The organism is Acidimicrobiia bacterium (assembly GCA_040880805.1).
Lineage (GTDB): Bacteria > Actinomycetota > Acidimicrobiia > IMCC26256 > DASPTH01 > DASPTH01.
The window spans coordinates 69006-114461 of the sequence record JBBDHW010000033.1 but is presented as its reverse complement, the minus strand read 5'-3'; the positions used below and the strand labels follow the sequence as shown (position 1 = coordinate 114461).

General features: G+C 68.4%; 45 protein-coding genes and 2 pseudogenes (1 of these 47 cut by a window edge). 25 read left to right on the top strand and 22 right to left on the bottom strand.

Going from position 1 to position 45456, the window contains the following annotated elements:
• Positions 1-371, bottom strand: a 371-nt coding sequence (locus WD271_08845; GenBank protein MEX1007934.1) for a nuclear transport factor 2 family protein, incomplete at its 3' end; no start/stop codon positions are given.
• 52 nt (positions 372-423) lie between these two features.
• On the opposite strand from WD271_08845, the gene WD271_08840 reads away from it, so the two are divergent.
• Genes WD271_08840 through WD271_08830 form a run of 3 tightly spaced genes read left to right on the top strand, consistent with a single transcriptional unit; the run spans position 424 to position 2798 of the window.
• Positions 424-1659, top strand: a complete 1236-nt coding sequence (locus WD271_08840; protein MEX1007933.1) for an amidohydrolase family protein — start codon at positions 424-426, stop codon at positions 1657-1659.
• Positions 1660-1680: 21 nt separating this feature from the next.
• Entirely contained in the window at positions 1681-1944 is a 264-nt protein-coding gene (locus WD271_08835; protein ID MEX1007932.1) for a PqqD family protein, read from the top strand.
• A complete protein-coding gene (locus WD271_08830) occupies positions 1941-2798 on the top strand; it encodes a hypothetical protein (GenBank protein ID MEX1007931.1) in 858 nt (285 codons plus the stop codon). Before WD271_08835 ends, WD271_08830 begins: the two co-directional genes overlap by 4 nt.
• Positions 2799-2939: 141 nt before the next feature.
• On the opposite strand, the gene WD271_08825 is transcribed toward WD271_08830, so the two are convergent.
• The gene (locus WD271_08825) at positions 2940-3857 is read right to left on the bottom strand and encodes a hypothetical protein (protein MEX1007930.1); all 918 of its coding nucleotides are present in this window, start codon (positions 3855-3857) and stop codon (positions 2940-2942) included.
• Between the two features lie 27 nt (positions 3858-3884).
• Here WD271_08825 and WD271_08820 point away from each other — a divergent pair, with 27 nt between their 5' ends.
• From WD271_08820 to WD271_08805, 4 genes are read left to right on the top strand one after another with little or no spacing between them, the layout of a single operon-like run.
• Complete coding sequence (locus WD271_08820) at positions 3885-4814, top strand: cupin domain-containing protein (protein ID MEX1007929.1); 930 nt, start codon at positions 3885-3887, stop codon at positions 4812-4814.
• Positions 4804-5049: a hypothetical protein gene (locus tag WD271_08815; GenBank protein ID MEX1007928.1), complete on the top strand. Its 246-nt coding sequence runs from the start codon at positions 4804-4806 to the stop codon at positions 5047-5049. The genes WD271_08820 and WD271_08815 overlap by 11 nt, the downstream gene beginning before the upstream one ends.
• An 18-nt stretch (positions 5050-5067) precedes the next feature.
• The gene (locus tag WD271_08810) at positions 5068-5418 is read left to right on the top strand and encodes a hypothetical protein (protein ID MEX1007927.1); all 351 of its coding nucleotides are present in this window, start codon (positions 5068-5070) and stop codon (positions 5416-5418) included.
• Positions 5373-6944 (top strand): nucleotidyltransferase family protein, encoded by a 1572-nt coding sequence (locus WD271_08805; protein ID MEX1007926.1) that lies wholly within the window; start codon positions 5373-5375, stop codon positions 6942-6944. The genes WD271_08810 and WD271_08805 overlap by 46 nt, the downstream gene beginning before the upstream one ends.
• 2 nt (positions 6945-6946) lie before the next feature.
• On the opposite strand, the gene WD271_08800 is transcribed toward WD271_08805, so the two are convergent.
• Positions 6947-9811 carry a branched-chain amino acid ABC transporter permease/ATP-binding protein gene (locus WD271_08800; GenBank protein ID MEX1007925.1) on the bottom strand — a complete coding sequence of 955 codons (2865 nt, stop codon included), beginning with the start codon at positions 9809-9811 and terminating at the stop codon, positions 6947-6949.
• A 127-nt stretch (positions 9812-9938) separates the two neighbouring features.
• Between WD271_08800 and WD271_08795 the strand changes: the two genes are divergently transcribed.
• Positions 9939-11468 carry an ABC transporter substrate-binding protein gene (locus WD271_08795; GenBank protein ID MEX1007924.1) on the top strand — a complete coding sequence of 510 codons (1530 nt, stop codon included), beginning with the start codon at positions 9939-9941 and terminating at the stop codon, positions 11466-11468.
• On the opposite strand, the gene WD271_08790 is transcribed toward WD271_08795, so the two are convergent.
• Entirely contained in the window at positions 11465-13663 is a 2199-nt protein-coding gene (locus tag WD271_08790; protein MEX1007923.1) for an MFS transporter, read from the bottom strand. The two genes, WD271_08795 and WD271_08790, sit on opposite strands and share 4 nt — an antisense overlap.
• Positions 13664-13767: 104 nt before the next feature.
• Here WD271_08790 and WD271_08785 point away from each other — a divergent pair, with 104 nt between their 5' ends.
• From WD271_08785 to WD271_08750, 8 genes are all read left to right on the top strand, one after another.
• Positions 13768-14595, top strand: coding sequence for a GntR family transcriptional regulator (locus WD271_08785; GenBank protein MEX1007922.1), 828 nt, complete (start codon positions 13768-13770; stop codon positions 14593-14595).
• Positions 14596-14612: 17 nt separating this feature from the next.
• The gene (locus WD271_08780) at positions 14613-15716 is read left to right on the top strand and encodes a ferritin-like domain-containing protein (GenBank protein MEX1007921.1); all 1104 of its coding nucleotides are present in this window, start codon (positions 14613-14615) and stop codon (positions 15714-15716) included.
• A 2-nt stretch (positions 15717-15718) separates the two neighbouring features.
• Positions 15719-16870: an acetyl-CoA acetyltransferase gene (locus WD271_08775; protein ID MEX1007920.1), complete on the top strand. Its 1152-nt coding sequence runs from the start codon at positions 15719-15721 to the stop codon at positions 16868-16870.
• A 35-nt stretch (positions 16871-16905) separates the two neighbouring features.
• Positions 16906-17283: an OB-fold domain-containing protein gene (locus WD271_08770; GenBank protein MEX1007919.1), complete on the top strand. Its 378-nt coding sequence runs from the start codon at positions 16906-16908 to the stop codon at positions 17281-17283.
• Between the two features lie 16 nt (positions 17284-17299).
• Positions 17300-18520 carry a serine hydrolase domain-containing protein gene (locus WD271_08765; GenBank protein ID MEX1007918.1) on the top strand — a complete coding sequence of 407 codons (1221 nt, stop codon included), beginning with the start codon at positions 17300-17302 and terminating at the stop codon, positions 18518-18520.
• A gap of 63 nt (positions 18521-18583) precedes the next feature.
• Positions 18584-19474 carry an ABC transporter ATP-binding protein gene (locus WD271_08760; protein ID MEX1007917.1) on the top strand — a complete coding sequence of 297 codons (891 nt, stop codon included), beginning with the start codon at positions 18584-18586 and terminating at the stop codon, positions 19472-19474.
• A gap of 3 nt (positions 19475-19477) precedes the next feature.
• Positions 19478-21088, top strand: coding sequence for an ABC transporter permease subunit (locus WD271_08755; protein ID MEX1007916.1), 1611 nt, complete (start codon positions 19478-19480; stop codon positions 21086-21088).
• Positions 21089-21093: 5 nt separating this feature from the next.
• Positions 21094-21678 carry a TetR family transcriptional regulator gene (locus WD271_08750; GenBank protein MEX1007915.1) on the top strand — a complete coding sequence of 195 codons (585 nt, stop codon included), beginning with the start codon at positions 21094-21096 and terminating at the stop codon, positions 21676-21678.
• Here the strand turns inward: WD271_08750 and WD271_08745 are convergent.
• Together WD271_08745 and WD271_08740 are read right to left on the bottom strand one after the other, a co-directional pair.
• Entirely contained in the window at positions 21665-22696 is a 1032-nt protein-coding gene (locus WD271_08745; protein MEX1007914.1) for a hypothetical protein, read from the bottom strand. The genes WD271_08750 and WD271_08745 overlap by 14 nt on opposite strands.
• 7 nt (positions 22697-22703) lie before the next feature.
• Positions 22704-23642, bottom strand: a complete 939-nt coding sequence (locus WD271_08740; protein MEX1007913.1) for a cyclase family protein — start codon at positions 23640-23642, stop codon at positions 22704-22706.
• Between the two features lie 59 nt (positions 23643-23701).
• Between WD271_08740 and WD271_08735 the strand changes: the two genes are divergently transcribed.
• Entirely contained in the window at positions 23702-24928 is a 1227-nt protein-coding gene (locus tag WD271_08735; protein ID MEX1007912.1) for a cytochrome P450, read from the top strand.
• Between the two features lie 14 nt (positions 24929-24942).
• Here the strand turns inward: WD271_08735 and WD271_08730 are convergent, their stop codons facing one another.
• Positions 24943-26154: a PQQ-dependent sugar dehydrogenase gene (locus WD271_08730; protein ID MEX1007911.1), complete on the bottom strand. Its 1212-nt coding sequence runs from the start codon at positions 26152-26154 to the stop codon at positions 24943-24945.
• A 58-nt stretch (positions 26155-26212) separates the two neighbouring features.
• Here WD271_08730 and WD271_08725 point away from each other — a divergent pair, with 58 nt between their 5' ends.
• Together WD271_08725 and WD271_08720 are read left to right on the top strand one after the other, a co-directional pair.
• Positions 26213-27058, top strand: a complete 846-nt coding sequence (locus WD271_08725) for an SMP-30/gluconolactonase/LRE family protein (GenBank protein MEX1007910.1) — start codon at positions 26213-26215, stop codon at positions 27056-27058.
• Between the two features lie 25 nt (positions 27059-27083).
• A pseudogene (locus WD271_08720) lies at positions 27084-28124 on the top strand (Ldh family oxidoreductase).
• On the opposite strand, the gene WD271_08715 reads toward WD271_08720, so the two are convergent.
• On the bottom strand, positions 28121-29023 hold the full coding sequence (locus tag WD271_08715) for an alpha/beta hydrolase (GenBank protein MEX1007909.1): 903 nt from the start codon (positions 29021-29023) through the stop codon (positions 28121-28123). The pseudogene WD271_08720 and the gene WD271_08715 overlap by 4 nt on opposite strands.
• 6 nt (positions 29024-29029) lie before the next feature.
• On the bottom strand, positions 29030-29806 hold the full coding sequence (locus WD271_08710; GenBank protein MEX1007908.1) for a ZIP family metal transporter: 777 nt from the start codon (positions 29804-29806) through the stop codon (positions 29030-29032).
• A gap of 156 nt (positions 29807-29962) precedes the next feature.
• Between WD271_08710 and WD271_08705 the strand changes: the two genes are divergently transcribed.
• A complete protein-coding gene (locus WD271_08705) occupies positions 29963-30400 on the top strand; it encodes a VOC family protein (protein MEX1007907.1) in 438 nt (145 codons plus the stop codon).
• 33 nt (positions 30401-30433) lie between these two features.
• Here WD271_08705 and WD271_08700 read toward each other — a convergent pair whose 3' ends face one another.
• The 3 genes from WD271_08700 to WD271_08690 form a co-directional block, all read right to left on the bottom strand.
• A complete protein-coding gene (locus WD271_08700) occupies positions 30434-30976 on the bottom strand; it encodes a GNAT family N-acetyltransferase (protein ID MEX1007906.1) in 543 nt (180 codons plus the stop codon).
• A gap of 64 nt (positions 30977-31040) precedes the next feature.
• Positions 31041-31568, bottom strand: a complete 528-nt coding sequence (locus WD271_08695; protein MEX1007905.1) for a hypothetical protein — start codon at positions 31566-31568, stop codon at positions 31041-31043.
• A 59-nt stretch (positions 31569-31627) separates the two neighbouring features.
• Complete coding sequence (locus tag WD271_08690; GenBank protein MEX1007904.1) at positions 31628-33286, bottom strand: gamma-glutamyltransferase; 1659 nt, start codon at positions 33284-33286, stop codon at positions 31628-31630.
• A 191-nt stretch (positions 33287-33477) separates the two neighbouring features.
• Here WD271_08690 and WD271_08685 point away from each other — a divergent pair, with 191 nt between their 5' ends.
• Positions 33478-34080 carry a class I SAM-dependent methyltransferase gene (locus WD271_08685; protein ID MEX1007903.1) on the top strand — a complete coding sequence of 201 codons (603 nt, stop codon included), beginning with the start codon at positions 33478-33480 and terminating at the stop codon, positions 34078-34080.
• On the opposite strand, the gene WD271_08680 is transcribed toward WD271_08685, so the two are convergent.
• The gene (locus tag WD271_08680) at positions 34049-34789 is read right to left on the bottom strand and encodes an HAD family hydrolase (protein ID MEX1007902.1); all 741 of its coding nucleotides are present in this window, start codon (positions 34787-34789) and stop codon (positions 34049-34051) included. The two genes, WD271_08685 and WD271_08680, sit on opposite strands and share 32 nt — an antisense overlap.
• Before the next feature lie 117 nt (positions 34790-34906).
• Between WD271_08680 and WD271_08675 the strand changes: the two genes are divergently transcribed.
• Entirely contained in the window at positions 34907-35956 is a 1050-nt protein-coding gene (locus WD271_08675; GenBank protein MEX1007901.1) for a class I fructose-bisphosphate aldolase, read from the top strand.
• 18 nt (positions 35957-35974) lie between these two features.
• Positions 35975-36646 (top strand): maleylpyruvate isomerase N-terminal domain-containing protein, encoded by a 672-nt coding sequence (locus tag WD271_08670; GenBank protein ID MEX1007900.1) that lies wholly within the window; start codon positions 35975-35977, stop codon positions 36644-36646.
• A 13-nt stretch (positions 36647-36659) separates the two neighbouring features.
• Here WD271_08670 and WD271_08665 read toward each other — a convergent pair whose 3' ends face one another.
• The 7 genes and pseudogenes from WD271_08665 to WD271_08635 form a co-directional block, all read right to left on the bottom strand.
• On the bottom strand, positions 36660-37496 hold the full coding sequence (locus WD271_08665) for an aminoglycoside phosphotransferase family protein (protein ID MEX1007899.1): 837 nt from the start codon (positions 37494-37496) through the stop codon (positions 36660-36662).
• Positions 37497-37763: 267 nt separating this feature from the next.
• On the bottom strand, positions 37764-38516 hold the full coding sequence (locus tag WD271_08660; GenBank protein ID MEX1007898.1) for a GNAT family N-acetyltransferase: 753 nt from the start codon (positions 38514-38516) through the stop codon (positions 37764-37766).
• 126 nt (positions 38517-38642) lie between these two features.
• Positions 38643-39356 (bottom strand): HAD family hydrolase, encoded by a 714-nt coding sequence (locus WD271_08655; protein ID MEX1007897.1) that lies wholly within the window; start codon positions 39354-39356, stop codon positions 38643-38645.
• A gap of 12 nt (positions 39357-39368) precedes the next feature.
• Positions 39369-39503: pseudogene (locus tag WD271_08650) on the bottom strand (chloramphenicol phosphotransferase).
• Between the two features lie 85 nt (positions 39504-39588).
• Positions 39589-40704 (bottom strand): bifunctional nuclease domain-containing protein, encoded by a 1116-nt coding sequence (locus WD271_08645; protein MEX1007896.1) that lies wholly within the window; start codon positions 40702-40704, stop codon positions 39589-39591.
• Positions 40705-40786: 82 nt separating this feature from the next.
• A complete protein-coding gene (locus tag WD271_08640) occupies positions 40787-41485 on the bottom strand; it encodes an rRNA adenine N(6)-methyltransferase family protein (protein ID MEX1007895.1) in 699 nt (232 codons plus the stop codon).
• Between the two features lie 95 nt (positions 41486-41580).
• A complete protein-coding gene (locus WD271_08635) occupies positions 41581-42402 on the bottom strand; it encodes an SDR family oxidoreductase (protein ID MEX1007894.1) in 822 nt (273 codons plus the stop codon).
• Positions 42403-42449: 47 nt separating this feature from the next.
• On the opposite strand from WD271_08635, the gene WD271_08630 reads away from it, so the two are divergent.
• Complete coding sequence (locus WD271_08630; GenBank protein MEX1007893.1) at positions 42450-43430, top strand: alpha/beta hydrolase; 981 nt, start codon at positions 42450-42452, stop codon at positions 43428-43430.
• Positions 43431-43438: 8 nt separating this feature from the next.
• Here WD271_08630 and WD271_08625 read toward each other — a convergent pair whose 3' ends face one another.
• Together WD271_08625 and WD271_08620 are read right to left on the bottom strand one after the other, a co-directional pair.
• Positions 43439-43579, bottom strand: coding sequence for a hypothetical protein (locus tag WD271_08625; GenBank protein ID MEX1007892.1), 141 nt, complete (start codon positions 43577-43579; stop codon positions 43439-43441).
• Positions 43580-43589: 10 nt separating this feature from the next.
• Entirely contained in the window at positions 43590-44813 is a 1224-nt protein-coding gene (locus WD271_08620; protein MEX1007891.1) for an amidohydrolase family protein, read from the bottom strand.
• 137 nt (positions 44814-44950) lie between these two features.
• On the opposite strand from WD271_08620, the gene WD271_08615 reads away from it, so the two are divergent.
• Positions 44951-45456, top strand: the 5' portion of a protein-coding gene (locus tag WD271_08615; GenBank protein MEX1007890.1) for a CoA transferase. Its footprint extends 712 nt past the window's final position; the window shows 506 of its 1218 coding nt (coding positions 1-506); the start codon lies at positions 44951-44953; the stop codon falls past the right edge of the window.

Genomic DNA, 45456 nt, shown 5'->3' with positions numbered 1-45456 from the left:
CCGACGAGCGCGATCCGGGCGCGGCCGTCTTCGCCGCGCCGCAGGACGACGAACTCGCTCTCGACGGTTGCCGTGCTGCCCTCGAGGTCGATGATCGGGTTCGAGCTCAGGTGCATGCTGCGCGGTTGCATGAGCAGTTGGCCGGGATCCGTCCAACGCGGCTTCCCGTCGGCGAACACGCCGTCGGCCGAGAGGAACGCGCGAATCTCGTCGTGGCCGCGCATGATGTGCCCCATCACCTGGTAGACACCGTCGGCGTCGAACAGTGCGACGATCCGATCGAGCGCGCCGTCGTCGTTGTACCGCATGTAACGCTCGAGCACCTCGCGGATCGCCAGCTTGTCCTCCCACTCCGATGAAAGTCGCGACACGACTGGCGCTCCCCTCTTGACCGTCGGCAGTCCTTTTCTACACTATGTAGGGATGCCAGCCGTCGCTCGACCAGTCGATCATCGGGTCGACTACCGAGTCTTCGACGCCGACAACCACTACTACGAACCTGTCGACCTGTTCGAGCGCTACATCGCGTCAGAGTTCCGCGATCGCACCTTCCGCGTGCACCACGATGCCGACGGCTACCGCGTCGTCACGTTCGACGGCAAGCCGTTCGGGTTCGTCGGCGGCTCGGGACAGCGCGAGCGCATCCGGCCGGGCGCCCTGCGGAAGCGGCTCCGCGGCGAGTTCCCACCCGACGACGACGACGTCGACGACAGCTACGCGGCCGAGCCCGCCGCGCGCATCGCGCTCATGGACCGTCAGGGCATCGAAGCCACCATGATCTTCCCGAGCACGGGCGTCACCATCGAGAACCGGCTCCGCCACGATCCCGAGCTGCTCGCGGCACACATCGACGCGTTCAACCGGTGGCTGCACGACACCTGGTCGTTCGACTACCAGCACCGAATTTTCGCCCCGGCCATCATCTCGCTCGCCGACGCCGACTTCGCGGTGCAGCAGTTGGAGTTCGCCCTGGCGCGCGACGCGCGGCTCGTGCAGCTCATGCCCGGGCCGGCCACCTGGGGGCGTTCACCGGCCGACGCGCGCTACGACCCGTTCTGGGCGCGCGTGAACGAAGCCGGGATCCTCGTCACGTTCCATCTCGGCAACTCCGGCTACCAGGAGCGGTACTCGCCCGACTGGGGGGAATACCCGGATCCCGACGGGCTCGACGGTCCCGCGCCCGGTCGCTCAGCGTTCCAGTGGACGATGTTCTACCGGGACCGGCCCATCATGGACACGCTCTGCAATCTCCTCTACAACAACCTGTTCGGACGGTTCCCGAACGTGAAGGTCGCGAGCGTCGAGAACGGGTCGATCTGGGTGCCGTACCTGCTGCGCGCCATGGACAACATGAAGGGCATGGGCCGCAATGGTCCTTGGCCGGGTGGCTACGTCGAAGGCCGCCCGAGTGAGATCTTCAAGCGGCACGTGTTCGTGAGCCCGCACCACTTCGGCGAGGACATCGGCGAGCTCACCGACGTCCTCGGCCCGGGCCAGGTGCTGTTCGGATCCGACTTCCCTCATGCAGAGGGCATGTCCGACGTCGGTGACTACCAGGACCGGACCGCCGAGCTCGTGGCCCGCGTCGACCGTCCCGACGACACGCTCCACATGATCATGCGCGACAACGGGCTCCGCCTTCTCGGCCTCCCTACCTGAAAGAGAATCTAGGATTCGCTCGTGGGATACCGACGCGCTGACGGCGTGCTGAGCGAGATCCTCGACGGCCGGGCGATGCTCGTCGCGCCCGACGGCACCGAGCTCATCACACTCAACCCCACGGGCACCGCGGTGTGGGACGCGCTTGCCGACGCGACTGAACCGAGCGAGATCGCGGCTCGGCTCCACAAGACGCGCACCGACGTCGCGCTCGACGTGCTCGAATCCGACGTGCTCGCCTTCCTCACCGAGCTCGAGGAAGCGGAGCTGGTCGTCGCCGAATGACATCGATCGACGTCGACACCGCGAACGTCTTCGAGTACTCGTTGCTCGACGAGTCGCTGGTTTCGCTCGAGGCGCTCGCGGATGCCGGCGACCGGCTGCCCGAGAAGCAGGTCGAACACCACGTGGGCGACCTGCCCGTGATCCTGCCCGGCGGGGAGAGCATCAGGCTCAACCAGACACCCGGTGACGCCATTCGCAACGTCGCGACGAACGGGTGTTGGGTCATGCTCCAAGCGCTCGGCGTGCTGCCGGAGTACGAGTCGCTGCTGCGCCGCGTCGGTGGGCGTTTCGAGCTCGCGCTCCGGGCGCGCGGCGAACGGCTCGTCAAGCACGACCTCATCGCGTTCATCGGTGCACCGGGCGCCACCGTGCCCGTCCACTTCGACCGCAATCATCACCTCCTCGTCCAGGTACGCGGATCCAAAACCGTCGGCACCGGCACGTTCTCCGACCCGCGGGTGCACCAACTGCAGATCGAACGGGGCATGCAACCCGCCCGCGTCAACGCCGACCTGATGCCCGACCGCTGCGAGGAGCACGTGCTCCACGCGGGAGAGGCGCTGGTCATCCCTGCTTTCACCTTTCACTGGGTGCAAGGCGGCCACGACGTGTCGATCGCGATGACGTGCGTGGTGGTCACCGAGACCACCGCCCGTACGGCCGCGGTGCACGAGTTCAACCTGCGTTCGCGAAAGCTCGGCCTTCACCCCGCGCCACCCGGCCAAAGGGCTCGCGTCGACCGCACCAAGCAGAAGGTCGTCGAAGTGAGTACGCGGGTGAAGAAGCGGGTGAAGAAGACGGTGGAGAAGACGGTGGAGAAGACGGTGGAGAAGAAGGTGCGGCGCAGCAGCTAGCCCTCGACCGCCATTCAGGGCAGTCTGAGTCCGCGTCACCCCCACTGCCTCAGGTGTGTAAACGCGCGCGTTTGGGTGCGGAAACCGCTACCAAACGCGTGCTTTCGGACGTGCAGATCGCCGCGTTTCAGGTCGAAGTAACTAATCCAGCGCTGTGGCGCACCGGTCGAGATGGTGTGCCGCGCGTTGGCGCCGCACTGCCGGATCGGCCGCGTGCCCGAGTTCCCACACCGGGAGGCGGCTCAAGGTTGCCGCCGGCGCGAAGAACGCGCCGCGCAGGCTCGGGTCGATGCTGCCCGCGAACGACTGGAGCAGCATCGGCAGCACCTGGTGCCCCCCGGCCTCGCGCAGCGAGCCCTCGGCTGCGTCCGCGTGCGTGATGAGCACGACACCGGCGAGCGGATGCCCGCCGCTCGTCAGCACTCCGCGCGAGAGCGCAGCGCGGTCGCGAGGATCGTCGAGTCGGCGCGCCGACGCCGCGAACCGTCCGCCGATCTCCGTTGGGACCGCAGGCGTGCGATGGACGCCGTGGATGCGGAAGCCATCGTCGGAAGCATGAACGATGACGACGTCGTCGGCGAGGGCCAGCCAACCCGCTTCGAGTGCTGCAACCGCGAGCGTCGACTTTCCCGCGCCGCTGTGACCGAGCAGCAGGAGTGCGTGGCCGTCACGCACGATCCCCGCCCCGTGCAGGACGAAGCGGTCGTGGCGCGCCAGCAACCATGTGAGCGGCAGGTACACGCAGCCTTCGAAGTCGGGTATCGCGGCAAGGTCGGGAAGGTGCGCGTCGGCGCGCGATCCCGCAACCGTGATCACCAGCCCCGGCGTGGCAACGACGATGCCGTCGGGCTCGTCCCAGAACTTGATGTGGAGCAGCTCCGAACGCGCCACACGCGTGGGAGGGAGCGCGGTGGCGGCATCGAGCGCGATCGTCGCCGCCGCGGGCACGTGGATCGTGTCGAATCCCTCGAAGCTCCCGTGTAGGCTCTGGTCGCGCGCGTCGTCGGACGCCTCCAATGCGATGGGCACACCGGCGATGTCGACGACTCGGGACGGCACGAGCAGCGGAGGGTAGTCTCGTTGTGCGTGATCAACGAACCCCCCGGTTTCTCCGCGCAGATCGAGATGTTCCCCGGGTTGTCGCGCGCGATGCTCCGGCCGATGCTCGGCGATCACCCGGTTGCCTTCCGTCACACCCTCGGCCACGATCCGCGCTTCGCTCCCGACGTCATCGCACCGCTCGTGGCAGCGCTTCCGGCGGCGTGGATCCGCGCCGACCGTTCGCAGTACTCGCCGCACGAGCCGCGCGGGCTCGAGCAGCTCGACGCCGATGCCGACCTCGATGCCGTCGTGCGCTCGCTCGCGACGGCGCCGGCATCGATCCGCGCCTACAACCTCGAGCACACGGCAGAGTTCCGCGACCTCCACCGCGCGCTCGAGCCGTCGGTGCGCGACCTCGTCGGCGATGCCGAGGGCGGCGTCGTGGCCGTCAATCTGGGCACGTTCCTCGCGTCGCCCGATTCGGTCACGCCCGCGCACCCCGACCGCCATCACAACTTGTTGCTCCAGGTGAGTGGCCGGAAAGAGGTGTGGGTCGAGGACGATCCCGACCGCCGCGCGCATCACCTGCGCGTGGTCGACTACCTCCGCCGCCCCCAGGACGGCGCGCCGGTCTTGCCGCCGGGGAAGTGCTTCATCCTCGGGCCGGGCGACGGCGTGTACATCCCGCCGTACGCGTTCCACTGGACGACGGTGCTCGACGGGCCCGCGGTCGGGCTCTCGGTCGGGGTCAGCACACCGTGCACGGTCCGGAGCGGCACGGTCCACGACTTCGACGTGAGGCTCCGTCGCCGTGGGCTCCGGCCACGGCCGAGCGGCCTCGGGAGCCCGAGAGAGCGGGTGAAGGCGCGCCTCGCCACCGCCAGTGTCCGGGCAGCCCGGATCCGTGATCGGGTGGTCAAACGACCGGTCCGTGGTACCGTCGGCGTTGGCCGGGAGGTCGACGATGCGCGATGACGCCGGAGCGATCCAGCCCTACGAGCCCCCTTCGATCGAGGAGCGCACTCCGATCGACGTCCCGTTGATCGGGGTCGGGGGGTCGCCGGGAGCAGGGCCGTCGGCGGCCTTCCGTTCCGTCGCGCCCGAGCCGTACGTGGCGCCGCGCATCGAGGCTCGCGACCCGCTCGATGTCCCGTTGGTCGGCCATGCCGGCTCGCCGATCGATGGCTCTGCCGCCTTCCGATCCGAGTAGATCGCCGAGGAGTAGTCGATGTCTCACGACCACGCGCACGTCGAGCGGTACGAGCCGCCGCGCATCGAGGAACGAACGGCGGTCGACCTGCCGTTGGTCCAGGCCGCGAACTCGCCGTCGCAGTCTGCGGTCTTCCGGCCGGTGCCCGACGAGCGCTACGAGCCGCCCCGTATCGAGGAGCGCTCGGAGATCGACCTCCCGCTGATCTTGGCGCAGAACTCGTCGCCGCCGCCGCAGTCTGCGGTCTTCCGGCCCGTGCCCGGCGAGGTGTATGAGCCTCCGCGGATCGAGGAGCGCACCGACGTCGGCCTTCCGCTCATCGGATTGCAATCGCCGCCGGTCTCCTGCGCAGCCTTCACCCAGCACTGACCTCCGCCGCGGAGCTCAGCGCGCGCGTCTCGCCCGACCAGCAACTCCTCCTGCGCTCGATCCTGCTCGATGAGCATGCCGCGCGCGCGGCCTTCAACGAGTGGCGCGCCCGGGTCGACCTCGACGACCTCGATCGCCCGTCTGAGCGGCTGCTCCCGCTGCTCATGCGGCGAATACCGGACGACGTCGGCGACGACGATCCCGTCCGATCCGTGATACGTGACGCGTACCGCATCACCTGGCTGCGGAATCACATGCTGTGGCGTCGCGGCCGTCCGGTGTTCGACGGGCTCCGCGCGCTCGGCGTTCGTGTGATGCTGCTCAAGGGCGCCGCGCTCGTCGACTCGTACGGCGGTGACTGGGGGGCGCGTCCGATGTTCGACGTCGACGTGCTGGTGCGGCCTGAACACGTGCCGCCGGCGCTCGACGTGCTCGAAGAGCTCGGTTGGGTACCTGAGTACGAGATGACGTTCGACTGGGTGCGCTCGCGCGCTCGCACCCGGCGGCATGCGTGGGGCTTCCTCCGCGAGGATGGGCGGCTCGACCTGCACTGGCACGTGCTCCAGGAGTCGGTCGGATCTCGGTCCGACCATCAATTCTGGGCCGAAGCGGTTCCTGCCGAGCGCGACGGCATCGGCGTGCTCACGCCTGCGCCTGCCGCGTTGTTGTTGCACGTCCTCGAGCACGGAGTCGCGGGTGACAACGCGCCGCCCGTGCAGTGGATCGCCGACGCCGTGCACGTGGTGCGCGCTTCGGGCGACGACGAGCTCGGCGAACGCCTCGCCCACCTTGCGCACGAGCACGCGGAGCTGAGAACTGTGCACGCCGCGCTCGGTGCCATCGCCACCCTCGTGGATCCCGCGCCGGTCGCGCCGCTCGTCGATCGGGTCACACGCGAACGCCGGACTCCGGTGGAGTGGTTGCGCCACGGCTCCACCGCGACACGCGAGTTGGCCGCGCGCGCCGCGGGCGGCAATGGACTCCTCCGCGGCGGCGTCGAGCTCGTCGTCGACCGGCTCGACCTCGCACTCACCTCGTCGCCGATGCGCGCGGTGGTCGCGCGCGGTGTCCCCGGTCGCACGGGTGGCTTGGCGCGCACGCCTGCGGGCGACGCTCCGCCGATCGACGGCTCGTTCGAGCTCGAATTCTCCTGCGGCGTCACACTCGATCGGTACGGCGGCCCGGGTTGGGGACGGCCCGAGCCGTCGGGGGCGACCGCGCGCGGGGGAGCGGCGCGGCTCGTGCTCCCGCTCGCGGATCCGCTCACGGCGGCGGATCTCGTCGTCGAGCTCGACCTTCACGCGCGCGACGCGCCGGCCACCATCGAGGTCAGGGCAAACGAGCACCTCGTCGCGTCGGAGCTGATCGGCACGGACACCACCCGTCTCGCGGTCGACATTCCGGCCGCGGTGGTGGCGCGCTTCACGCCGCTCGAGCTGTCACTCCGCCGCGCACGTCCGGGCCGCCTCCGCGCCCGCGGCGCGCTGCGCATCCGCCTCGAACGCCTCCGCGTCCGCCGTGCGTGACGTCAAGTGGCCGCGCCCGACCGTTGGATGCTCCGCACGTCGGTGCCGAGGTAGCTCGCGACCACGAGCGGGTCGTGCCGCACCGCGTCCGGTGAGCCTTCGGCGATCACGATCCCGGCCTCGAGGCAGTACACGCGGTCGCTGACTTGCATCACGAGGGGCATGTCGTGCTCGATGAGGAGCACGGCGGCGTCGAGCTCGTCGCGGATCTGACCAATGAGCGGTGCGAACGCCTCGGTCTCGCGCTGCGCGAGGCCCGAGGTCGGTTCGTCGAGGAGCAGCACGCGCGCACCGAGCGCGAGTTGGCACGCGAGCTCGGTGACGCGGCGCGTGCCGGTCGACAGGTTCGACACGAACTGGTCCGAGAAGCGATCGAGTCCGAGGTACCGCATGATCTCGTCGGCCTCGGCGCGCTTCTTCCGTTCGACCGACGGCGACGGCGGGAGCGCAAACATCGACGAAAGGAGTCGCGATCGCTCGCGTGCCTCGAGCGCGACGAGCACCGTCTCGCGCACCGTGAGGGCGTCGTAGAGACGCGCGGCTTGAAAGCCGCGACCGACACCCAACTGGTGACGCCGGTACGGCGCGAGCCCGCTCACGTCGTGGCCGAGGACCAGGATCCGTCCGGTCGCGGGAACGAAGCCGCTGATCGCGTTCATCAGCGTCGACTTCCCGGCGCCGTTCGTGCCGATCAGGCCGACGATCTCACCGGCTCCGACGTGAATGCTCACGCGGTTGACCGCGACGCGCCCACCGAAGCGCACGCTCACCGCTTCGGTGGCGAGCCAGTCCGTGAGACCGGCCGTGGCGTCGTCGCGCGTCGCGAGCACCGCGGGTACCGGGACTGCGGCCTCGGCGGCGCGCTGGCGTGCGGGCGCCGGCGGGAGGCGCCGCGCCATGCGGTCGACGAGCGTGTCGCGCACGCGGTACGCGACCTCCACGAAGCCGCCCGGGAAGAACAGGAGCAGCGCGAGCAACCCGAGCGACGACACGAGCAGTGGCGCCGCGGCGAAGTCGGGGAACAGCGTGGGGAGGCCGATGACCCACGCCGCGCCGAGCAGCGGCCCCACGATGGAGCCCATCCCGCCGATGACCGCGATGGCGACGAGCGTGACCGACTCGGACGTCGCGAAGGTCGTCCCCGGCGTGTTCGTAGGGAGTGACGTGACGTACAACGCGCCCGCGAGCGCGGCGATCCCGCCCGACACCGCGAACGCGATCAGCTTCGTCCGCGTCGTCGACAGCGTCATCGCCTCTGCCGCGCGCTCGTTGTCGCGTACCGCGATGATCGAGCGCCCGATTCCCGACCGCCGGATCTGCGCGAGCACCGCGAGGCACGCTGCGAGGAAGAAGAGGCACAGGTAGTAGTAGGAGTGGCGCGACGAGAAGTTGACGATGCCGGTATCGGGCCGTTTCAGCACCGGGATCGAGCCGGTGAACTCGTCGACTCCGAGCCAGCGCCGGGTGACGAGCCAATTCTCGACGAACACCGCGAACGCCAGGGTCGTCACCGCGAGGTAGAGGCCGGGGATGCGCAATGCGGGGATCCCGATCAGCAGCGCAACTACCGCGCCCACGAGCACGCCCAACGCGACGGCAACGCCCCACGGCACGTTGTGCACCCCGAACCACCCGGCGTTTACCAGCCGCACCGTCACGAGCCCGCCGATGGCCGAGAACCCGAACTGGCCGAGCGAGAGTTGGCCGGCCCACCCGGTGAGGATGGTGAGCGAGCAGCCCGCGATGGCGAAGATCACGACACGGGTCCAGAGGAACGACTGCGACGCCTGCTGCGCGAACGCGGGGATGAGCGCGAACACCATGAGTGCGCCGACGAGGCCGATGCGCGGGAGTTGCCGCATCGCCCAGATGCTGCGGATCCGTTCGGGGAGTGGCTTCACGCGCCCGGCGAGCTTCCACGCGCCCTCCGATTCGGTTGCCACGCGCGCACTGCGTGCGAGTGTGAGCACGGCGACGAGCGTCGCGACGAACAGCCAGAGCGCGAACACGTTGGCGTCGATGCCGTGCACGTTCTGCTGGAAGATCACCTCGATCACCCCGAGTGCCATGCCCACCGGGATCGTGAGCCACAGGATGCGCATGCGGGCGATCATCGCGATGAGCAGCGCCTTCACGAGCACGGGGTAGCCGAGCGTGAGCTGCGCGGTCCCGTTGGCGGCGCCGAGGGGAGTGATGAACTGCACGGCCGCGAGCACGATGATCGTGGTGGCGGTGAACGCGGCCGCGATACCCCACACCACGGTGGACGTACGTGCCACGGGGATGCCCATCAACCGCGACTTGTCCGCGTTCGACGCCGCGGCGCGCACCATCAGACCGAGGCGAGTCCGCGTCATGAACAGCGCGAGCAGCAGGACGAGTACCGGCACCGCCATGAGCACGCTGATCTCGCGGGCGGTGACGAGAAGCTCGTCGGTGACTTGCCAGCTCCAGTCCTTCGGCACGATGGTGGGGAAGTCGCCGCCGGGCGGGATGTCGGGGAGGAGCTCCGCGAACAGCAGCACGGTGAAGCCGAGCAATTGCGCGATCCCGATCGTCGCCATGAGCAACACGAGACGCGGCGCGCCGGCCAGCCTCCGGATGACCGCGATCTCCAGGATCATCGCCGCGAGCGCCGCGAACGGGACCGCGACGAGCAGGCACGGCCAGAGGCTCCAACCGTGCTCGGTGAGCACACCGAAGGCGCCGAGCGCGACTGCCCCGAACGCCACGACCGCGAAGTTGATGATGCCGTTCGCCCGGTAGACGAGGACGATGCCGGCGGCGATCGCGCTGTACGACAGGCCTACCACGGCGCCGGTGACGATCATCTGCCACGAGACGTCCCAGCCGTGCACGTGGATCATCGAGCCGACCATCCCCCATTGACGCGCCCCGCCGAGATCGCGCGAACTCTACGCCGGGGGCGCTCTTGTCGGATTGGGCGAGTCGTGTGACACTCCCCGGGGCAGCGGTTCGATGCGAGGGGGGACCATGATCCGTGCACGGCGTCTACTCGTCGGGTTGCTCGTGGCAGTGCTGAGCCTCGGTGTCACGGCCGCGGCCGGCGCTTCGATGCCCCGGGTCACTCCCGACCCGTCGACGTCGCCGTTCACGTCGACCACCAAGTTCTGCACCAAGGACACCGCGAAGCACACGGGGCTGAAGGCCACCGCGCCGGGTGTCACCGCCGACAAGATCTCCGTCGTGATGTTCGAGCCCGCGCTCAGGGCCGGCGACTCGCCGCAGGGCTTCCGTTTCAACCTCGGCGACGAAGTCGACATGTTGAAGACGTTCGCGCAGATGATCAACGACTGCGGTGGTATCAACGGTCGGCAGATCGACCTCAACGTGATCCAGGCCCAGGGAGCAGCCGATGCCGCCACCACGCTGGCGAACGCGCAGGCCGACTGCATCAAGGCCACCGAGGACTACAAGGCGTTCATGACGATCGCGTGGGCCGGCATGGCGGCGCCCCAGTGCGTCACCGACGACCACAAGACGCTGCTGCTCAGCGGTCTCGCCACCAGCTCCGAGAACCTGAAGACCGCGCAGGGCCGTCACCTCCTCTTTGGGGAGACCACCGAGGTCGCGTCGTACCAGGCGCCGATGCTCGACCTGATCAAGAGCGGGAAGCTCAAGGGCAAGAAGGTCGCGGTGCTCTATCCCACGTTCACGACCGGTCCCGACCTCATCAAGGCGAACGTCGTCGACCTGCTGAAGTCCAAGGGCGTCAATGTCGTCCAGGCTGAGGCGCTCACGCCCGACCCTGCCGGCGACATCTCTTCGCAGTACCCGCTCGTGGTGAACCGGTTGAAGTCGAACGGCGTGGACGTGGTCATCAGCGGGAGCGCCGGCGGGAACACGTTCCGATTCTCCGCGCTCACCAAGGAGCTGCGGAACCAGGGCCTCGAGAAGGACATCACGCTCTACACGCTCGACGCGCGGTTCGACGCGGTGATCGACCTCAGTCGCCAGGTCGGTGGTGCCGACGGGGCGACGCTGATCAACGACATGAACATCTACAGCTACTCGGCCGCGGGGCAGCAGGACTGGCGCGTCGGCGCGACCGAGGGCGATCTCGTCAACATGTGCAACAAGGCGTACGACGCGAACACGACGCTCGCGAAGGACACCCTGCCGGAGCCGGCGCCGCCGGCGTATGCCCGCGATCCGTACGGCACCGTCGCGCTCATCTGCGCGATCTACCGCACGATGGCACGCGGGCTCTACAACGCGGGTGAGAAACTCACGCAGAAGAGCGCGATCAAGGCGTTCGAGGCGCTGCCGTACATCGACAGCGTTGCGGCGAAGGGCTCGCCGGCTCCGCGACCGACGCAGATCATCAACAAGGTGCCGACCAAGGTGCAGTACACGCAGGTGCTGAACAAGCCCGAGTACCCGTGCGCGCACCCGTCGCTCCCGCCCGACGCGGCGAACTACCGCATCTGCCTCGTCCCGCAAGCCGGCTACGACAAGGGCGGCAAGGCGACAGCCGGCGCCTTCTTCGTCGCCAAGAGCTAGCCTCCCTCGCCGCCCAAGAACACGGCGCGGGCCAGGTCGTCGCGGGTGGCGAGCTCGCTGGTGGGGCCGTCGAAGCGAATGCGACCCTTCTCGATGAACACGACGCGGTCGGAGATCGCCGACGCGATGTTGAGCGACTGCTCGACGATCACCATCGTGTAACCCTCCGACTTCAATTGCTCGACGACCACGAGCAGCGACTGCACGACGAGCGGCGCGAGCCCGAGTGACAGCTCGTCGATGAGCAGCAGCCGGGGCTCGAACAGCAGCGCGCATCCGAGCGCGAGCATCTGCTGCTCGCCTCCCGACAGCGATGCAGCATCCTGGTTGCGGCGAGCGCCGAGCGCGGGAAAGACATCGAACACGTTCGCGATGCGACGGTCGGCATCGCGACGCTGCGTAGGATGCGCGGCGAGCGCAGCGCGCAGGTTGTCGCGCACCGACAGACCGGGGAACACGTCGGCGCCACGCACCTGCACGATGCCCTTGCGGGCGCGCGCTTCGGCCGCCAGGTAAGTGATGGTCTCGTCGCCCAGCCGCACCACGCCGCGGTCGGGGAGCCCGAGCCCGCTGATCACGCGCAGCAGCGTCGATTTCCCCGCGCCGTTCGTGCCGAGCACCGCGAGCGTCTCGCCGCGCCGCACGTCGAGGTCGATGTCGAACAGGACCTGTACCGACCCGTAGCTGACGTCGACGTCCCGGAGCTGCAGCATCGGGGTCTCGGCGCCGGCGAGCACTTCGTCGGATCGCGTGCGCTCTTCCCGGATCTCCTCGACCATGCGGCGCATGTCGCGTTCTGCGAAACGCGAGCCGTAGAGCATGAGCGCCGCACCCGGCACGGTGAGCAACGGCACGACGATCGACAGCGCGGTGTGCTGGCGTTCGAGCTCGGGCCAGAAGTCGATGAGTGGTGCGCCGGCGGTGAACGCACCGATGAACAACGAGTTGATGAACGCGCCGAAGCCCTGCGCACGCGTCTGTGGTGGGATGACGGCCTGCGCGACCGGGAAGATCGCGGTGATCGCGCCCACGACGCACGCGAACCCGAGTGCGCCGAGCACCGCGGTGGCGGCGACCGAGTGAGCCCACCACCCGACCAGCGCGAGGTTGAAGCCCAACAGCAGGACGGCGGACAAGCGAACGGCCCGGTGGGGAGCCGTGCGGAAGGCGCGCCCGGTGAGCCGGCCGACGAACAGGGTGGCGACGACCGCGGGCAGCGCCATGACCGCGATGAGGAGGGCGCGGTCGGTGGCGTCGAGCTGGAAGTGGCCTTGCAGCCACAGGTTGAACCAGAGCCCCCATCCGACGAGACCGAAGCCCATAGCCAGCACGCCGAGCGTGACGTATCGGAGTGTTGCGATCTGACGGAAGCGTGTGAGCGCGTGCACGGTGGACAGCCGCTCGTCGCGGATGTCGCCGTCGTCGTGGAAGATCTCCTCCACCTCGGCGCGGCCGCGTCGGGTGTCGGACAACCGTCCGGCAAGGAACGCGAGTACCGCGGCCAGCAGGGCAGTCAGGAAGAACGGCGCTCGCCATTGAGTCGTTCCGTCGAATACGCCCACGCCGAGCGCGACGAGCAACGGACCGAGCACGAAACCGGCCGCACCCATCGCCATGTACGCCGCGAACACGTTGGGCCGAGCGCGCACCGGAAAAGTGTCCGCGAGCAGTGAGGTCTGCACCGGAACCGTCGCGAGCAGACCGATGCCCGTGAACGCGAGCACACCGAGGAACTCCCACCGGTAGAACGCGGCGCCGGAGAGCAGCAGGCCGACGACCGACAAGGCGAGCATCCAGCGCATCACGAGCGGACGGTTGGTGGTGACGCGGTCGACGAAGTTCCCGAGCGGCTGCGACACGAGCACGATCGTGAAACCGGGCAGGATCGCGACCTGCACGAGAAACCGGAAGCTCCAGCCGTAGTCGTGCGCGATCTTGATCGCGAGTACTGCGGTCATCGCGAAGATCGCGAGCCCAAGACCCCACATCGCGCCGACGGTCAGGAGCATCGCGCGCGCGTGGCGGTCGAGCGCACTTCGAAGCGGCACGTCGTCGCCACCGACCCCCGGAAGGGCCGCCACGTCGACGTCGCCGCCTTCGTCGGCCGCGGCCACTGCGGCCTGCCGTCGCGACTCCTCGTCGAGAACGGCTCCGACGAGCGACGCCGGCTTCGTGCCTGAACGCTCGTCGGTCACCGAGTGAGTCTCACGCGTCACCGTGCACGCTGCCACCAGCACCCGCTTGACCTCATGGCGGTCCTGGCCCAAACTGGTTGGACCAGTCGACCAGTCAGGGCCCCATGACCAACGCCCCCGTGGTGCGCTCCGAGCTTGCGGACGGTATCGCCGACCAGATCCGGGACGCGATCCTCGCCGGTGAGTACGCGCCCGGCGACGCCCTGCCGTCGGAGCGCGAGCTCACCGAACAACTCGGTGCCAACCGCACCACCATCCGGGAGGGGCTCGCGCAGCTCGAGCACCAGGGCCTGATCGAGCGGCGGCAGGGCGCGCGCTGCCGCGTGCTCGACTACCGCCGCACCGGATCGATCGAGTTGCTGCCCGATCTCGTGCGGCTGTCGCGCAGCCCGCGCTCGAGCACTGAACCGTCGGCGCTCGCGTCGACCAACGAAGTGCTGCGGATCATCTACGAAGGCGCGCTCGATCTTGCGTTCGAACGCATCACGGCGGCCGAGATCGCACAGCTCGACGAGCTCGCGCTTGGTGTCGAGGTGGCCGCGGCCGCGGGCGACGTCGCTGCCGTGGAGCACGCCAACCGGTCTTTCCACCAGGGCGTCGCGCGCGCGACGCACTCGATCGCGCTCGAGCTGCTCGTGGGGAGCTTCTACCGCGTCGTCGACTCGGCAGCCGCGCGCTCGGGCGACAAGAAGGGCGCCGTCGGCAACACGCTCATCGAGCTCGTCAACCGCGACGTGCGGTTGCCGCAGCGCGCGCTCGCCGACGCCATCGCCGCGGGCAAGCCCGACGAAGCGCGCGCGGTGGTACGGCGAATGCTCGGTGACGAGCAGCCGAGTAGGACGCGGCGACGAGCGAGCGGAGCGAGCCGAGTCGCTCGCCAGGAGCGAGCGTACGCGGCGCAGGTACCCTGCGCCGCAGCGAGCGACGCATAGTCAGGAGACGGAGGCCGATGACCACCGAGGCGAAGCCACAGCTACCCGACAGTGACGAGGTCGACGCGACCATCAAGCGTGTCGAGAACCATGCGGACACGATCTACGCCTGGAACTACGCGCGCGACCGCGAGCAACTCGTGACGCTCTACAACAAGGGTGTCTCGTCGCAGTGGAGCAGCATCACCGATCTCGACTGGGCCACCGACGTCGACCCCGAGGAACTGGTCCGTCAGCAGGAGTCGCCCACCGACAGCCTGGTGCGCACCGCGGCCGAGTTACCGGGCTCGCCGCTCGCGAAGTGGGGCGAGGCGGAGTTCACCGCGCTCGGCATCGAGATGTTCAAGGCGTCGCTGAGCCAGTTCATGCACGGCGAGCAAGGCGCGATGCTCACTGTGGCCAAGCTCGTGGAAGCGGTGCCGTGGATCGACGCGAAGTACTACGCGGCCACGCAGACGATGGACGAAGCGCGCCACACCGAGGTGTTCGCGAAGTACCTCGACACCAAGCTCGGTGAGGCCTACCCGATGAGTCCGTTCCTCGAGCAGCAGATCGACGCGTTGCTCCAAGACAGCCGGTGGGACATCGCGTACCTCGGAATGCAGATCGTCATCGAGAGCCTTGCACTCGCCGCGTTCGGCGACATGCTGCGCCGCATCCAGGAGCCGCTGCTCCGCAAGTTGCTGCGCTACGTGATGTCCGACGAAGCGCGTCACGTTGCGTTCGGCGTGCTCAGCCTCCAGGAGCTCTACCAGGGGCTCACCGAAGCCGAGCTCAAGGACCGCCAGGAGTTCCTCGTGGAGAACACGCTGCGGTCGCGTGCGCGGTCGACCACGCCCGAGGTGTGGGAGCGCATGGGTGTCGCCGTCGACGAGGTGCGGCCGTTCCTGCTCGAGGCGGCGGCGAAGATGAACCGTGGTGCCTACATGGGCTTCCAGAGCGCGTTCTTCGCGAAGCTGGTACCGAACGTGCGCAAGCTCGGTTTGCTCGACGCCAACGACGGCTACCTGCGCAAGGCCTGGGGCGAAGCCGGGTTGATGGAGTTCGAGTTCGCCGACGACACCGGCACCGACTACACGAAGTACGACGAGGTGGCCGCCGACCGCGCCGCGCGCGCGTGAGCATGCGGGGAGCCGCTGCGCTGGTCGGTGTCGCCGACATCGCCTCGCCCACCGGAGAGCTCGACACTCACGGGCGCGCGCTCGAGGTCGCGATGGTTGGAGCCGCACTTGCCGACGCCGGGCTCACGCTCGCCGACGTCGACGGCGTGTGCCACCCGATGTCGTCGATGCTGTTCGCCGAGTACCTCGGCGTGCATCCCTGCTTCACCGACAGCACGATGACCGGTGGCTCCAGCTTCGAGGTCCATCTCGAACACGCGGCGGCTGCGATCGCTGCCGGGCTGTGCGACGTCGTGATCGACGTGTACGCCAGCACACCGCGCAGCGATCGCGGTCGCCAGGTGAACCGACCTCGGCCGCAGATGATGGGCCCCAACCCGGCGATCGAATGGGAAGTTCCGTTCGCATTGCGCCAGCCCATGGGCCCGTACGCGCTCGCGGCGAGTCGGCACATGGCCGTCTACGGCACCACGAGCGAACAGCTCGCGCAGATCGCGGTGAGCACACGCCATTGGGCGGCGATGAACCCGCAGGCCCGCTTCCGTGACCCGATCACCGTCGACGACGTGCTCGCGTCGCGGATGGAGTGCTCGCCGTTGCACCTACTCGACTGCTGTCTGGTCACCGACGGCGCGGGCGCGTTTGTGATGACCAGCGCGGAGCGGGCGCGCGATCTGGCGAAGCCGCCGGTCTACGTGCTCGGCGCGGGCACCGCGCACGATCACAGCATGATCAGCCAGATGCCCGATCTCACGACCACCGCTGGTGTGGTGTCCGGCGCCAACGCCTTTCGCATGGCCGGCATCAAGCCCGACGACGTCGACCTGTTGATGAGCTACGACAGCTTCACGATCACCGCGCTGCTGCACCTCGAGGACCTCGGGTTCTGTGCGAAGGGGGAGGGCGGCGCGTTCGTCGAGACGGGCGCGACCGCGCCGGGCGGCTCGCTGCCGATGAACACGAACGGCGGCGGGCTCTCGTACACGCACCCTGGGATGTACGGAATGTTCCTGATCACCGAGTCGGTGAAGCAACTGCGCGGCGAAGCCGGTGACCGACAGGTCGACGGCGCCGAGATCGCGATCGCGCACGGATCCGGCGGCTTGCTGTCGTGTATGTCCACGGCAGTGCTGGGAACGGAGGCAACGTTGTGACGAGCGAGCGGCCCACTCGCCCCCTCGAACCGCCAGTGAGCGAGACGTCGGCGCCGTTCTGGGACGCGACGCGCGACCGGCGACTCGTGATCCAGTGGTGCACCGCGTGCGACGCCCCGGTGTGGTTCCCCCGCGACGTGTGCCTCGGCTGTCTGGGCGACGCGCTCGAGTGGCGCGCCGCGTCGGGCCGCGGCGAGGTGTACGCGTTCACCGTGGAGAACAAGCCCGCGATGCCCACACCCTTCGGTGACGAGCCGTATGTGGTCGCGCTCGTCGAGCTCGCTGAGGGTCCGCGCCTCATGACCAACGTGGTGGGCTGTCCACCTCAGTCGGTCACCGTGGGCATGCCCGTGCAGGTCACGTGGGAGGAGCTGTCCGACGGACGCAACCTGCCCCTGTTCGAGCCGGCCTGACGAGAGAGGCAACACCATGAACGTCGATGACGATGTCACTGCTGCGGGGATGGACGAGGCTCGGCTCGAACGCATCACCGAACACTTCGAACGTTCCTACATGGAACCGGGCAAGCTCGCCGGCTGCCAGGTGCTCGTGTCGCGGCACGGGCACACCGCGTACGAGCGGAACTTCGGCACTCTGATGGTGGGCGACGACCGCCCCGTCACCGACGACTCGATCTGGCGGATCTACTCGATGACCAAGCCGATCACCTCCGTCGCGCTCATGAGCCTGTACGAGCGTGGCAAGTTCCGGCTCACGGATCCGGTGCACCGCTACCTGCCCGAGTGGCGCGACCAGCGCGTCGGCGTCGTCAGCGGCGACGGCAGCCTCGAGCTCGTCGAGCCCGACCGTCCGGTGCAGATGCGCGACGTGCTCACGCACACCGCTGGTCTGTCGTACGGCTGGGACCCGAACCATCCCGTCGACAAGCTGTACGGCGAGACCGGCATCCGCGGCGAGAACGTAGACCTGGAGGGTCTGGGCAAGCTGCTCGGCGACCTGCCGCTCAAGTTCCATCCCGGTACCGCGTGGCACTACTCGCTCGCGACCGACGTGTGCGGACGGCTCGTGGAGGTCATCGGCGACCGGCCCTTCGACGCATTCCTGCAGGAACACATCTTCGATCCGCTCGGCATGATCGACACCGGGTTCACCGTGCCCGACGACGCTGTCGATCGCTTCACGGCCAACCACGGCCGACGGCCCGACAAGTCGCTCACCGTCAGCGACCATCCCGACGACAGCATCTACCGCAAGCCGCGCGCGTTGCTCTCGGGCGGTGGCGGGCTCGTGTCCACCATGGGCGACTATGCGCGCTTCTGCGAGATGCTGCGCCGCGGTGGCGAGCTCGACGGCCATCGCGTGCTCGGCCCCGAAACGCTCCGCTTCATGACCCGCAACCATCTTCCGGGCGGCGTCGCCATGTCCGACATCGCGGTCGGCACCCTCGGCGACGTCGGCTTCGAGGGCATCGGCTTCGGTCTCGGCTTCGCCACCACGCTCGACCCGGTGGCCGCGGGCGTGATCGGCTCGGCGGGCGATTTCTGGTGGGGCGGCGCCGCGAGCACGATCTTCTGGGTCGATCCGTCCCAGGACCTGTTCGTGATCTTCATGGTCCAGCTCACGCCGTCGGGCACCTTCGACTTCCGCAGCCAGCTGAAGGCGCTCGTCTATCCCGCCATCGTTGCCTGACCTGCCTCCGTTCTGATAGCGTCTCTCATTAGAGAGTAACTCTCGTGAGAGGGACGATCGGGCATGGACGAGACGGCGATCCGAACGGTCGGGCTCACCAAGCGGTACGGGAACGTCGAGGCGCTCTCGTCGCTCGATCTCGAGGTCTGCCGTGGCGAGGTGCTCGGGTATCTCGGGCCGAACGGCGCGGGCAAGACCACGACGATCCGGCTCCTCCTCAACCTCGCGAAGCCGACGGCCGGGCGCGCCGAGATCTTCGGGCTCGATACCACTCACGACGCGGTCGCCGCGCATCGCCACATCGCGTACGTCCCGGGTGACGTCGCGCTCTGGCCGTCGCTCACCGGCGCGGAGACGCTCCACCTGCTCGGACGGCTCCACGGTCGCGTCGACGACGCGTACCGCGACGAACTCATCGAGGACTTCGCGCTCGATCCTTCGAAGAAAGTGCGCGCGTACTCGAAGGGCAACCGCCAGAAGGTCGCGCTGATCTCAGCGATGATGACGCGAGCCGACCTCCTGATGCTCGACGAACCCACGAGCGGTCTCGATCCGCTGATGGAACAGGTCTTCCGTCGCCACGTGATCGACGCGCGAGCCCGGGGGCAGACCGTGTTGTTGTCGTCACACATCCTCAGCGAAGCCGAAGCGGTATGCGATCGTGTCGCGATCCTGCGCGCGGGCCGCCTGATCGAGACGCGCACGCTCGCGGAGATGCGCAGCCTCGCCGCGGTGACGGTCGAGGCGATCTTGGCCGGCCCGCCGCCTGATCTCTCGAACGTCCCGCGAGTCGACGCGATCGAGATCGTCGGAAACCACGTTCGGTGCCGCGTGTACGGGGACATGGAGCCGTTGCTCGACGCGCTGCGCGCGGTTGGCGTGGTCAAGCTGCTGAGCCACGAGGCCTCGCTCGAGGAGTTGTTCCTCGCGCACTACGGCGCGCAGACGGCCTGACGCATGCGCACCCCGAGAACCGAGCGCGTGATCATGGGCTTCGCGGCGCGGCGGGCGACGCGCAGCGCGCTCCTGTGGGGCGCAGTGTTCGTCGCGATGGTTCTCTGGTCGGTGCTGGGCTTCACGTCGGCGTACCCGACGTTCGCCGACCGCGTTCGGCTGGCGAACACGCTCGGGCGGAACCGAGGGCTTGCGGTGCTCATCGGCCCGGCCCGCAATGTCGACACGGTCGCGGGATTTACATCCTGGAGGACGGTCGGCATCCTCACGCTGGCGGGTGCGGTCTGGGGCTTGCTGCTCGCAACCCGATTGCTGCGCGGCGAGGAAGACGCCGGGGTGTGGGACCTGACCGTCGCCGGTCCGACCACGAGACGTCGCGCGACGGTTGCGGCGCTCGGAGGCCTTGGCATCGGACTCGTCGTCCTGTGGATCGTCGTCGCGGTCGGAACCGTTGCCGTGGGGCGGCGCCACGACGCACGCTTCACGGTTGGCGCGTGTCTTTTCTTCGCTCTGGTGATGGTGCTCCCGGTCGCGTTGTTCGTCGCGGTGGGCGCGTTGATGAGCCAACTCGCGGGCACCCGCCGCCGCGCCGCCGCGCTCGGCGCCTCTATTTTCGGGGTTGCCTTCCTCTTGCGCGTTGTGGCGAACAGCACCGACTCGTTGCATTTCCTCGAGTGGATCACTCCGCTCGGGTGGATCCAGCAGCTGCGCCCGTTGACGGGGAGCCACCTGGTCGCTCTCGTGCCGGTCGTCGGTTTTCTCTCGGTCCTCTTGGTCGTGACGGTGCTGCTTGCCGGCACGCGCGACGTCGGCGCGGGTTTGCTGCCGGCGCGCGACTCGGCACGGAGCCGCACCCGTCTGCTCGGCGGCGTCTTCGGGCTCGCGGCGCGACTCGGCCTGGGGTTGATCGCCGGTTGGCTCGCCGCGGTGGTCGCCATGGGCTTCGTGTTCGGTGTCGTGAGCTCGGGGCTCGCCGAGTCGAACTCGACGCAGCTCGATCAAGCCGTCGCGCGCCGCGGCGTGCACGGCGGCGGCTCCGCCACGTACCTCGCAGTGCTGTTCTTGATGATCGGGTCGGTCATGACCTTCGCCGCCGCGGCACACGTGGCGGCGACGCGCGAGCAAGAGGCCGACGGCCACCTCGACCATGTGCTCACGCAACCCGTGTCGCGGACCACCTGGCTCGTGGGCCGGTGCGCGATCGCGGCCGGGGCGCTCCTGGCAACCGGGCTCGCCGCGGGCGTCGGGGGCTGGCTCGGCGTCACGGCGCAGGGCGGCGGGTCGACGTTCCCGCAGCTCCTCGCCGCGGGCCTCAACCTCGTTGCGCCCGCGCTCCTCGTGCTCGGTGTGGGGACCCTCGCGCACGGACTGATCCCGCGGTACGCGGCGGGTGTCGCCTACGGCCTCAGCGCGTGGTCGATCCTGGTCGTGCTCGCGGGCGCGCTCGGATCGACGAACGCGTCGCTGCTCGACCTGTCGGTGCTCCACCACCTCGCGCCGGTCCCGGCCACCGGCATCCGGTGGACCGCGGTCGCCGCCCTCGTCGGCCTCGGCCTCGTCGCGAGCACGGCGGGCGCGTTCGCGTTCTCGCGGCGCGATGTGGAGGGCAGGTGACCGAGATGCCCTTACCGGGGCTGCGCGAGCGCAAGAAGCAGCAGACGCGCGCGACGATCCAGGCGGAGGCGCTGCGGCTGTTCGCAGAGCAGGGGTACGACGCCACGACGTGTGAGCAGCTCGCCGCGGCTGCCGGCGTGTCGCCGGCGACGTTCTTCCGATATTTCCCCACGAAGGAAGACGTCGTGCTCCAAGACGACTACGACCCGCTCCTCACCGCGAGTCTGCACGAGCGTCCGTTGCACGAGGCGCCCGTCGTTGCGGTGCGGCGCGCACTCGCGTCGACGCTTGCCCCGCTGTACCTCACCGACGCCGTCGCGATTCGTGCGCGCACGCAGCTGATTCTCTCGGTGCCCGCGCTCCGGGCTCGCATGCACGAGCAAACGCGCAAAGCTGAGAAGCTGCTCGCCGTCGAGCTCGCAGCGCGGGCAGGACTTGATCCCGACAACCTGCGAGTGCGCGCGGTCGCCGCTGCGCTCGCCGCCGCGCTCACCACTGCCGTGGAATCATGGGCGAGCCAGGGCGGCGAGCTCCCCGCGCGCATCGACGAGGCACTCGACGCGCTCGAGCACCACCTCACGCACCCATAACCTCGAACGCGCGCATCGTGCCGTCGAGTCCGACGACGATCACCGACGTGTCGTGCACCACCGGCGGTGCCGCGACGGTGAGCCCGGTGTCGACGACCTCGACAAGCTCGCCATTCGCCGGATCCACGAGGCGCAGCAGGCCGTCGAGTCCTGCGAGCGCGAGCACGCCACCGATGAGCACCGGTTCACCCAGCAAGACGTGAGGCTTCTTTCCGTAGCACGCCATCGGGAACGGGCCGACTTCGTCGAACATGCGGCTCCAGAGGATGCCGCCGTCAGGTGGGTCGAGCATGCGGAGACCGTGCTCCGACAGCACCACCGCGACGCCGTGCTCGGTGACGAGCGGCCGCCGAGCGCTGGTGCACGCCGATGGCCGATCCGCTCCGCACGGGTGACGCGACTGGCGCTGACCACGCGAGTTCGCCGGTGCGCGCGTCGAGCGCCTCGACCACACCGATGCCGCGGTTGTCATCGAACCCGGTGACATACACCAGGCCGTCGGAGGCGAGTGGACGCGCGCGTTGCACGCGACCGGCGACGCGGTGCGACCACGACGCGCGGTGGTCCGTGGTGGGACGCGTGGCCGGTTCCTCCGGAACGCCGATCGTCTCGAGTGACAGCGCCTCGCCGTCCCACGTGGCCAACCGAGCGCTCGGTGGGCTGTAGTCGAGGCCCGCGAAAAACGTGTTGCCGCCGGCGTGAGGTTGACCATGCGTGCGCCGGGCGTGTCGTCGTCCACCTGGTGCGCGGTCACGTGGATGTCGGTGATGTGCGCGAAGCGAAACGGCGTGGGCTGCGACTCCGCTTCCAGCACGAACTCGACGGGTTCCTCGGTGACGGGTCGGTACCAGTGCGGCGTGGACCAACCGGTCGGACGGATGACGAAGACGAACGGCCCGTCGTCCGGCACCGCGAAGCGCCCCTCGGCGTCGGTTCTCACGACTCGGTGGCCGTCCGACACGCGCACACCTTCCGCGGCGGCGTCGCGTCCGAAGCGGACCCTTCCGGTGACCGTCATCGCTCGATCACAGGATCGCGAGCGGGTTCACCGGTGAGCCGGTCGCGCGTGGGATCACGAGCGGCGCGACGACGAACTGGAATTCCCACCGGCCAAGCTCGGCGCACGCGTCGGCGAGCGGCTCGAAGTCGGCGTTGTCGAGGATGGGCATCCCCATGTACGGGATCACCACGGCGTGCACGTGGAGCGGAACGCGGATGTCGCGCGGGTTGGGAATGCCCTGGTCCTCGATGGGCGCGTCCTGCATGTCCCACACGAGCATCGACGCGTCGTGCTCGTAGAGGTACTCGATGCACGACGCGTGGACCCCGGCCGGCGAGAGGAACGACGGTTGCCCGCCATGGGTCTCGAAGTAGCGCGCGTAGCCACTGCGGATGAGCACCGCGTCGCCCGCGCGCGGCTCCACGGCCTGCGCGGCGGCCGCGTCGGCGAGCTCCCATCCGTGCACCGGCGCGCCGGGCTCCACGCAGGCGGTGCCGCGCAGGCGGGGGATGTCGTACAGCACCCCGCGCGTGACAATGCCGTCGCGCCAGAAGTCGATCGTGCCGGTGTGCTCGGTGGGCATGTGGTACCCGTCGAGCGGCTTGCCGTTCCACGTGACGCCGCCGTCGAAGGTCGCGAGATGGCACAGCGCGTCGAGGTGGGTGTCGGCGAAGCCGTGCACGAACATCGAGAGGAAATCCGCCATCTCGCCCGAGTCGCGCACGGCCACGAGATGGCGTGCCGGGTAGGGGTTCGCAGGGCCGGAGTGCGTGTCGATCGGGCGGCTGCAGGAGATCACACGACCCTCGCGCACGAGCCGCGCGGCATCGCGCCGAACCTCGGGCGTTACGAAGTTGAGCGTGCCGAAGTCGTCGTCGTCGCCCCAGCGACCCCAGTTGCTGAACCGGGTTCGGTACTCGGCGTACTCCTCGGCGGTGGGTGGCGTGCGCTCGCGCAGTCCCATGTGCGGGGGAGGCTATCGGCCCGCTCGCCGTTCGGGCACGGAGCCGGTACCGTGCGCGAATGAACGCGGCGGTGGAGTACGACCCCTTCTCACCGGAGGTCATGGCCGACCCGTATCCGATCTACCGCGACCTTCGCGCCCGCCACCGCGCCTACCGGATGGACGAGTACGACGCGTGGGCGTTGCCGCGCTTCGACGACGTGTGGCAGGTGCTGTCGGATCGTGAGCGCTTCTCGATCGTCGAGGGCCCGGTGTTCCACCGTGATCGATTGTTGCGCCACAACGACGGCGCGCCCGATCACGCGTTGCACCGCCCCGTGCGGAGCTTCTCGATGCTCGACCCACCGCATCACACCCGCCTACGCCAGGCGATGATCGAGCCGTTCCGGCCCCGCGCCGTTACCGCGCTCGAAGCCGACGTGCGCGCGCTCGCGGTCGCCCGGCTCGACGAGCTTGCGGAGCGCGACGGCTTCGACGTCCGTCATGACTACGCGTCGCCGGTGTCGGCGGCGATCACGGCGCGTGTCATCGACCTCCCGGCGGCCGACGGCGTCTCCCTCGTCACGCTCGTGAACCGCTACGTGCAGCGCGAACCCGGCCAACCCGGGATCAGCGCTGAGGGCATGGCTGCACGAGCAGACATCGACAACTACCTGCTCGACTTCGTGGCTTCGCGCCGGCACTCCGCGCGCCGCGATCCGCCCAGCGTCGTCGATGGGCTGCTCGCGTTCGACTCCGGGCAAGGTCCCTTGGACGACGCGGAGATCGTCGATCAGCTCGTCACGCTCTTCATCGGCGGCACCGAGACGTTGCCGAAGGTCGTTGCCGGTGGCGCGTACCGGCTGTGGCGCAACCCGGAGCAGCGCGCGGGGATCGTCGCCGATCCGGCGCTCGCGACCGCGGCCTTCGAGGAGATGCTGCGCTACGAGCTCCCGCTCCAATTCGTCGGTCGCACGCTGCTCGACGACGCCGAGGTTGCCGGCGAGCACATGCGTGCCGGGCAGCGAGTCGTGCTCATGCTCATCTCCGCGAACCGCGACGAGCGCGAGTTCGCCGAACCGGATCGGTTCGACGTGACGCGCCGCATGGAGCGTCACCTCGGACTCGGTCACGGCGTGCACGTGTGCATCGGCGCGCATGTCGCGCGCCTCGAAGGCGTCGTGATGATCCAGGAGCTCCTGGCGCGGTTCCCGCGATACGAGGTGGACGACACCGAGCTCGTGCGCGAGGCGTCGGAGTTCCAAGTTGGTTGGGCGACGATGCCGATCGCCGGCATCACGGCCTGACGACCGGTGGGTGATCATGCCCCACCGAGGCGGTAGATCTTCGTCTCGTCCGAGAAGTAGAGCGCGTGGTCGGGCCCTTCCTTCACGTCGAGTTGGCACTCCTTCGGGCCGTCGCGCAGCGTCGCGTGCGGCGAGCCGGGAATGAACACGCGCATCCCGCTCGCGCTGCAGAACACGAAGTGACCCGCGTACGGGGCGGGGCCCTTGTGGTCCACCCATGTGGCGCCGGTCGGGACGATCGTCGATTCCTCACTGCTCCACTCCGGTTCGGGGCGGCCGAGGCATGACGACGCGCCCGGCAGCAGGTGCGAGTAGCCGTAGCACGCAGGCCACTGGTACCGGCCACCGGCTTCCACGCGGAACGCGAGGTCGTAACCGGTGCGCGGCGCGCCGACGTCGCCCGTCGGCCCGTTCGACGTGGCGAACGTGCCGCCGTCCGTGTCGAACGCGATGCCGAACGGGTTCCGGAAGCCCGTCGCCCACACCGGGCTGTCGGCGCCGAACGGATTGTCGCTCGGTATCGACCCGTCGGGCTCGTAGCGGAGGATCTTCCCGCGGACGTCGTTCGGATCCTGCGGGATCGACGACGTGCTGCCCACGGTGTTCTTGGCCACCGAGTGCTCGTCGCCGAGGGTCACGTAGAGCTTGCCGTCCTTCCCGAACGCGAGGCGCCCTCCCTTGTGGCAACAGTCGGCGCCCGACGGCAACGTCACGAGCGTCGTCTCGTCGCGAGCCTCACCCGCGCACTCGGTGAAGCGCGCAACCACTTGGGTCGAGTAGTCGTCGCGCGAGGAGAAGGCGTACACGAAATGGTCGTTCGAGAAGTCGGGGCTCAACGCGAGTCCGAGCAGCCCGCGTTCGCTGTAGGAGCCGCTCTTCTCGCCGGTGACCGTGCGGACGGTCGTGAACTCCTTGACCGTGCTTCCGCTCGCGATCTTGATCGTGCCGGCGCGCTCGGCGAAGAAGAGCCGCCCGTCGGGTGCCCACGCCAGCGCGGTCACGAACTTGGCGTCGGTCGCGAATGTGCTCTGGCCCGGCGACCCGCTCACCGTCACGTTCGGTGTGTCGCACGAACTACCAGCGGAAGACCCCGGTTGCGTGCCGGACTCAGGTGTTGTCGACGGCTTGCTGCTTGCCTCCGGTGAGCCGCCGCTGCTGCAAGCGGTGAGCACCACGAGCATGACCGTGAGGAACGAGATGACGCAGCGCCATGGGACCGGGCTCACCGCGGGTCACCCTAGATGCGGGATGATGGTGGGCCCGTTCGGGGAGAGGAGTGTCGGAATGGCCGAACTGCAGACGCTGATCACTGGTCTCGACTTCGGTGAAGGACCACGGTGGCACGACGGCCGGCTGTGGTACTCCGACTTCTACCAGCACCGCGTCTCCGCGGTCACCGTCGACGGCGAGCGCGACACAGTGCTCGAGCTCGACGACCACCCGAGCGGCCTCGGCTGGCTGCCCGACGGCCGGCTCCTCGTGGTGTCGATGCGCGCGAAGTTGGTGATGCGCGTCGAGCACGACGGCTCGATCGTCGAGCACGCCGACCTCTCCGGCATCGCGACCGGCCGCTGCAACGACATGGTCGTCGCGGCCGACGGCAACGCGTACGTCGGGAACTTCGGCTTCGAGATCTGGGCGAGGGGGACGCCACAGAATGCCGCGCTCGCGCTCGTACGGCCCGACGGCACCGTCGAGGTGGCTGCCGAAAACATGGCATTCCCGAACGGGAGTGTGATCACGCCCGACGGCCGCACCCTCATCGTCGGGGAGTCGTTCGGTCGTTGCTACACCGCGTTCGACATTTGCTCCGACGGCACGCTCGAGAATCGCCGCACCTGGGCGCAGGTCGAGGGCACCGCACCCGACGGCTGCACGCTCGACGCCGAAGGTGCGATCTGGTTCGCGAACGCAACCGGAACCGACGTGCTGCGCGTCCGGGAAGGCGGCGAGATCACGGACCGTGTGGATGTCGGCCAGGGCACCTACGCGTGCGCGCTCGGTGGTGACGACGGCTGCACGCTGTTCATCGTCTCGGCGGATAGTGCGAACGAGAACGAGATCGCGGGCAAGGCGACGGGCGTGATCCGCATGATGCGGGTCGACGTCCCGCACGCCGGCCTGCCGTGACGGGTCAACGGTAGCGGCGGAGTCGCTCCGCGCCTTCGCCGCCGCTGCATTCGAATCGTTCGCGGTTCCCACCGGCGACGCGCGGCCGGCGGCGGCGGTGCTCGTCGAGGCGGACCTCCTCGGATTCGACACGCACGGCATCGCCCATCTCGTGGGCCATCCCGGTTACGTGCCCGGACTCCGCGCCGGTCACGTCAGGGCGAGCGCGCCCTTCGAAGTGATCCGCGAATCGGTCGCCACCGCGCTCGTCGACGGGCACGGCGCTCTCGGCCCGGTCACCTCGACGCGCGCGACCGATCTCGCGATCGCGAAGGCACGCGACGCCGGCATCGGCGCGATCGCGGTACGGGAGGGCCGGCACTTCGGCGCGGCGTCGCTGTACGCGTTGCGCATCGCGAACGCAGGGATGATCGGCATCGTCACGACCAACGCGTCACCGTGGGTCGTGCCCACGTTCGGCCGGGAACGGATGCTCGGCACCAACCCCATCGCCGTCGCCGCGCCAACCGGCGACGACCGTCCGTTCGTCTGTGATGTCAGCACCAGCACGGTTGCGTTCGGTCGGATCGAACACGCGCTCCGAACGCAGGGATCGCTGCAACCGGGTTGGGCGGTCGACGGCGCGGGCGCGCCGACCCTCGATCCCGCTGTCGTCATCGAGGAAGGCGGGCTCACCCCGCTCGGCGGCACACCGGCCGGCTCGTCGCACAAGGGTTACGCGCTCTCCACCGCCGTCGACGTGCTCACCGGCATCCTCACCGGCACCGGCTGGAGCAAGCTGCTGCCGGTGCATACGACGCAGGCCGCGCACACCTTTGTGGCGCTGCGCATCGACGCCTTCGCCGAACCGGCTACGTTCCGGCGCGACCTCAACGCGATGCTCGACGCGCTGCGCAGCTCTGAGCCGATGGAAGGTGCGGAGCGCGTGCTCGTGCCGGGCGACCGCGAGGCGGAGTGCCGCCGCGACCGCGAAGCCAACGGCGTGCCCGTCCCCGACGTCGTGCTCGCGGAGCTCGACGAGCTTGCCGCCGAGCTCGGCATCGCTCGCCTGGCGCGTTCGTCCTAGTCCTGGCCCAGGGTGAGATCCACTGCGGTCACGAAGCGCGCGGGTGACTCGATCATCGGGTAGTGGCCCACACCGTCGAGCATCGACACGCTGGCGTCGGCACGCGCGGTGTGGAGACGGTCGACCATCGAGGCGACCGCGATGGGATCGTCGCGTCCCCACACGATGCCCAGCGCGGAAGGGTGTGCCTCGATCGCTCCCGTGAAGCGCGCTTCGTGTCGCCTGCGTTCTTCGATGTAGCGGATCAGTCGGGGCAGCATCAGGTGCCCGTCGTCGTGAGCGACCAGCTCTCCGAGCGCCGTGAGCTCCTCGTCGGCGACGTTCGACCTCGGGCTGAACGTCGCGGCGACTCCCGCCTTGACTGCGCTGCCGTCGATCAGCCCGTCGGCGGTCAGCCGCTCGTCGGGCAGGCTGAGCAGCAACTGCTGCCCCGCGCTCAGGTGCGCCATCTCGATGTAGATGCTGCCGTTCGTGAGGACGCGCCGGGTCACTTCTGCGGGCCACGAGCCGTCCATCTGACGCGCCAGGAGTTCGCCGCCGACGGTGTCTCCCATGTCGTGCGTCAGGAGCGCGAGCGTGGTGAGGTCGAGCTCGGACGTGAACGCACCGACGATGTCGGCCTGCAAGGAGATGGTGTACGCGATGTCCGGCTTGTCGGACAATCCGTATCCCAGCATGTCGAGCAGGACGACGCGGCGGTTGCGACGGAGGGCGTCGAGCACTGCGCGGAAGTCGAACGACGACGTAGGGAACCCGTGCAGCACCAACAGCGGCTCGAGTGTTTCTGCACCGAGCGGTGGTGCCGCCACCGTGAAGATCCGATGGCCGGCCAACACTCGGTATTCACCGAGCCGTTCCCACGCTGCGACTGCATCCGGTGATGTCACCTTGTTCCCCATGATCAGCTACGCGTTCAATGTCGCGAGGAACGCGGCGACCGCGAAGCCGGCGGCCGCTGCGAGCCCCGCGCGCCGTTGCGCGCCGCGCACCGCGATCGGAACCATCTCGTTGACGACGACCACGATCATCGCGCCAGCCGCGATCGACTGGATGATCGCGATCGCGTCGGCGTCCGTCTCGTTGAGCACCCCGTAACCGACCGCGCCGGCGATCATGCCGACAGCGACGATCGCCGCGAACCTCAGGAGCACACGCGAGAGCGGGATGCGACCGGCGAGCAGTGCCGCGGCAACGCCGATCGCCTCGGGGAGGTTGGACAGGAACACCGCTCCGACCAGCGCGACCGAAACGTTGCCGCCTCCGAGCAAGGTGAGCCCGATCGCCACCGACTCGGGGATACCGTCGAGCACCATCCCGACCGTGAGGTTGCGAGCGGCGCGCGCGTCCGCGGCAGCCGGAAGCTGCTCGAGCCCCGTTGCGGCGGCCTCCTCGACCGGTTGCTCGGGGTCCTCCCGCTCGGCGCGCCGGTTCAGCCACTCCGTGAGTGCGTAGTAGCCCACCGCACCGATGAGGAGGCCGACCCCCGTAGCGGCGCGGCCGGCTTCGTGGTACGCCTCGACGACCAGGTCGGTGGTGACCGCGCTGATGAGGGCACCGGCGCCGAACGCCATCACGAGCCCGAGCCAGCGCGGCTCGGTGAGCTTCCGGAAGCGCGCGACCAGCAGCGCGCCGACGATCAGCGCCGACTGGCCCAGCCCCGCCCACAGTCCCGCTTCGAGCACTCCACCTCCGTTCGTCAGCGGCGGTGAGTCTCGCACTCGTCACGGTCGTGTGTGTGATGACTCAGGCGGTTGTTTCGTGGATTGCAGGTTGCTCCGCTGCGCGGGTCAGCTACCGTCGCGTCTCGTTGTTTGCCGCCATGGAAGGACGTGGGCCGTATGGACACTCGTCCGATTGCTCCGAGCGTCGCTCCGAACTTGGGCCATCGCGACGCCCATGCCGCAATCCGCCGGCTGACCGATGTGCTCGGGTTCGAGGTCGCCGCACTCTTCGAAGAGCCGGATGGCGCTGTCGCACACGCGCAACTCGTCTGGGGGACCGGTGCCATCAACATCGCGAGCAGAGAAGAGGCGCCGCCCAGGCTTCCAGAAACCGGTCCAATCGCAGTCGCCCTCACAGCCGACGATGCCGACGCAGTCGACCGGTACTACGACCGAGCGCTCGCTGCCGGCGCTGAAGTTCTCCTTCCGGTCGAAGACACATTTACGAGCAACCACAGGTTCACCGTGCAGAACTCCGAGGGCAATCGCTGGAATGTCGGCATTCCCTGGATCGACTCCGAAGCCGCTCGACGCTTGCCGCGGCGAGTGAAGTAGCGCCGGGCCGTAACGCGCAGCACCGCGCTGGTGTCAGTGCCTCGACCCGCGCGTGTCGCGGGAGAATGACGGGTCGGTCCTGAGCTCCCACTCTGGCCTCACCAGCTCGTACTCGACTTCGCCGAGTTCGCTGCCCTCGATCGGGTCCTCCCACTCGAGATGGAACGTGCGGACGTACCGCAAGCCGCATCGTTCCATGACGCGGCGAGACCGACTGTTCACCGCCATGGTCTCTGCCCAGACCCGGCGAGCGCCGAGTTCGGAGAAGGCCATCTCGATGAGGGCACGGGTGCCCTCGGTGGCAAGGCCCTTGCCCCACGCTTCAACTCGTAGGCGGTAGCCGACCGCGTATTCGGCGGTGGCGGTAGGGACGAGCCCGAACCAGCCGACGAACTCGCCGACCGATCGATCGAAGGCCATCCAGCGACCATCGATGCTCTGACGAATGATTTCAACCACCTGGTCGCGCGGCGTTGGCTTCCCGCCGCTGAGGTAGCGCATTACCTCAGGATCGCTGTCGAGCGCGACCAACTCGTCGACGTCGGCGTCGTCCAATGTGATGGGCCGCAGCGTCATGCGCTCGGTCTGGACGCGTTCGATCACCCTCAGAGTTCTAATCCTCGCAGCCCGGTGTCGCGCTTCAATTGTCGGGTCGGGAGAACTCGTGAGGTGGAAGTGAAGGTTGGGGCCTGTCCGTGGGGGTGGGAAACTCGAGCGTCAGCGCCGCGCCGATGGGTAAGGCGTTCCAGGAGTTGATGAGTTCATGCACGCGACCGCGCAGTGCGTCCCGGCGCTCGGTGGTGAGGAACTTGGCCGCCTCCGGGCAGGCGAGCGCGATCGCGTCGTCGAAATCATCGGGGCGGAGGGTTCCGGCGCGTTCCTGGCTCAGCAGGTTGACAACGTGTTCGACGGGGACTCGTTCTTCACCAGGCTTGGCGTAGCGATCGCCCGTCTGTGAATCGCGTCCGAACTCGTTGAAGTTCCGGCCGTTCGCGATAACGCCGAAGAAGCCGAACTGCTCGTTGAGTGTTGTCTCGACTGCGTAGTGCATGAGGTCGTGCGCGACGAACCCCGGACGTTCGCGTGTCCAAGTGACGGTGCCGTCGTCGCGTGTGCAAGCCAGGATGTCTGGCTTGTCGGCGTGGCCCTTGGTGAAGCGAACGATCACAACGGAAGTATGTCGGGACCATGGCTCGGCCCGCAGGGCGTTTCTCCCCTTGCGACACGTCAGTCGACAAATGCGGTTCCGAGGAGCCTGTGGTCGCACATTCCTTGCAACGCGTCTTCGGTGGTTCGTCGCGCGACGGTCCAGAAGCCTTGTCCTGCTCGCGGGACCTCGTGCAGTGGATAGCCGATTGCCGCCGCGATGATGTCGAGACGTTCGGCCGGGAAGCCCGGTTCGACCTGGCGAGTCGTGGTTGTGTCTCCGGTTGCGGGGTCGAGTTCACGGGCTCCGAAGCGTGGTTGGCGATCGGCGTCGGCGAGGTCGAGGCCCCGGCCGATGACGTCGACGAGGGTTTGCAGGTGACATTCGACGATGCCCGTGCCGAGCGCGTCGGTGGCGAGCACGATCTTGTCGTCGTGCCGCACGAGACACATCGTTCCGCCGCCCGGAAGCCGCGCGCGGGGCCGCGCTGGATGGTCGAGGAGCTGTGCTGCGGCTCCGTTCGCGACGATGCCGTCGACGAAGATGGCGGGGCCCCAACTGTCGGAGCCGATTGAATGCATGGCGACAACCGCGTTTCCTTCGGCGTCGATCGCGCAGAAGTCGTGCGATCCGAGGTGGGGCCGTTGGGTGCTGTGAAGACCGAACGCGTGCGCGAGCTCACCGCTTCGAGCCGCGGTGAGGACACGCTGGTACTCGTCGAGCTGCTCTGGAGTGGCGTTCGACGGGTCGAACACTGGAACGACGGCTTCGGCCGCGTCGACGGCGCGGATCTCGAGCAGGAGTGCGTCGGCGCTGTCGGTGGGAAGGTCGCTGATGTTGGCGGCTTCGCAGAGACCGAGCGCGACGAGGAGTTGTGACCCGTAGAACGACGGCAGCGGGCTGACGATGATCTCGTGATCGAGGAACGTTCCGGAAATCGGGTCGCCCCAGCGTGTTGTGTAGTGGTGGAGGTCCTCGACGCTGAGTGTTCCTCCCGCGGCGGCGACCGCGGTGGCGAATCGCCGTGCCCATCCGCTGGTGCCGGTGAGCGCGCGGGATCGTTCGGCGATGATGGCGTCGATGGTCTCGGCGAGCGCGGGCTGTCGGAACGTCGCTCCTTGTTCCACGAGCTCACCGCCGGGCGCGAAGATTGCTCGTCCCTCGGGGCGGGCGAGGATTGTGTCGCCGCGGCGCGCCAGATTGAACGAGTACGTGAAATACATCGGGAACCCGTCAGCGGCGAGTCGCCGCGCCGGCTCCCACAGGACGTCCCACGGCAGCGTCCCGAACCGCAGCCACGCGTCTTCGAGACCCGGCAGGACGCCGGGGACCAGGACCGCCGCGCCGGTCTCCGACAACGCCCGCCACGCGTCACCGCCGGGAAGCTCGAACGCCGATGGCACATCGAGACCGGCGTCGAGCACGTGCGTTTGCCCGGAGGCGGCGTCGAAGAACAGCATCCCCAGGCCGCCCGCGAGTGTGCTCGCGCCCGGCGAAACGACGCAATCGATGGCTACCGACGCAACCATGGCGTCGATGAGGTTGCCGCCAAGGCGCAACACCTCTCGCGCTGCGTACGCGCCGAGCGGGAAGTGGCTGGCAACCACGCGTTCTTCACCGACGGCGACGACCTGCTCGGCATCGGCGACGGAGAGCGCCGCGGCGTGGGTGAAGAAACGAGTCCGCGCCCACAGTGCGGTCACCAACTCGTCGTCGTCCAGGAATCCGGCGCAGTTCACCGTCCGATGATCCGCGCGATAAATCGTTCGCCGCAAGACCACCCGCGCCTGGGACAATTGAAGCAGTCACCAACAGGCGGCGATCGACGGCTCGAAAGGATGAGCGGGGTGCGGTCTTCGGAGGACGCCTGGTTCATTCGTGGGGATGCGAAGTTCGCGTTGTCGGACACTCGTGAGGGCGAACGGCCGCGGTGAGCCAGTTCCATTTCTCGCCGGACTCGTATCTCGAGATGATCCGCGGCGAGGTCCCCGGCTACGACGAGTTGCAGCGCGTCGTGGCGGGAGCCACGGCCGGCCCGGTCGCGAGGCGGATCCTCGACCTTGGTTCGGGCACCGGAGAGACCGCGTGCGCGGTGGCGGCGTATCACGCGGATGCGTCATTGGTGCTCCTCGACGAGAGCGCCGGCATGCTCGCTCACGCGGTCGCGCGGATCCCGGCGGCGTGTGTCGAACGTGCGATCGTCGGTGACCTCCTCGAGCAGCTACCTGCGGGCCCGTTCGATGTCGTGGTCTCGGCGCTTGCGATCCATCACTTGGACGGCTCGCGCAAACAGGAGCTGTTTCGCCGGGTCGCGGGCCTGCTTGCTCCGAACGGCGTGTTCGTCATGGGTGATGTCGTCGTTCCCGAGGATCCGGCTGACGCGGTGACTCCGCTGTCGGTGGACTACGACCTGCCGGACCGCCTGGTGGATCTGACCCACTGGTTGGACGCTGCGTCGTTGGTGCACGAGGTCGTCTGGACTGCTCGTGACCTCGTCGTGATCAGGAGCTCGCTGGCGGTCCTGGACGATTGAGGAGTCGGGGGAGCTGGTCGAGCGAGTGGATCGTGTGCGGTGGCGCATCGAGCGTGGCCGGCCAGGTGACGTGGCCGCGTTCGATCCATACCGCGCGCAGTCCGGAGCGGCGCGCGCCTTCGACGTCGGTTTCGGGTCCGTCGCCCACGTAGACGCTCTCGGCCGGCTGGAGCGAGAGCGCGTCACAGATTGCGTCGAACATCGAGCGATGCGGCTTGTAACACCCGATGTCGTCGCTGGCGACCACGGCGTCGAACTCGAGCGCGTGGCGTGCCTGGTTGGCGTCGAGGAAGTCGCGGTCGGCGTCGGAGGCCACGCCGAGACGCAATCCTCGGCTGCGGAGCTCGGCGAGCACCGCATGGGTGCCGGGGTAGAGGGGCGCGGTTGCGTGTGCGGCCGCGCGCGCGTCTGCCCAGTGGGTGCCGGCATCGTTGACACCGAGCGAAGCGAAGAGCGCGTCGCCATATTCGGTCCACCGGTCCCGGAAGCTGCGGAACGCGGGTGCCGGCCCGTCGTAGATCGGTGAGGGCACATCGGATGGGTGGCGAGCGTTGTACTCGGCGCGGCGCTGGTCGAACTCGACGCGCGTCATGCTCGGAAAGAGTCGACCGAGCATCGCATCGATGGTGCGGTCACGGGGCGGCACGGGATCCGCGAGCGTGAAGTAGTAGTCGAACACGACCGCGCGTACCGCGGCGAACGAGCTCACCGTCTGATCGTAGGAACCAATGTCAAGTGCGGATCATCGAGGCCCTCCTACGGGGGTACCGTGAGCCTCTCGGGACCTGCTTGGTTCCGTGTTCGCCGGCCGGGAGGAGTTCGAGCGATGGATGTGCAGAGCCTCCTTGGCGACGAGACCGAGTCCTTGCTTGCCCATGAGTCCAAGGGCATCCCCAAAGAGGATCTGACCCTTCCCGGTCCCGACTATGTCGAACGAGTGTGGGCAGAATCCGACCGGCCGGCCCAGGTCTTGCGCAACTTGCAAGCCGTGTTCGATCACGGACGACTGGGAAGCACCGGGTACGTCTCGATCCTGCCGGTGGATCAAGGCATCGAGCATTCCGCCGCAGCGTCGTTCGCGCCGAACCCCCGCTATCTCGATCCGCGCAACATCGTGGAGCTTGCCGTCGAGGGCGGCTGTAACGCGGTCGCCACCACCTTTGGTGTGCTCGGTTCGGTGTCGCGGCGGTACGCGCACCGGATTCCCTTCATCGTGAAGCTCAATCACAACGAGCTCTTGACCTATCCGAACCGGTTCGACCAGGTGATGTTCGGATCACCGGAGCAGGCTCTCGATCTCGGTGCGGCCGGGGTTGGCGCCACGATCTATTTCGGATCCGAGGAATCGACACGCCAGCTGCAAGAGGTCACCGAGGCATTCGCCCGGGCCCATGAGCTCGGCATGTTCACGGTCTTGTGGTGTTACCTCCGCAACCCGGCATTCAAGACGGAGGGGGTCGACTACCACGCGGCCGCGGACCTCACCGGCCAGGCGAACCACATCGGCGTGACCATCGAGGCCGACATCATCAAGCAGAAGCAACCCGAGAACAACGGTGGCTACACCGCGCTCGGTTTCGGCAAGACGTCCCCACTGGTCTACGACGAGCTCACCACCGACCATCCGATCGACCTCACCAGGTGGCAGGTCGCGAACTGCTACATGGGACGCGTCAGCCTCATCAACTCGGGCGGCGAATCCAAGGGGAGCAGCGACCTCGCCGACGCGGTCCGCACTGCGGTTATCAACAAACGAGCCGGCGGAACCGGGCTGATCAGTGGGCGCAAGGCGTTCCAACGGCCGATGAACGAGGGCATCGAACTCCTCAACGCGATCCAAGCCGTCTACCTCGACCAAGCGATCACCGTCGCCTGACGGCACGCGGGACGCATCGTGGAGACCGATGTCGTCGTCGCGCTCGATGCGGAGCTCTCGGCGTTCGTGGCTGCACTCGCCAGAGTGCTCGACCGCGATTTTGCGCGCGTCACGAACTGTCCACCGTGGACACTCAAGGAGCTCGTGGTGCACGTCGACATCACGACCCGGCTTCCCGTGAGGTGGCCCCGCGGATCCGGCATCCCAAAGGCGGCGTCCGAGTACTACCGGCGCGTCGAGCGCGCGTCCTCCGCTTACGGCCAACAGAACGTCGAACGCGCTCAGCTGGCGGCGGCCGAGTGCGCCTCAGGCGTGGAAGCAGTGGAGCGCCTCGCGCGCACACAGTTCGATGTGATCGACCGCCTTCGCGGCGAAGACCTCGACCGAGTCATCGACGTACCCGCAGTCGGACCGATGCTCTTGCGCGACTACATCGCGACACGGGTCGTCGGCGTCGCCGCGCACGGCCTCGACGTCAGTATCACGCTGACCTCGCCGCCATCGACGACACAGTCAGCAGCAGCGGTGTGTCGACCGATCCTTCTCGACCTGCTCGACGCCGACCTGCCGTCCTCGCTTCGGTGGACCGACGACGACCTCCTTGCCTGCGGTACGGGACGACGGCCGCTCAGGGATCCTGAACGCGCTGCGCTCGGAGCGTTGCATTCCCGCTTCCCGCTCATCTCGTAGCACTGCTGTGATCTCACCTCGGCGTTCCGGTGAGCTCGGCGAGTGCCCGGGCGAGCATGCCTTCGAGGGTCTCCTGGTCGCGAGGTGGCGTGTCGTGACCGCTGTCGAGCACGTCGACGAGGAGCACGACCTCGGCCCACGGGTGATAGCGGGTATGAGTGAGGTCTTCGCACAGGTCGGTGAAGCGTGCCGCGACTTGGAAGTCGAAGCGCCGGAGAAGATTCAACCGGCAGAAGCCGACGTCGATCGACGCGGGACCGATGCTCGCGGCTTGCCAGTCGACGACACCGGCGACCCGGCCCCGGCGCCACAAGACGTTGCCGGGGTGATAGTCGCGGTGGATGAAGACATTGGGGGCGTCGAGGACGGGCCCGTGGAAGATATCGACGGCTCGACTCCAGAGTGACGGGCGGCGCAGCCATGGTGGAGGGTCCCATCGCTCCGGTTCGTACGGCGCGAAGGGCCGGATCCCGTGTTGGGCTGGCAGCGGCGTCGCGTGGATGGGCGCGAGCACCGCGGCGAGCCGGCGCAGCCAAACTTCCATGTGCGTCGGTGACCACACGAGACGTCCGGGGAGCCGCGACATCAGCAGCGACGGCACGCCCGCATCGGTCCCGGTCGGATCGCAGCCCAACAAGCGAGGCGTCGGTATGTCCGTCGCTTCGGTGAGCTGGAGCGCGTGTTGCTCGCGTTCCGCAATGTCGGGCTCTTCGAGGTTGACTTCGGGCCGGACGTAGCGACGCAGAACGACTTGCGTGACCGCACCGCCCGTCAGCTGCACGGCGATCTCGTGGACTGCCGACGACATCCCTCCGCGCAGCGCGCGTGTTCTGATGACTGCTCCGCCCATGACTGCTTCGACCCACGAGCGCGCTTCGGCAGGGGGGCGCGAGCGCAAAAGTCGACGAGTCTCGGCGGTTTCGTCGAAGCCGTGAGGTGGGCTCGCTGACCAGTTGTGCTGACCGGACACGACCAACTCCTTGTCGTCTCGAACGCGTCCAGGACACGTCGAGACGACAGGCGGCGATCGGGCGCGCCCGCGTCAGAAGGTGGTTCGCATCACGTCAACCCTACCGTTTGACTCGCGGCACGAGTCAGACGTCAGACGCGTCAGTCCTCAGTCCCGGGCCAGGGTCCAGGACCATCCGATGACACGGAGTCCGAGCCGTGCCGCGACGCGCTGCGAGGAACGGTTGTCGGCCTCGGTGCTGTAGAAGAGATGGCGGCCCGTCGGCGCGAGCACCGATGCCCATGCTGCCGTGACTGCAGGAGCGTGACGCCGGCCCCGGAAGTCGGGATGTGTCCACACGCCGCACTCGGCGCCGCGTTCCGTGAGGTGCCTCGGTGTGTGGCAGATCGACACCACCCGGCCGTCGACCATGGCCATCGCCCATGGTCCGAGGGTGCCGTCGAGCAGATCGTCCCACTCGGTGGCCGTCCACCCGCCGGGCTGCGGGTTCGCGCCACGGAGGCTGCGCACCAGTTCATCGGCGTTGCCATCGTCGGACCGGATGATCTCGGCGCCGGACGAGAACCTCGTGTCGGGCGGTATCAGGTAGCTCGGGTTCGGTCCCGACTGCTGAACCGGACCGCCGGACTGTTCGAGGAGTCGTCGGCAGCCGTCGAGCACGCGGGGCGCGGTGGTGGGATCGAACGCAGGCGGTGTGTCGGCGACCGCCGCCTCGAGTTCGGTGGCAAGAGCATCCGGAACATCGCTTCCGAGGACGACGAGGTAGCCGTCGCGAGCGACGGCGATGCCCAAGCCGTAGTTGCCGACTCTCCGACCGCGCTCGTCGAAGGGGCACACGACGTCGTTCTCGATCGCGAGGAGATCGACGTCACGGAGAGCAGGGGCACTTGGTTCTGACACGGGCACTCCCAGGTTCGTGGGGTGCCCCGTGGTCGCTCCCGAAGGACGGTCAGGCAGCGACGAAGGAGGGCACCCGGATGGTGAACACGAGTGGACCTCCCTTCGACTCGAATCGAGAAGGCGACGCTATCGCGGTCTCCGCGGCTCGCGTGCCAATAGCGATCCCACGGCCTCGGTGAGGTCGGCCCACTCGCCGCGCGGTCCGACGACACATGCCGCCGCGCCGGATTGACGAGCCCACCCGGCCTTCTCCGGGTCGTCGTCGATGACGAGGGCGACTGCGGGGTCGACGCCCGCGGCGTCGAGAAGGGCGCGGTAGTACTCGGGTCCGGACCACTTCAGGTGTCCGACGAGGTCGGGGCCGAAGAGCAACTCGAAGTGCTCGCGGATCCCCATCGCGGTGAGGTACCCCTCCAGCTCCCAGGAAGCCTCACCCGACGCGGTGTGCAGCGCCAAGCCCGTGTCCGCAAGGGCGCGCACTGCATCGGCCGATCCGGGGATCGCGCTGCGAACCGATGTCGTGACGAACAACGTTGCCTCCCAGGCCAGCTCGATCGCGTTGTGCGGTGGCGCGAGTCCAACCTCTTCGCACATCACCTCGAGCCATCGCCCGAGATACGCGTCGTACCGGGACCGGTAGTCCTCGCCATCGAGTGGCGGGAGGAAGTACTCGTCCCACAGGGGCGGTACGCGCTCGAGGTTCGCCGCGGCCCACCCGGCGGGTGTGCCGCCCAACCGCGGTACGAAGAATTCTCCGATCAGGCGCTGCCACTCTGCGGCGCGACGCCGGTTGTCGTTCAGGACGCCCCCATCATCGAGGAACACGACCTCGAAATCCATGAAGCGATGAACCTACCGCGCTCGCAAACTCGCGAGTTGCCGGAATGCGGTTGGGGGCGGTCCGTCCTGGAGTCGACGGCGGATCAATTCGGCACACTCTGCGGGAGTCAGCACCGACGTGTCGACCTCGAGGTCGCAGATCCCGGGGTTACCTCCCAGCTCGGTCCTGTCGTCCGCGGTGAGTGGGTCAAACGCGCTGCGCGCAACCTCGGCGCGATCGGGTAACCGCCGTTTAGTCGGCGTCGGGGTCGTCGGCGTCTTGACTGAGCGACTGGAGCCACTGAGCGACAGCTTGGTTGGTCTGGCGGACTTCTTCAGCGAGCTGAGCCGCGTTCGAGGGGTAGCTGCGCCACTCCGTGTAGCGGGTTGCCGCGGGATTGTCGAAGAGCGTGGTGTCGACTCGGATCGGTACGTCGGCCAACACGGCGAGGTTGAGCGCGTCGCTCGGCCGTGCGTCGATCATGAGTGTCTCTCCGGAGCGCTCGAGGACGACCTGGGAGTAGAAGGTACCGACGGCGAGGTCGGTGACCCGGACCTCCTGCGTGCGCCAGCCCGTCGCGCTCAGGAGGTTGGCCGCGAATTGATAGGTCTGGGGTCGAGGCATCTCGACGCTGTCGAGGGTCGTGGCGAGGGCGGTTGCTTCGAACCCGCCGATCCAGATCGGCAGGTGCCGATCGCTCGCGGTGTCCGTCAAGACCACCACGTGAGGCTTGCCCACGGGCGCACGCTGCTGGTCGTCCTCGCCTCGCCGGACGTCGCTGATCTGCACGTCGATCCATTCGGGTCCAGTGGTCATGATCGCTTCCTTCCGTCCGTGGAACGGCGCCAACGCCGGCCCGAGTGATTCCCGCGCCTGGTGCAGTCGCGCCTTGACCGCGTTGATGGAGATGTCGAGCTCGTCGGCGACCTCGCGATGGGTCAAGCCTTGCAAGTAGAAGAGCAACACCGCGTCGCGTTGCCCGTTCGGCAGGTGCGCGATCGCATCTCGCACCTGACGCCCGAGGTAAGCCGACTCGGCGTGTTCGGCAGGTCCCGGGCCGCCGTCGATGATTTCGTCCGACAACACCGACACGGGGTGCTCGCGGCGCGCGTCGCGCATCCGGCGCCGCGCGACGTTGAGCGCGATTCCGCACAGCCACGCGCCGAACCGGTCGGGCTCCCGCAGCCGGTCGAGGCTCACCAGCGCGACAACGGCAGTCTCTTGGAGTACGTCCTCCATCGCGTCGTGATTGCCTGCGAGGAGCCGAAGGCACACTCCCGATGCCGCGTCCCAATGCCGGGTCAGCAACCGGCCGAACGCAGCGCGGTCCCCTTGGCGCGCGCAGGCGACGAGTTGCTCATCACCCACGCCGTCATCGACACCCGGAGCCACGCTTCATAGTGCCTCTCGACGGTCCCAGGGTTAGTCGGCGTGCGCGCGGCCGTCACCGTCATCGCGCAGTGAACCGGCGTACCCAGTCGTCGACCCCGCGCTGCGGCGGGGCTGCTGCGAATCGATCACGGACGAAGTCCATGAACTGCGGCGCGACTTCGACCGGCAGGAGGCCTGCCTCGCGCCGGGTAACGGTCAGCAGTGCGGCGTCGACGGACGGCGCGGGCCGGAACAGCTTGGCGGGAAGGCGGCGCGCACGGCGGAAGACCCACCACGGTCCCCACGACGCCCCGACGAGGTCGAGGGGGACCTGCGCCCCAGCTTGCGCGCGGGCTCGGGCGACCTGCCACTGGACGACGAGATCGGCGCGAACGAGTCCGCCGGCCGGATCGTCGAGCAGTCGGTGCAGAATCGCGGCAGTGCGGTTGAACGGCGGGTTGGCGAAGACACGGAACGGGGTCGACGGGAGCGGGAACTCGATCGCGTCGCACTCGAAGACGGTGACGGCGCTCGCGTCGCCAAAACGCTGAACCAGGCGCGCGACGAGAGACCGGTCGACTTCCACGGCGAAGACGCGCGCGCCACAGTCCACGAGTGCCGCGGTGAGCGCCCCGGACCCGGCGCCGAACTCGACGACGTGATCCGAGGGTGCGATTCCCGCTTCACGCGCGAGACGGCCCGCGAGCGCAGCGCTTTCGAGGAAGTGTTGTCCGAGATTTCTACCGTGCGACCGTCCGGGCCGTGATTGCCCGGGCACGGAACACCATCACCATGCCCACATGTGTCCTCTCGCAACCGTGAACTCCCAGCCCATCAGAGCCCGCCCGCCCTGTCCAGCGAATTTCTACGCGGTCAGGGATCGATCGGGCGGTTCGTCCAGCGACGGTCTTCGCGCCGTTCCGTCCGGAACCAACCGCCGGCCGCGCCGCTCCCGCCGTCGGTCAACAGCGTCTGGCCCACGATGAACTCCGACAGGTTGCTGGCGAGGAACAGGATCGCCCGCGCCTGGTCTTCGGGCTCACCCCGTCGGCCCAACGGTGCCCAGATCGGCCACAGGTTCCTGCCCCCGGTGTCGAGCTGCTCGTAGTCGACCTGTTGCGATTGCGTGAGGTCGGGGCCGATGCAGTTGACCCGCACTCCTCGCCCGGCAACGTCGACCGCAAGACACTTGGTGAAGTGGATCACCGCGGCCTTGAACGCGCCGTACACGGGATCGGGCGGGTAGCCGCGGGCGCCTTCGACCGACGACACGTTCACGATCGCGCCACTCTGCTGCTCGAGCATCGACGGCAGGAACGCGTGGGTGACCCGGAACACGTGGAGCAGGTTGATCTCGTACAGGTTCTGCCACATCTCGGGTTCGCTCTGGTCGAACGGCCTGACGCGCAGATAGTGCCCGACGTTGTTGACGAGCACGTCGATCCGGCCATGGGTCCCGAGCACATGGTCGCGGAGCCGGTCGACGTCGGCGTCCACGCGCACGTCGGTGGTGAGCGCATCCGCGTTCCCGCCGGTGGCGACGATGGCATCCGCCGTCGCCGATGCGGCGGGCTCGTCGATGTCGGCGATCACCACCGTCGCTCCGTGCTCCGAGAACAGGTCGGCGGTTGCCCTGCCGATCCCGTGCGCCGCGCCGGTGATGACAGCGATCCGTCCGTCCAGGAGAGGTTCCATGCCGCGCACCATAACGTTTGGGCCCTCGCAGGTCGACGGGAGGACAGATGAAACTCTGGAGTGACGAGATCGAGGCCATGCGTCCGGAGGCACGCGACGCGGTGGTCAACGGGATGGAAGCGATGCGGGCGATGATCGGCGACCGCGCCGCGATCGATCCCACACTCGACAAGTTCGCACGCGCCAAGCAGCAGCGGGAGGCGTTCACGCAGACATTCGTGACTGTCCCCGAAGCCGTCGAACGTGACATCGCGGGTGTGCGCTGTCGGGTGTTCGTTCCCGAGCAACAGCCCGCGCGGGCCGTCTACCTCCACTTCCACGGCGGCGGAATGATCCTCGGCGCGCCGGAGATGAGCGATGGCGGCAACCTGGCGTTCTGCCGTCGCTTCGCGATGGCGGTCGTGTCGGTCGACTACCGCATGGCGCCCGAGTACCCCTACCCGGCGGGGCCCGACGACGGGCTTGCCGTCGCTGCCTGGTTGCTCGAGCACGGCGAGGACGCGTTCGGCAGCGCGCGGTTGCTCATCGGTGGTGAGTCCGCAGGTGGTTACATGGCGGCCGCGGTGTTGCTGCGCATCCGCGACGAGCTCGGCGCGGCCCATCGTGTCGACGGTGCGAATCTTTTGTTCGGCGTGTACGACTGGGGTCGCTCGCCGAGCCAACGCGGTACGCGACCCACCGACATGCCCGACATCCTCGATCCGGCAGGGATCAAGTTCTTCGTGGAGTGCTACCTCCCGGACATGACCGACGACGATCGGCGAGCGCCCGAGATCTCACCCGCGTTCGCCGATCTCGACGATCTGCCACCGGCGCTCATGGCCGTCGGGAGTGCCGATCACCTGCTCGACGACACGCTCATGCTCGCGGCGCGCTGGGCTGCGGCGGAGAACGAGGTCGATCTGTTCGTCGCGCCCGACATGCCACACGCGTTCATGGCGTACCCGTGCGCGATCAGCACGCGGTGGATCGAGCACGCCGACAAGTGGTTTGCCGGCATCCTCTCGCGGCCCGCCCGCGCCGGCTGAGTCCGTCGCTACCGCCACATCTCGTCAGACGTGAGTACCGCGACATCGGCGCGGTACACGAGTCGCCGGAGGTAGGCGAGTTGACTCGCGGTTCGGCCCGCGAGTGCGTCGTCGTCAGCAGCATCAGTCGGCGGCGGGTCCTCGTGCACGGTGTCCTCGTCAGCTCATCGAGCGGCGGAGGGCTTGGTTTGCACCCTCGGGGAGCTCGGTGAGCGGCTCGGCGATCTCGGCGACCGTTGGCCCCACGCGCTCCGCCTCGGGCGCGAGCGCGTCGAGGTCGAAGTCGTAGAGCTTGGCCGCATTGCCGGCGAGAATCTCCTGGAGCTCGTCGGGCGGCGTCTCGCCGAAGACCTGGCGCAGGTGCTCCTTCGTGAAGGGGTGCGTGCCCTCGTCGTGCGGGTAGTCGCTGCCCCACATGAACCGGTTGGGTCCGAGGGCGATGCGCGCCGCGGCGTCGGGTGGGCGGGGCTGGCTCGCGCCCACCCAGAAGTTCTGCTCGACGCATTCCGTGGCGTTCTTCTGGAGGACGTGCTCGTCGGTGTAGCGGAGCTCACCGATCGCCTTGTTCGAACGGATGTTGTCGAGCACCTGATCGAGCTGTGCGCACACCTGCGGGATCCACGCGCAGCCCATCTCGGTGAGCGAGAACTTCAAATTCGGGAAGCGTTCGAACACGCCGCCGAGAATCGTGTGCACGAACGGACGCTGCGAGTAGAAGCCGGTCTCGGTGATGTAGAGGAGTTGGCTCACCGGGAGCGGGCCGTAGCTGGGGTTACCGGTGCCGCCGTGACAGGCCACGACGATCTCGAGATCCTGGCACACCTCCCAGAGCGGGTCGTAGTAGGGCTCGTACAGGTGCTTGACCCAGTGCACGTCGGGCGGGACGTTCGGCAGGAGGATGCCGCCGCGCAGCCCCTGCTCCTTGCACCACTTCGCGTCGTCGATCGCGTCGTCGATGTCGTTGAGGAAGATCTGGCCGACGCCGGCGCGCCGTTCCGGGTACTCGGCGCAGAAGTCGACCAGCCAACGGTTGTGCGCGCGGACCCCGGCGAGCCGGTGCTCGTACTCGTCGGGGGGCGGGGGAGCGGCGAACAGTACGAAGCTCGGGAAGAACGGCGGCACGGTGTTCGGGAAGATCACCTCGCCGACGACGCCGTCGTGCTCTTCGTCGTTCCAACGGCGCTCGCTGTCCCAGTTGCGCACGCGCTCGCTGGTGTCGCGCAGGTCCTTGAAGGGGTTCTTGTACTTGTTGCGCCACGCGTCGAAGTCGTCGAGGTACGCCTTGTCGAGGTATTCGCGGTACTGGGCGTGGCTGCCGCCGGCGTGGGTGTCGGCGGAGATGATCGTGTAGTGGTCGGTCGGCTGCATGGTCTTCGTGGCCATCGGGGTCCTCTCGACTTCCTCGGGCTCCAACTCCGTTCGGGCACGGAGCCAGCTCGGCGCGTCCACCTAGTGCAGCACATCGAGGGGGGCGCGGCCACCTTCGGGGCGTCATCGGGGAGCAGGTAGCGTCAGCCCCGATGACGCAGCCGCTCACCGGGATCAAGGTGCTCGAGTTCTCGGAACACGGCTTCGTGCCGTCGGCGGTCGCGGTGCTCGCGGACTGGGGCGCGGAGGTCGTGAAGATCGAGCGCCACCACGGCGACCCGATGCGGCGCGTGATCACCGACGGGCTCATGCCCGACGCCGACGGCTTCGACTACCTCTTCGAGCTCGTCAACCGCAACAAGCGCGGCATCGCGCTCGACGTGACGGTGCCCGACGGCCGCGCGGTGTTCGAGCGGCTCGTGCGGTGGGCCGACGTGTACGTCACCAACCAGCTCCCCCGCGTCCGCCGCAAGCTGCACACCGAGCCGGACGACCTCTTCGCGCTGAACCCGAGGCTCGTCTACGCGAAGGGGCACGGGCAGGGCCAGCGTGGTCCCGATGCCGAGGCGGGTGGCTTCGACTTCGTGTCGTACTGGGCCCGAGGCGGCGTCGGCTATCTGCTCACCGACCCGGATTCCCCGCGCCCGACGCACCAGCG

Excerpts from the sequence above, each read along its gene's own strand:
- WD271_08840 (MEX1007933.1), top strand. The coding sequence starts at position 424 with ATGCCAGCCGTCGCTCGACCAGTCGATCATCGGGTCGACTACCGAGTC.
- WD271_08830 (MEX1007931.1), top strand. The coding sequence starts at position 1,941 with ATGACATCGATCGACGTCGACACCGCGAACGTCTTCGAGTACTCGTTG.
- WD271_08815 (MEX1007928.1), top strand. The coding sequence starts at position 4,804 with ATGCGCGATGACGCCGGAGCGATCCAGCCCTACGAGCCCCCTTCGATC.
- WD271_08810 (MEX1007927.1), top strand. The coding sequence starts at position 5,068 with ATGTCTCACGACCACGCGCACGTCGAGCGGTACGAGCCGCCGCGCATC.
- WD271_08800 (MEX1007925.1), bottom strand. The coding sequence starts at position 9,811 with ATGATCCACGTGCACGGCTGGGACGTCTCGTGGCAGATGATCGTCACC.
- WD271_08795 (MEX1007924.1), top strand. The coding sequence starts at position 9,939 with ATGATCCGTGCACGGCGTCTACTCGTCGGGTTGCTCGTGGCAGTGCTG.
- WD271_08785 (MEX1007922.1), top strand. The coding sequence starts at position 13,768 with ATGACCAACGCCCCCGTGGTGCGCTCCGAGCTTGCGGACGGTATCGCC.
- WD271_08780 (MEX1007921.1), top strand. The coding sequence starts at position 14,613 with ATGACCACCGAGGCGAAGCCACAGCTACCCGACAGTGACGAGGTCGAC.
- WD271_08775 (MEX1007920.1), top strand. The coding sequence starts at position 15,719 with ATGCGGGGAGCCGCTGCGCTGGTCGGTGTCGCCGACATCGCCTCGCCC.
- WD271_08765 (MEX1007918.1), top strand. The coding sequence starts at position 17,300 with ATGAACGTCGATGACGATGTCACTGCTGCGGGGATGGACGAGGCTCGG.
- WD271_08760 (MEX1007917.1), top strand. The coding sequence starts at position 18,584 with ATGGACGAGACGGCGATCCGAACGGTCGGGCTCACCAAGCGGTACGGG.
- WD271_08755 (MEX1007916.1), top strand. The coding sequence starts at position 19,478 with ATGCGCACCCCGAGAACCGAGCGCGTGATCATGGGCTTCGCGGCGCGG.
- WD271_08750 (MEX1007915.1), top strand. The coding sequence starts at position 21,094 with ATGCCCTTACCGGGGCTGCGCGAGCGCAAGAAGCAGCAGACGCGCGCG.
- WD271_08745 (MEX1007914.1), bottom strand. The coding sequence starts at position 22,696 with ATGACGGTCACCGGAAGGGTCCGCTTCGGACGCGACGCCGCCGCGGAA.
- WD271_08740 (MEX1007913.1), bottom strand. The coding sequence starts at position 23,642 with ATGGGACTGCGCGAGCGCACGCCACCCACCGCCGAGGAGTACGCCGAG.
- WD271_08735 (MEX1007912.1), top strand. The coding sequence starts at position 23,702 with ATGAACGCGGCGGTGGAGTACGACCCCTTCTCACCGGAGGTCATGGCC.
- WD271_08725 (MEX1007910.1), top strand. The coding sequence starts at position 26,213 with ATGGCCGAACTGCAGACGCTGATCACTGGTCTCGACTTCGGTGAAGGA.
- WD271_08715 (MEX1007909.1), bottom strand. The coding sequence starts at position 29,023 with ATGGGGAACAAGGTGACATCACCGGATGCAGTCGCAGCGTGGGAACGG.
- WD271_08705 (MEX1007907.1), top strand. The coding sequence starts at position 29,963 with ATGGACACTCGTCCGATTGCTCCGAGCGTCGCTCCGAACTTGGGCCAT.
- WD271_08700 (MEX1007906.1), bottom strand. The coding sequence starts at position 30,976 with ATGACGCTGCGGCCCATCACATTGGACGACGCCGACGTCGACGAGTTG.
- WD271_08675 (MEX1007901.1), top strand. The coding sequence starts at position 34,907 with ATGGATGTGCAGAGCCTCCTTGGCGACGAGACCGAGTCCTTGCTTGCC.
- WD271_08665 (MEX1007899.1), bottom strand. The coding sequence starts at position 37,496 with ATGGGCGGAGCAGTCATCAGAACACGCGCGCTGCGCGGAGGGATGTCG.
- WD271_08655 (MEX1007897.1), bottom strand. The coding sequence starts at position 39,356 with ATGGATTTCGAGGTCGTGTTCCTCGATGATGGGGGCGTCCTGAACGAC.
- WD271_08635 (MEX1007894.1), bottom strand. The coding sequence starts at position 42,402 with ATGGAACCTCTCCTGGACGGACGGATCGCTGTCATCACCGGCGCGGCG.
- WD271_08630 (MEX1007893.1), top strand. The coding sequence starts at position 42,450 with ATGAAACTCTGGAGTGACGAGATCGAGGCCATGCGTCCGGAGGCACGC.
- WD271_08620 (MEX1007891.1), bottom strand. The coding sequence starts at position 44,813 with ATGGCCACGAAGACCATGCAGCCGACCGACCACTACACGATCATCTCC.